This is a genomic window from Streptomyces sp. NPDC044719 (genome assembly GCF_056433405.1).
In genome coordinates this window covers 54988-112247 of the sequence record NZ_JBWKHE010000005.1, presented here as the reverse complement: position 1 = coordinate 112247, position 57260 = coordinate 54988, and the positions used below count along the sequence as shown (strand labels likewise).

Below are 57260 nucleotides of genomic sequence, written 5' to 3'. Positions count from 1 at the left end.
CGTTCACCTGCAGCCGATGAGCTGGGGCCCGGACGGCTGGCCGGTGCTCGGGGACGACGGCGCCCCCGTCGCCGTGCACGAGATGCCCGGCCTGCCTCCGCAGCCGCCCGCGGCGCCCGCCACCGACGACGACTTCCCCGGCGGACGGTACGGCCGCCAGTGGCAGTGGACGGCCAACCCGGGCGACGGCTGGGCCACCCAGCACTCCGGGGACGGGCTCAGGCTGACCTGCGTCCGCTCGGCCGACGCCCACGACCTGCGCAAGCTGCCCAGCGTGCTCACCCAGCGGCTGCCCGGCGCGCCCCGCACGGTCGAGGTGGAGCTGCGGCTCGACAGCGACGAGCCCGGGGCCCGCGCCGGACTAGCAGTCCTCGGGGACGCGTTCGGCTGGATCGGCCTCCAGCGGGGCACCGACGGGACCACGCACCTCGTGCACCGGTTCGCGGAGGGGGTCGCGGACGCCGAACGGGATGCCGCCCACCCGCGGCTCGCGCCCGAGGGCCGGGCCCGGCTGCGGATCGAGATCGGCGCGGGCGCGCGCTGCCGCTTCTCGGCCGACACCGGCGACGGCTTCCGGCCCTCGGGCCCGGTCTTCGCCGCCACCCCGTGGCGCTGGGTCGGCGCCCTGCTCGGCCTCTTCGCCCTCGCGCCCACCGGTCAGGGACACGCCGGCGCGGCGACCTTCACCCGGTTCCGGATCAGCACCTCGTAACGCACCTGCCGTCGTACGCCTGTTGGGAGCCGCAATGACGCACTTCCGTAGCAAGCGCTTGTCGAGACCGGGGCACGGCAAGGTCGTGGCCACCGTGCTCGGCCTCGTCGCCGCGCTGAGCCTCGGGGCGATGGGAGAAGCCCAGGCAGCCCCGCCGGCGAAGACCGTGCCCGCGGCCGACCGCTGGACCGACCGCCCCCACGGCTTCGCCTCCCTCGCCGGCGGCACCACCGGCGGCGCGGGCGGCAAGGTCGTCACCGTCACCGACCAGGCCGCACTCGCCAAGTACGCGGCGGCCGAGGAGCCCTACGTCATCCGCGTCAAGGGCGCCTTGAAGATGGACCCGTTCGGCACGGAGATACCCGTCGCCTCGGACAAGACCATCATCGGCGTCAGCGACACCGCCGAGATCGTGCACGGCGGCTTCACCCTCGACCCCGGCACGCACAACGTCATCATCCGCAACCTCACCATCCGCGACACCGCCATCGAGGGCAACTGGGACTGCAAGGACACCGACTACGACGGCATCCGCCTCGACACCGCCCACCATGTGTGGATCGACCACATACGGTTCTCGCGGATCTGCGACGGCCAGCTCGACATCCGCAAGGACAGCGAGTACGTCACCGTCTCCTACAACCGGTTCACGAACAACAACAAGACCTTCGGCATCGGCTGGACCCCGAACGTCAAGACCCAGATCACGGTCGACCACAACTGGTTCACCGGCACCAAGCAGCGCAACCCGTCCGCCGACAACTGCGCCTACGCGCACCTCTACAACAACTACCTGTCCTCGCAGCTCTCCGACGGCGACCCCGTGTGGACCTACGGGAACTGGTCGCGCGGCCGGACGAAGATGGTCATCGAGAACAGCTTCTACGACGGCGTTCAGCACCCCTATCAGGCCGACGCCACCGCCGAGCTGGTGCAGCGCGGCTCGATCCTGCGGAACACCACGGGCCGGCACGACGCCTGGGGCACGGCGTTCGACCCCCGCGAGTTCTACGCCTACCGGCTCGACCCGGCCGCCGCCGTGCCCGCGCTGGTGAAGAGGTTCTCCGGGCCGCAGAAGCGGATCGGCGGCCCTGTCGAGCTGAACGTACCGGCCGACTACCCGACCGTGCAGTCCGCCGTGGACGCCGTGCCCGACGGCAACGACACCCCGGTGACCATCGCCGTCGCGCCGGGCACCTACCGCGAGAAGGTGTACATCCCCGCGAGCAAGCCACAGCTTGTGCTGCGCGGGACCGGACGCGACCGCTCCGACACGGTCATCGTCTTCGACACGCCCGCCGCGTACGGAGGCTCGACGGGGAGCGCCACCGTCCGCATCGCCGCGAACGACGTCACCGCACGCAACCTCACCTTCAGCAACGACTTCGACGAGGCCGCGCACGAGCTGAACGGCGAGCAGGCGCTGGCGATGAAGACGACCGGCGACCGGATCGTCTTCGAGGACACGGCGTTCCTGGGCAACCAGGACACGCTGATGACCGACAGCCCCAAGCTGACCACCGTCAGCCGGGTCTACATCCGCGACTCCTACATCGAGGGCGACGTCGACTTCGTCTACGGCCGGGCCACGACCGTGATCGAACGGTCGGTGATCCGGGCGCTGAGCCGCGGCTCGGACACGAACAACGGCTACATCACCGCCGCCTCGACGTGGACGGGAAACCCGTACGGGTTCCTGATCAGCCGGTCGAAGATCGTGAGTGACGCGCCCGCCGGGACCTTCCACCTCGGACGGCCCTGGCACCCGGGCGGTGAGCCGGACGCCGTCGCCCAGGTGCTGATCCGGGACACCGAACTGCCCGCCGCGGTCAAGTCGTCGCCGTGGACCGACATGAGCGGGTTCTCGTGGAAGGACGCGCGGTTCACCGAGTACCGCAACCACGGGGCCGGAGCGGGCGTGACCGCGGACCGGCCGCAGATGGGCGACGCCGCCGCGCGGACCCACACCGTCGCGCACTACCTCAAGGGCACGGACGACTGGGCTCCGTACGCCCGCCACCACTGACCCCCCGCACGTTCACAGCCAGTTGGATCCAGAAGAAGAGAGCCGACCAATGAAGATCAGCATTCGCAGAAGCAGGCGAGCCGCCACGGCCGTCGCCCTGGGGGCCGCGCTCGCCCTGACCGTCACCGCCTGCGGCGACGACGGCAGCGGGGCGAGCGGTGACAAGGGCTCCGAGGGGAGCGGCAAGGGCGAGATCGTCTTCTGGGACAACAACGGCGGTGTCCGCACCGAGATCTGGAAGAAGATCATCGCCGACTTCGAGAAGGCCAACCCGGACATCAAGGTCGAGTACGTCGGGATCGCCTCCACCGAGTACCAGTCCAAGGTCGACACCGCCCTCCAGGGCGGCGGCCTGCCGGACGTCGGCGGTGTGGGCGCGGCCATGCTCGCCGGGTTCGCCGCGCAGGGCGCGCTGGAGCCGCTGGACGAGCGGCTCGGCAAGTCCTCGCTGAACGGCAAGCTCAACAAGGACATGGTCGAGTCGCTGAAGGCGGCCGGCGGTGGCGACGACAAGCTGTACTCGATTCCGACCTCCGCGAACAACGGTGTGCTGTATTACCGCACCGACCTGTTCGAGAAGGCGGGCCTGGAGGAGCCCACGACGTGGGAGCGGTTCTACGAGGCCGCGGACAAGCTCACGAACAAGGGCAAGAACGAGTTCGGCTACACCATTCGCGGTGGCTCCGGGTCCATAGCCCAGGCGCTGGACGCCATGTACGGGCAGTCCGGGATCACGTCGTTCTGGGACGCCGGCGGTGACAAGACCACACTCAACGACCCGAAGAACGTGGCGGCGCTGGAGAAGTACGCGGCGCTGTACAAGAAGGTCACTCCGGCGGCCGACCTGAACAACGACTTCACGAAGATGGTCGCGCAGTGGGACTCCGGCACGATCGGGATGCTGAACCACAACCTCGGGTCGTACCAGGACCACGTGAAGGCGCTGGGGGTCGAGAAGTTCCGGGGTATTCCGCAGCCGGTGGGCGCCGGCGGCAAGCGCGTGCAGGTGTCCAACCCCGTGGACGGGCTGGGGCTGTTCAAGAGCGGCAAGAACAAGGAGGCCGCGTGGAAGTTCATCGAGTTCGCCACGTCCAAGGCGGAGAACTCGCGGTTCAACGAGGCGGCGGGGCAGGTGCCGTCGAACACGGACGCGGCGTCGGATGCGTGGATTTCGAAGGCGGAGCCCACGAAGCTGGCCGCTGACGCGTTGTCGGACGGGTCGACGACGATTGTGCAGTTGCCGTACTACCTGCCTGACTGGAACACGATTTCCAAGGCTGACAATGAGCCGAACTTCCAGAAGGTGCTGCTCGGGAAGATGAGTGCGAAGGAATTCCTGGACACGATGGCTGAGCAGTTGAATACGGCTCAGGAGGAGTGGAACCAGCAGAACGGTTAGTTCTGAAATTCGCCGTGGGGCGGCCTGTGGCTTGCCGGGTGCAGGCCGTCCCGTGGCTTGTCGCGCAGTTCCCCGCGCCCCTGAAAAAGGGAGTTGGTCTTGATGTCTCTCAGTCGAAGACAGGTTGCCGTCGCCGCAGTCGCCTCGGTTCCTCTCGCCTTATCTGCTGCCGGTGCCGCACAAGCCACCAGGCATCGCGGTCGCACCCTCTATATCGCCGGTGATTCCACCGCCGCCCAGAAATATGCTGCCGCCGCGCCCGAGACCGGGTGGGGGATGGCGTTGCCCTTCTTTCTTCAGCGGTCTCTCGCTGTCTCCAATCACGCGGTGAACGGGCGGAGTTCCAAGAGTTTCGTCGACGAAGGGCGGCTCGACGCCATTCTCTCCGTCATCAAGCCCGGCGATCTCCTTCTCATCCAGTTCGCTCACAACGACGAGAAGGCCGAGGACCCCACCCGCTACACCGAGCCCTGGTCGACGTATCAGGAGTATCTGCGGAGGTACGTCGACGGCGCCCGGGCCCGTGGTGCGCGGCCGGTGTTCGCCACCGCCGTCGAGCGGCGGAGGTTCGACGCGGGTGGGAAGGCCGTGCCGACGCACGGTGAGTATCCGGCGGCCATGCGGGCGCTCGCCGCCGAGGAACGGGTCGCGCTGCTGGATCTCCAGGCGCTGTCGCTCGCCCTGTGGCAGGAGCTCGGGGTCGAGGAGACGAAGACGTACTTCAACTGGACCGCGACCGAGCAGGACAACACGCACTTCAATCCGCCGGGCGCGATCGCCGTGGCCCGGCTCGTGGCACGGGAGCTGCTCCGGGCCCGGGTGCTCGCGCCGCGCGATGTGCGCCGGCTGGAGGCGGAGATCCCGGAGTCCTGGATCAGCTGGCCCGAGGCCGCCGCGTAACACCCCTCGACGCAGAAGGAAGAGAGCCGCACCATGAAGATTCAGAAGTGTCATGATCATGTCATTGGCAGAGTCGCCCTTTTGGTCGGGTGCACCGCGCTCGTGCTGTCCCTGGGCGGGACCGGCGCGCAGGCCCAGGCGCGGGACATGGCGCGCCAGACCCTCGGGGTGAACGACGGGTGGGGTGCGTACGGCACCGGCACCAGCGGCGGTGCCGCCGCCGATGCCGCGCACGTCTACACCGTCAGCACCTGGGAGCAGTTCAAGGCCGCCCTGAAGGACGGCGGTTCCGCGCCCAGGATCATCAAGGTGAAGGGGATGATCGACGCCGTCTCCCAGGGCTGCGAGGCGTTCGAGGCCGCGGGGTACGACTTCCAGAAGTACCTCGCGGACTACGACCCCGCCGTCTGGGGGCACGACAAGCCCGTCAGCGGTGAGCAGGAGGACCTGCGGGCCGCGTCAGCCGCCCAGCAGGACAAGGCCATCAAGGCGAGCGTGCCGGCCAACACGACGATCATCGGCGTGGGCAGGAACTCCGGGATCCTCGGCGGCAGCCTCCAGATCAAGGGCGTCGACAACGTCATCGTCCGCAACCTCACCATCGAGGCCCCGGTCGACTGCTTCCCGCAGTGGGACCCCACCGACGACAACAAGACCGGCGCCTGGAACTCCGAGTACGACGGGGTCGTCGTGTACGGCTCCACCCATGTGTGGATCGACCACAACACACTGACCGATGGCCGGTACCCCGACAGCTCCCTGCCGTCCTACTTCGGCAAGACCTACCAGCAGCACGACGGGCTGGCCGACGTGGTGCGCGGCTCGAACCACGTGACCGTGTCCTGGAACTCGTTCAAGGACCACGACAAGACCATGCTGATCGGCAACAGCGACAGTGCCACCGCCGACGACACGGGCAAGCTGAAGGTCACGCTGCACCACAACCGCTTCGAGGGCATCGTCGAGCGGGCGCCGCGGGTGCGGTTCGGGCAGGTCGACTCGTACAACAACCACTTCGTGGTCACCAAGGGCCAGAAGTGGGGCTACGTCTACGGCATCGGCAAGGAGTCCCGGCTCGTCGCCGAGCACAACGCGTTCACGCTCGCGCAGGGCATCAGCCCGGGGAAGATCCTCAAGAAGTGGAACGAGGCGCCGGTCACCGCGAACGCCAACTACGTCAACGGCAAGGCCGTCGACCTGATCGCCGTGCACAACGCGGAGATCCCCGGGGAGACGCTCCAGTCGGGTGCCGGCTGGAAGCCGAGCCTGCGGGCCGGTGTCGACCCGGCGAAGGCGGTCCCGGGCATCGTCAACGCCGGCGCGGGCGCCGGCCGCGTGCGCTGACCTGACGAGCCCCTCCTGAACCGGCCGGGGCGGCCCGCATCGCACCCCCGCCCCGGGGTGCGCCCGCCCCGGCCCTTCCCCGCCCCGGCCCTTCCCCGCCCCGGCCCTTCCCCGCCCCGCACCATCCGCACCGCGAAGGAGCAGCCGCATGCTCTCGCAACCCCACCGTTCCCTCTCCCGCCGGGGGTTCCTCGTCGCGAGCGCCGCGGCGGGCACCGCCCTCGGCCTCGCCGCCGGCCCCGCGCGGGCCGGTACCCGTCCGCGTCCGTTCGGCCGGTACGGCTCACCGGCCGCCCGCCGTGACCCCAAGACCCTGTACGTCCACCCGGGCGGCGCAGGTGACTTCACCACCGTCAGGGACGCCGTGGCCGCCGCGACCGGGACCGGCCACACCCTGGTCATCGCGCCGGGCGTCTACCGGCAGACCGTCGCCGTCGACCCCGCCCGTACGGAGATGACCTGGATCGGGGCGAGCGAGGACCCCCGAGACGTCGTGATCGTGTACGACAACGCGGCCGGGACCCCCAAGCCCGGCGGCGGCACCCACGGCACCACCGGCTCCGCCACCACCACCGTGCAGGCCGACGGCTTCACCGCCCGCTGGATCACCTTCGCCAACGACTGGCTGCGCGCCGACCACCCCGACATCACCGGCACCCAGGCCGTCGCCCTCAAGGTCCAGGGCGACCGGTCCGCCTTCCACCACTGCCGGTTCCTCGGCCACCAGGACACCCTGTACGCCGACTCCATGGCGCTGGGCACCTTCGCCCGCCAGTACTTCGCGCACTGCTACGCCGAGGGCGATGTCGACTTCGTCTTCGGACGGGCCACCGCCGTCTTCGACCACTGCCACTTCCGCACCCTGAACCGCACCGACCTGCCGGCCGCCCCGTACGGCTTCGTCTTCGCCCCGTCCACGGCCGGAGCCAACCCCCTCGGCTACCTGGTGACCAGGAGCCGCGTCAGCAGCGAGGCCCCCGACGGCCACTACAAGCTGGCCCGGCCCTGGGTGCCCAGCTCCGACACCACGGCCCGCCCGATGCTCACCGTCCGGGACACCTGGCTCGGCCCGGGCATCGACGCGGTCGCGCCCTACACGAACATGGCGAGCGGCCATCCCTGGCAGTCGATGAGGTTCGCCGAGTACCGCAACGCCGGGCCCGGTGCCGTCGTGTCCGTTCCGGAGAACCGGCCCCAGCTCACCCGGGCGCAAGCCGCCTCGCACACCGTGCAGACCTACCTCGGCGACTGGCGACCCTGTGCGTAGGGCCGCGGCGCTCCTTCTCGGCGTGTGCCTGCTCTGGCCGGCTCCCGCTGCCTCCGCCGCCGAACGCGGCCCCGTCGGCTGGGCCTCGACCGGCAGCGGAACCGACGGCGGGGCGGGCGGCAGGACCTGGACGGTGGGCACCCGCGCCGAGCTGAAGCAGGCCCTGGCGAACGACGGCGATCCCACCGCGCCCAAGGTGATCCGGGTCGTCGGCGCCATCTCCGGACACGAGGCAGAAGACGGTTCCCTGCTCGGCGAGCAGGACTACGCGCCCGGCTACGACCTCGGCAAGTACATGTCCTGCTTCGGCGCGGACGGCGCCGCCTGGTCCGACACCCGCTTCGAGTACTGCAAGCGGCAGCGGCAGCTCCGCCAGACCGGCTCGAACAAGGAGAAGGCGCAGATCCAGCTCACCGTGCCGAGCAACACCACGCTGGTGGGCATGGGGCGCGACGCCCGGCTGCTCGGGGTGTTCCTGACCGTCAACACCGGCAGCGACATCATCGTGCGCAACCTCCGGCTGGAGGCACCCGTCGACCACTTCACCGGCTGGTCCCCGGACGACGGCACCCGCGGCAGCTGGAACGCCCGCTTCGACGCGCTGACCGTGATCACCGGCAAGAACATCTGGGTCGACCACTGCACCTTCACCGACGGCCGCTTCCCGGACCGCGAGGCCCCCCTCGGCTTCCATGGCGAGCGCGTCCAGCGGCACGACGGGCTGCTGGACATCGAGGACGGCTCCGACTTCGTCACCGTCTCCGACAGCCGGTTCGACGACCACGACAAGGCGATCCTCATCGGCTCGGGCGACGGGCGGGGCGACCGGGACCGGGGGCATCTCAAGGTGACCTTCGCCCGCAACCTGTTCAGCGGCATCGTGCAGCGCGCCCCGCGCGTCCGCTTCGGGCAGGTGCACGTCGTCAACAACGTCCACCGGGGGCGGTCGCCGCTCTACGCCCTGGGCGTCGGAGTGGAGTCCGCGATCTTCTCCGAGCGCAACGTCTTCCGCTACCCGGGCGGCCTGCCGTCCGCCGCCGTCGCGGACTACGGCGGAGAGCGGTTCCGTGACACCGGCTCGTGGTTCAACGGCCGGCCCGCCCGGCTGAACGACGTGGCGAGCGGTCTCGGCCTCGGGAGCGACGTCGGCTGGGACCCGGCCGACGTCTACGACTACCGCGCCCTCACGTCCCCGGCGGCGGTCGAGCGGTACGTGCTGCGGCACGCCGGAGCCGGGAGGCCGTATGGACGCCCATGAGCCGCTCGGACGGCGGACCTTCGTCGTCGGGGCGGGGTCGGCGCTGCTGGCCGGAGGAGCGGTGAGCGGGGCGGAGGCCGCGGTCGTGGACGGGCCGCTGCCCGACTTCCACCCGGCCCTGAAGGACGCCCTGACCTTCCCGCTCGCCTGGGGCAGGTCCCCGATCCGCGACTTCCGCGTCTGGCGGCGTACCGCCCGGGCCGCGGTCGAGGAGCACCTCCTCGTGGAGCGGCAGGGCCGGGTGCCGTTCGCGCCGGAGTACACCGGGCGGGGCCACACGCGGGACTACTCGCGCGAGCTGGTGACCGTGTCCCTCACCCGGTACGAGCGGGTGCGCGGCGCCCTGCTCACCCCGCACGGCGACGGGCCCTTCCCCGCCGTGCTGCTCCTGCACGACCACGGATCCAGGTTCGACATCGGGAAGGAGAAGCTCGTCCGGCCCTGGTACGACGACACACGTCTCGCCTCAGCCAGGGCGTGGGCGGACAAGTACTTCAGCGGGCGGTTCGTCGGCGACGAACTGGCCCGGCGGGGTTATGTGGTGCTGTGCCTCGACGCCCTCGGCTGGGGTGACCGGGGCCCGCTCACCTACGACCAGCAGCAGGCGCTGGCGGCCAACTTCTACAACCTCGGCTCCTCGCTCGCCGGGCTCATGGCCAGGGAGGACCAGCGGGCCGCCGCCTTCCTGGCGGGACTGGACCGGGTGGACGCCCGGCGGGTCGCGGCCGTCGGCTTCTCCATGGGCGCCTACCGCGCCTGGCAGACCGCCGCCCTCAGCGACCACATCGCGGCCGCCGCGAGCGTGTGCTGGATGACCGGCCTGAAGGAGATGATGGTGCCCGGCAACAACACGCTGCGCGGGCAGTCGGCGTTCCACATGCTCCACCCGGGGCTCGCCCGGCATCTCGACATCCCCGACGTGGCGAGCATCGCCGCCCCCCGGCCGATGCTGTTCATGAACGGCGGGCTCGACACGCTCTTCCCCGCCGAGGGCGTACGGGTCGCCTACGACAAGCTGCGTGCCGTCTGGCGCTCGCGCCATGCGGAGGAGCGGATACGGCTGAAGACGTGGCCGGAGCTCGGCCACGTCTTCACCCACGCGATGCAGGACGAGGTCGTCAGCTGGCTCGACGACGTCCTGTGAGGCTCACCGCCGTACCGGCTCGACGCCCTCCAGCGTCGGCACCACCGGCTTGATCGTGCCGTCGGCCGCGAACTCCATGCGGTCGACGGTGGTCTCGCGGTGCATGCCGTCGCCGCCCGGCAGGCCGGGGCCGTTGAGGGCGAAGCGGTGGTAGACCATGTACCAGTCGTCGGTGCCGGGCGTGTTCACCACGGAGTGGTGGCCGGTGCCGAGGATGCCGTACTCAGGCCGCTTCTCAAGGATCGTCCCGCGCTTGGTCCACGGGCCGAGCGGGGACGGTCCGGTCGCGTACGCCACGTGGTAGTTCTCGCTGCGGGTGTCGTCCTCCGACCACATGAAGTAGTACGTGCCCTTCCGCTTGATCACGAAGGAGCCCTCGCGGAAGTTGTCCGGGGTGATGTCCTTCACCTTCGACGCGTCGAAGGACACCATGTCGTCGTTGAGCGGCACCACGTACCCGTGCCCGTTGCCCCAGTACAGGTACGCCTGACCGTCGTCGTCCGTGTAGACCGCCGGGTCGATCATCTGGCCCTTGAGCGCACCGCCCTTGGCGACCAGCGGCTTGCCGAGCGCGTCCTTGAAGGGGCCGGCGGGGGAGTCGGCCACCGCCACGCCGATCTGCTGCTCGGCGCAGAAGTAGAAGTAGTACTTGCCGTTCCGCTCGGCGATCGCGGGCGCCCAGGCGTTCTTGTCGGCCCAGCTCACGTCAGGACCGAGGTCGACGATGACGCCGTGGTCCTTCCAGTTGACCAGGTCCTTCGACGAGTACGCCTTGAACTTGGTGCCGCTCCAGCCCTGGAAGCCGTCCGTCGTCGGGTAGATCCAGTATCTGCCGTTGAGATAGTGCACGTCGGGGTCGGCGTTCAGGCCGGGGAGCAGCGGGCTGCGGGTGCGGACCGCCTCGACCGTCCAGGTGCGCTTCGTCCCGTCGGCGGCCGTCACGGTGTACTTCTGCGGCTTGCGGAAGTCGCGGCGGGTACCGGACTTCGGGCTCAGCGTGGCACCCTCACCCACCCAGAGCTTCGGGGCGAGGCCCCGCAGGTCGGCCTTGGGCTCCATCGGCAGCACGACCTTCGAGGCGCTGTCCGTGACGATGGAGTAGCCCTTCTGCCGCTCGGCCGTCGCGTCCACCACCGAGGTGGAGGTGGACGGGTAGGCCGCCAGCAGCCGGTCGTACTCCTTCTGCGTCACCGGGAGCACCGTGCCGTGCCGGGGGCTCGCCGGGAGCTGGTAGTTCGTGGACGGGGTCCACTTGCCCGAGGCCAGGTCGGTGGTCTCGAACGGCAGATAGCCACGGCCGCCGTACTCGTCGATGAACAGGTACCACTTCTTCTCGGTGTTCGACTTGAACACCGTCGGGCCCTCACCGCGGTCCATCGCGCCCTTGCCGATGCAGTCGGCCACGAAGTCGTACTTCGTCGAGGTCAGGGAGGCCGACTTCTCGCCGGTGATGAACTTCGAGCAGGGGCTGGAGGACGTGGGGTCCCGCTCGTCCTTGGTGTAGCGGTAGTACTCGTCCTTGTACTTCACGACCGTGGAGTCGATGACCGAGTAGCCGGGGTCGTTCCAGACCTTCGGCTCGCTGAAGGTGCGGAAGTCCTTCGTGGTCGCGTACATCATCTTGTTGTACGTGTCGCCCTTGTGGTCCGGGTCGTCCGCCGCGTACAGCTTCGACGCCCAGAAGACGACGTACTCACCGAGCTTGTCGTCCCAGTAGGCCTCCGGCGCCCAGGTGTTGCCCGCGGTGTCGGGGGAGACCTTCACCAGGCGCTGGTCGGTCCAGTTGACCAGGTCGGTGGACTCCCAGACCATGATCGACTTGCTGCCGTGCCGCTGGACGTCGTCCCAGCTCCCGCTGGAGTTCTGGTACATCCTGAGGTCGGTGGCGATCAGGAAGAACTTGTCGCCCTTCGGGGAGCGGATCACGAACGGGTCGCGCAGCCCCTTCTCGCCGATCGTCGACGTCAGGACCGGCTTGCCGGCGTTCAGCTCACGCCAGTGCAGCGCGTCGTTGCCCCGGCTCAGGGCATAGCGGATCTGCTCGCCGTCGGCGGTGCCCTCACCCGTGAAGTAGGCGAAGAGATAGCCGGCGTACTTGGATTGCTTCACGGGTGGTGCTCCGGGGTCTGCGGTGCTGGGCGGCGCCGTGAGGAGGGTCAGGAGAAGTCCGGTCAGGGCCAGGAACGGAAGCAGAAGCGTGCGGGGGCGCATGACACTTCCTGTCGGAGTGTGGGGGATTCTGTTGGGTAATGGCCTTCGGAGTTTCACCGGACGGGTGCAGTGCGTCAACGGGTGTGCATGAGGCCGGTGGTTCCGAAAGTTTCGGAACCCGGGCCCGCCTGTGCACGTGATGGCGGCAACCCTTTCCCGGCGCGGCGGCGACAGCTGGGCGGAAACGGATCGGAGCGGGCCCCTCCGAACCGCTTCCGTCCTTCATCCCCCAGGAAAGGAACGCTCCGTGCTGCACAGCACCGGACGCCACCGCAGGACCCGCACGCTCACCATCGCCGCGGCCGTGGCCGTCGCCGCGGGGGCGGGCGGCGTCTACCTCGGGCTGTCGAGCGGCGGCGCGCAGGCCGCCTCGGCGGCGGTCACCGTCTCCACCGCGGCCCAGCTCGAAGCGGCCGTGAAGAACGCCACCGCCGGCACCGTCATCCAGATCCGCGGCGGCACCTACTACCCGGCCGCCACCCTCAAGTCCACGGCGAACGGCACGAGTTCGGCGCGCATCACCCTCCGGCCCCACGGCAGCGAGAAGGTGCGCATCGACGGCTCCAAGCTGCCTGCCGGCTCCTGGCTGGCCGGCCTCTACGGCGACTACTGGACCGTCCAGGACCTGGCCTTCGTCAACGCCCCCGCCCAGGGCTTCGTCGCCACGTCCTCGGCCGGCGGCGTGTTCAGGAACCTGGTCACCGCCGGCAACGGCGACTCCGGCTTCACCCTGCGCGGCGACGGCACCACCGGCAACCTCGTGCAGAACCTGGACAGCCACGGCAACTACGACCCGGCAGGACACGGCCAGAACGCCGACGGCATCGCCGTGAAGTTCGGCTCCGGGACGGGCAACCGGATCACCGGCGCCCGGCTGTACGACAACTCCGACGACGGCCTCGACCTGTGGCAGTTCTCCTCACCGGTCACCCTCGAGCACTCCTGGGCCTTCGGCAACGGCGAGAACCGCTGGAACGACCCGGCCTTCGAGGGCAACGGCAACGGCTTCAAACTGGGTGGCGGGGGCGCCTCCGCCGCCCACGTCGTCAACAACAACGCGGCCTGGGACAACACGCTGCACGGCTTCACCGAGAACTCCAACACCGGCGCCATCGCCCTGAACCGCAACACCGCGTACGCCAACGCCCAGAACGGCTTCTACTTCGCCACCGGCAAGGTCCGCCTCGGCAAGAACCTCGCCGTCCAGGACAAGGGCGGCCCGGTGAAGCGGGGTTCCTCGACGGACTCCGCCGGCAACAACTGGGACAGCGGCGTCGCCACCCCGCCCTTCAGGTCGACCGACGCGGCCGGTGCGTACGCGGCACGCCAGGCGGACGGCTCCCTCCCCGCGACGACGTTCCTGACGACCGGCTCCACGGCCATCGGCTCGACCATGGACTAGCGCCGTGTCTCCTCGGCGGGTCGGTCACCTCACGGGCAGGTGTCCATCCAGCGGGTGACCAGGGAGGTGTCGTTCTTGTCGGCGTCACGAGCGGGACCGCACAGGAACGGGCTGAAGCGGGTGTCGGCACGCAGCCAGAGGCTGAAGAACGACACGATCCACTTGCCCTGCTTGGCCTTGTCGCCGTAGCCCGTCATCGGGCAGAGGTGGTCGCCCGGTACCTCGATGTACAGCTTCTCCGCCCGGGACATGGAGTTGTACCAGGGCACCGCGAAGGTGTCGCCGTGGGCGACGGGGTCGCTCTGACAGGTCAGGAAGAAGGTGGGCTCGGTGACCGAGGAGAAGTTTCCGTTCGGGTGGTACGGGGCGGTCGGTACGCCCGCCCGGAAGCGCGGGTCGTCCCGGAGGGCCGCCATGACGCCCCCGCCGCCCATCGAGTGACCGGCCGCGCCCAGGGTGCCGTTGAGCTTCCCCGACAGCGGGTTGCCGGGGGTTTTGCCGAGCGTGAGCAACTGGGTGCCGGCGGCGCTGATCTGGCGGCCGCGCGATTCGGGATCGTCGGTGAGCGTCTTCGTTCCGACATTGATGACGACGAAGCCCCAGGAAGCGAGGCGAGGTGCCAGCCACCGCAGGTTCTGCTGGGTGCCCTGGTAGCCCGGCATCAGCACGACGCCCGGATACGAGCCCTTGGCCGTGGGATACGTGACCGTGCCCGAGCCGTACCCGCTCGGGCGGGGAACGGTGTAGGTGGCGGTGGTCAGCGGCCCGTCGGCGGCCTCCAGGGAGGCGGTCGTCGGGCCCGGGATGCCGACGGCGGTCGCCGGCGCGGCGGTGGCCGTGAGCAGGGTCAGCGCCACGCCGATGGTGGTCGCCCAGGTGATCAGCGCCGTCATGGGACGGGACCGGGTCCGTAACGGCGCGCTGGTGCCGGTGGAACGACTGCAGGAACGCATTGCTCTACCTCCGGAAAGCGATGAGAGCGGCACGGCTAGCGGGACTGCGCGAAGAGCCAGTCGATGACCACGTCGTTCTCGTACGTCTGGGCCCATGACAGGTGGGGGTTCACCGGTGTCGTTCCGGCCGTGTAGCTCGTGAACAGCACGTGGCTGCGCGTGGCCCGGGCCTGCCGTAGGAGGGCCCGCGACCGGGCCTCGAACTGTGCCTTCGGCAGGTCGTTGGCCCACTCCCCACGGGTGACCCGCGCACCGGCGGTCTCCAGCGCGTTCATCAGGGTCCAGGTGCCGGGGTTGCCGAACCGGCCCTCCCGGTAGGGGACGACCGGGTCGTCGACCGAGTGGTCGGCCCAGATCGGGATGTGCGTGACCCTGTCCATGGCGGCCGCTTCGCCCCAGCCGGCCGTGGGCAGGGCGGCGGCGAACACGTCGGGTCGCTCGGCCAGCAGGCTGTAGATGCCGCGCCCGCCGGAAGACAGGCCGACCAGATAGAGCCGGCCGGTGTCCACCTGGCCCGAGTGCTCGCGCACGAAGGTGTCGATGAGTTCGATCAGCGCGGCCTGGACCTTCGCGTCGGTCCAGTCCGTGCCGTCGGGTCCGTCCATGGGACGGGGCAGGGGGATCTGCGGAGAGAGGACGAAGGCGGGGTTGCGCCGTTGTCGTTCCGGTTTGGCGAACGTGACCGCGATCCGGTTGGACGTCAGCTGGGTCATGTTGTTGTCCGCGACTTCGCCACCGCCGTGCAGGGTGACAACGAGCGGGTACCGGGTACGGGTCTGCGGGTTCCGTAGGAATCCCGCGGGCCGGTACAGCCGGAAGTCCAGTTCGAAGCCTGCGGAGTCGGTGAAGGAACCGGCGGCGAAGTCGTCGGCCACGGGAGTGATGACGTCGTTGTTCCGGTGCGCGAACGGACCGGCTTTCAGGACCGGTTCACCCGTCGGGGTGCGCACGTCCGCCACCTGTCTGACGCAGTAGGCGCGGTCGAGCGGAAGGGGATCGGTGGTGCCGACCGCCCTTGCGTTGGCGTCGTTCGGATCGAGCTCGATGATCAGACGGTCCCCCGGTCGTCCGGGGTGGGAGCGGTCGTCCACCGCGGCCGAGGTGTGGGAGTAGACCCGGGTCACCGTACGAGCCGCTGTCTTTCCGCCCACGGTGGCCTGCACCTGGAAGGCGGTGGGCGGGACCGTCCCGCCGCGTAAGTCGATGTGGTGCGCGTACTGGACGGCGACCGCTGTCACCAGCCAGTTGTTCCTCGGTGTCACCTGCGTGAGGAGGTCCGTCCGCAGGACCGGGTTGGGTCCTGAGGCCGCTTGCCGTCCTTCGGAAGGGGCTGCCGTGGCCGACGTGCTCACGGTCGGCGCCGCGACCGCACCTGCGGTGACGGCGAGCACCGTACGTCTGGGGATCGATCTCATGGTTCCTCGTCTCGGTCGTCGAGCTGGAGGGCGGGCCGAGGTAGTACGGGAGGTGCGGTATTACGCGAGAGTTTCGGAGCACCACCGGATCCCTGTCCAGCATCAAACCGAGATCTGTCCATGCGATACGCGCATCAATGCGGAGGTACGACGACGCCCCCGCCGGTTCGCACCGGCGGGGGCGTCCTGCCGACCGGCCGAGGGGGGCTCGGCCAGTACCGTCCGACCGTCCGGAGGGGGGCTCCGGAGGGCCGGGTGCCGAAGGTCCGACTGGGGGCCCGGACGTCCGGCGTCCGGTCGGCCCAAGGGGGGATCAGGGCCGGCCGGGGTCACCTGAGGTGGGTCCTCACTGGTAGCTGATGTCGGAGGCCTTGAACTTGCAGGTCTTGCCGTCCGGCCCGGGCGGGGTCAGCTCCTTGGGCTCCTTGCCGGTGTTGTTGCCCGTGAAGCGCACACACGTCTTGATCTTCTTCTTGCTGTCGCCGTGGATGCGGATCTTCGACAGCGTGGCCGTGTCGCCGTAGTTCTCGTTCACGCCGACGATCGAGTTCATCGGCGCCGTCACGTCGATGTCGTTGAGCACGACCGTGCGCTTGTACTGCGTCCCGCAGTTGCCGCAGGAACGGACCAGCTTTCCGGCGTTCTGCACCTGGAATCCGGACACGTTCAGCGTGCCGGCGCCGTTGAACTGCAGCACCTTGTCGTCGGCGTTCTTCGCGCCGCCGCCGATCACCTTGTACACCGCCGAGGCGGACTTGCCCTTGAAGCTGGCCGCGTCCTCGCCGACGTCCAGCCACCACACGTTCTGCAGCGTGCAACTTCCCTTGCAGTGCACGCCGTCCGCGGCCGGGGTGCCGATGATGACGTTCTTCAGGGTGGCACCGTCCGCCAGCTCGAAGAGAGGCTTCTGGCCCTCGTCCTGGCTGTCGCCGCCGAGCGCGCCGCTGCCGTAGAACTTCTTCATCCCGCCGTCGCGGACACCGGAGACCGGGATGGTCTTGGACACGGGCTCGCTGCCCTTGTCGGCGGGCCAGGGGGACGCCGCGCTGGCGGTGGAGAGCATCGACGTGGTGGCGAAGGCGGCTCCCGCGATACCGAACGCCGACAGCCCGGCGATCACGGCCCGCCGCTTGGTGACCCGGCGGCGGTGGCGGACGCGCTGTTCTGCTGGTGCAGTCATGTACCGATTCCTCGAATGGGGGGTGACTCTTTGCGCGTAGTGGTGGTCACCGGTGAGGAAAGGGTTGCCGCGTCTTCAGAACATTTTCACGCGGGACCTACGAGTCGTCGCCTTCGTCGTCCGCGTCGTCCACGGCCGCGAAGCCGCCGCCCACCGACAGCCGGTCCGGTCCCGCGGCCGCCGTCACCGTGTAGCGGTCGGCGCCCGCGTCACGCCCCCCGCGGTCGTGGTCGAACTGGCCTGCGAACACCCACTCGCCCGCCGGGACCTTCCGGCCCTCCTTGAGGGTCCAGGTGTAGACGAGGGAGCCGTCCCGCTCGCCGACCGTGAGGGTGAAGTCGTTCTCGGGCAGTGACCGCCAGGCGCCGGCGTCGGAGACCCCGCCGGTCTGGGCGACGCTCAACCGCACCGTCAGCGCGGTCAGTTCCTCGCGGGTCTTGATCGTGATGTTGCTCTGCGCCCAGAAGTCGTTGCTGTGCGGGTCGACCGAGCCGTCCGACCACAGCGGCCCGTCCGCGGTGGCGGCGGGCGGCCGCGCGCTGACCGGGGCGCTCGGCTTCCCAGAGGGCGGCGGGGCGGACTCGCGGCGCTCCGGCGAGGAGGTCGGCGTGGGATCCACCGGTGGCGCGGGGGCCCGGCTCGTCGCCTCCGGCGACGGTGTGGGCGTCGGAGACGTCGCCACCTCCTGCTGCTGCGGGGCGGTCTCGTCCTTCACCGCGGACGCCACCGCGTAACCGCCCACCGCCAGCACGCCCGCCACCGCGGCGGTCGCCCCGGCCACCCGCATCCAGCCGAACACCGGCGGACGCGTGGCCCGGTGCGCGGACTCGGCCGGACCGGCCATGCCGCGCTCGACCCGGGCCAGGATGCTCTCCCGGTCGGGTTCGTGCCCCCCGGCCGCCTCGTGCAGCCGGGCGCGCAGTTCCTCGTGCACGTCCCGCCGGACGGTCATCGGTCCCTCCCTCCGCCCTCGCCGGTGCGCAAGCCCTCAACGGCCGGCGCACAACGGGGCGCGCCCAGCGTCGCGTGCATCCGCTGCGGCACTCCCTGTGTGCCCAGCAACCGCTGGAGTTCGGCCATTCCCTTCGAGGTCTGGCTCTTCACCGTACCCACCGAGACGCCCAGGGCGAGCGCGGTGTCCTTCTCCGACAGGTCGAAGGCGTGCCGCAGGACCACACAGGCCCGCTTGCGGAACGGCAGCCGGCGCAACGCCTCCTGGACGTCGACCACGCCCGCGACGTCCGGGTTCTCGGTGTTCTCCTCGCGCTGCGACCAGAACAGCGCGATGCGCCGCCGCTCGCGCACCGCGCTGCGGATGCGGGTGCGGGCCAGGTTGGCGACCACACCGCGGGCGTACGCCGCCGGATGGTCGGCGGCGCGTACCCGGTCCCAGCGGTGCCACAGCGCCAGTAACGCGTCCGCCGCCAGGTCGTCGGCGGTGTCCGACTCGCCCGTCAGCAGGTAGGCCAGGCGGGACAGTTCGGCGTAGTGGCGCTCGAAGAAGGCGTGGAACTCCACGGAGGCGGCGTCGTCGACGACTGTGCCCACGGGCGACCTCTCCTCGCAGCGGCTTCGGGCGCTCCCGGACGGGGGCCCCTGTGCGTGTCATGTAGATGACATGTGATCATCCGGGGGAGGCCCGGACGAGATCGGGAAGCGTAGCAGCGTTCGTCAGGATGGTTCGTACGGAGCTTCGAACGGCGTATGGCGGGCCGGACTTCGATTCCGTAACACGAAGAAAACCTGAACGTGGTTCAACACGAGGAAAATCCAGCCAGCACCCGCACACCGATCACCCAGGCATCAAGGAGCACTCGTCATGTCCGAATCGCAGAAGGTGGCCGACCGGTCCGACGCCGCACCACCACCGGTGAACAGCGTCGACCGGTTCTTCAAGATCTCCGAGCGGGGATCCACCTTCGGCCGTGAGATCCGCGGCGGCTTCGCCACGTTCTTCACGATGGCCTACATCCTTGTCCTGAATCCCATCATCCTGGGCAGCGCGAAGGACAAGTTCGGGCACCAGCTGGACGCCGTCCAACTCACCACCGCCACCGCCCTGGTGGCCGCGGTCATGACGATCATCATGGGCGTGGGCGGCAATCTGCCCCTCGCGCTGGCCGCCGGACTCGGCCTGAACGCCGTGGTCGCCTTCCAGATCGCCCCGCTGATGAGCTGGGACGACGCGATGGGCCTGATCGTCCTCGAAGGCCTGCTGATCTGCGTGCTGGTGGTGACCGGTCTGCGCGAGGCCGTCATGCACGCCATACCCCAACCGCTCAAGCAGGCGATCAGCGTCGGCATCGGCCTGTTCATCGCCTTCATCGGCTTCGTCGACGCCGGGTTCGTCAGCCGCATCCCGGACGCCGCGAACACCACCGTGCCCGTTCAGCTCGGCGGCACCGGCACCCTCGCCGGCTGGCCGATGCTCGTCTTCTGTCTCGGCGTGCTGCTGACGATCGGCCTGCTCGCCCGGAAGGTCAAGGGCGCCATCCTCATCAGCATCGTCGGCATGACGGCGGTGGCCCTGGTGATCAACTCCCTCGCCGACATCAAGACCTGGGGCCTGACCACACCGTCCTGGCCCGGCAACCTCGTCGACACTCCCGACTTCGGACTCATCGGCGACTTCGACCTGTTCGGCGCGTTCAGCGCCCCCGGCGTCGGCGTCATCACGGTCGTCCTGCTGATCTTCACCCTGATCCTGTCCGACTTCTTCGACACCATGGGCACCGTCGTCGGCGTCAGCGCCGAGGCGGGTCTGCTGGACGAGGAGGGCAAGGTCCCGAACCTCGGCCGGGTGCTGCTGATCGACGGTGCCGCGGCGGTCGCGGGCGGCGCGGCCTCCGCCTCCTCGGCGACCTCCTACATCGAGTCGGCGGCCGGCGTCGGCGAGGGCTCGCGCACCGGCTTCTCCAACCTCGTCACCGGCGGCCTGTTCGGCCTCGCACTGTTCCTGACCCCGCTGCTCACCATCGTCCCGCTCCAGGCGGCAGCCCCGGCCCTGGTCGCCGTCGGCTTCCTGATGATGACCCAGGTCAAGCACATCGACTGGGACCGCTACGACATCGCCATCCCCGCGTTCCTCACCATCGCCGTGATGCCGTTCACCTACTCCATCACCAACGGCATCGGCGCCGGCTTCCTCGCCTACGTCGTCATCAAGACCGTGCTCGGCAAGGCCAAGGAGGTCCACTGGCTGCTGTGGGGGACCTCGGCGCTGTTCCTCGTGTACTTCGCGATCGACCCCATCGAGCAGCTGCTCGGAGCCAAGTGACGTCTGGGTCAAGGCGAAGGGCCGCCCCCGGGGGGAAGGGGGCGGCCCATCTGTCTGTAGAGACGGCTTTCACATGGCGAAGGTTCAGTCGGAGGATCAGTCCTTGAGCGCCGCTTCCATCATCGCCCTGGCGACCGGCGCCGCCAGGCCGTTGCCGCTGACCTCCGAGCGGGCGGCGTTCGACTGCTCGACCATGACCGCCACGGCGACCTCCTTGCCCGACGAGCCGGACTTCCCGTAGGAGGTGAACCAGGCGTACGGCACCTGGCTGTTGTTCTCGCCGTGCTGCGCCGTACCCGTCTTTCCGCCCACGGTCGCGCCCGCGATCTGGGCGTTCGAACCAGTGCCCTTGTCCACGACCGTCTGCATCGCCGACTGCAACTGCTCGGCGGTCGAGGAGCTGACGATCTCCTTCGAGTCCGCCTCGTCGTCGTAGTCCTGCAGCACATCACCGCCGCTGTTGGTGATCTGCGACACCATGTGCGGCGAGACCAGCTTGCCGCCGTTGGCGATGGCCGCCGACACCATGGCCATCTGCAGCGGGGTCGCGGTGACATCGAACTGGCCGATGCCCGTCAGAGCGGTCTGCGACGGGTACATGTCCGAGGGGTACACGCTCGTGTAGGCCCGGACCGGCACATCCAGCTGGTCGTCGTTGAAGCCGAACTTCTCCGCCATCGCCTTCACCTTGTCCTGGCCCAGATGGACGGCCATCTTCGCGAAGACGTTGTTGCACGAGTACTGCAACGCCGTACGGATCGTGGCGTTCGTGCAGGGCGCGCTCGGGTTCTCGTTCGACAGCTCCTTGCTGGTGCCCGGCAGCGTGTACGGGTCCGGGCTGTCGGTCTTGTCGTCGACCGACTCGTACAGCCCGTCCTCCAGCGCCGCCGCGGCCACGACCAGCTTGAACGTCGAGCCGGGCGGCAGCGGCTGCCGCAGGGCGCGGTTGGTCAGCGGCTTCTCCGGGTCGCTCGTCAGCTTCTTCCAGGCCACCCCCGCGGTGTTGGCGTCCGTCAGCGACGAGGGGTCGTACGACGGCGTCGACACGACCGCGAGGATCTTCCCGGTCTTGGGGTCGATGGCGACGGCGCCGCCCTTCTTGTCGCCGAGCGCGTCGATCCCCGCCTTCTGCACGTCCGGGTCGATCGTGGTGACCACGTTGCCCGGTTCGGCCCGCTGGTTGGTGACGGTGTCCATCACCGACTTCAGACGGTTGTCCGTGCCGTTCAGGAGGTCGGTGTAGATGCCCTCCAGCTGGGTCGGCGCATAGGCCTGCGAGGCGTAGCCCGTCACCGCCGCGTACCGCTCACCGTCCGTGTACGTGCGCTTGTACTTGAGGTCGCCTGTCTTCGTCTTGGCCGAGCCGGTGACCGACCGGCCGCCCACGATGATGTTCCCGAGCGGCGCCGAGTACGTCTCGATGGCGTTCCGCCGGTTGTCCTTGTCGTCTGCGAGCGCCTGGCCGTCGTAGAACTGCACCCAGGTCGCCCTGACCAGCAGAGCGAACACCAGCAGCAGCGCGAAGACCGATGCGCGCCTGATCGTCTTGTTCATCCCGAACATGAGGACGAGCCAGGAGGGGTGGATCGTTCCCGCCCGTCCGTTTTCTCATCCGGCGTTCAGAAAGCCCGCCTCGTACGCCGCGATGACCGCCTGCGTACGGTCCCGGGTGCCCGTCTTGGCCAGGACCGCGGCCACGTGCGATTTCACGGTGGCGGGGCCGACCTCCATCCGGCGGGCGATCTCCGCGTTGGTCAGCCCGGCGGCCATGTGCCGCAGGACCTCCCGCTCGCGTCCGGTGAGCTTCGCCACCCACGCGGGCGGCGCGGGGTGGGCGCGTGCGTGCTCGGTCGCGAGGGTGCGGACGGCCGCCGGGAACAGCAGGCTGTCGCTGCGCGCCACCAGCCGGACCGCCTGCACGAGCGCGTCGGCGTCCGCCCGCTTCAGCAGGAACCCGGCGGCTCCGGCGCGCAGCGCGTCGTACACGTACGAGTCGTTCTCGAAGGTCGTCACGACGACGATCCGGGGCGGCTCGTCCAGCGTGGCCAGGATCTGCTCGGTGGCGCGGATGCCGTCGATCTCCGGCATACGGACGTCCATCAGGACGACGTCCGGCCGCAGGTCCCGTACGACCGACACGGCCTCGGCACCGGTGGCCGCCTCGCCCACCACTTCCAGGTCCGGCTCGGCGGAGAGGATGGCGCGCAGCGCGGTGCGCACCATGCGCTCGTCGTCGGCGAGGACGACACGGACGGTTGCCGGGCGGGTCATGCGGGTCCCTTCGTCGCGGGCCTTCGTACGGGCCGTCATGCGGGCCCCTTCATCGGCAGGCGTACGCGCAGCCGCCAGGTCTGCGCGGAGGCAGGTCCGGCCGTCGACGTCCCGCCCAGCAGCCTGGCCCGGTCCGCGATGCCGCGCAGCCCGTGGCCGCCGCCGGGCCGGGAGGGCGCGGGGCCGGTCACCGGATTCTCCACGGCGATCTCCAGCTCCCCGTCCGCCACCGCGATCCGCACGTCCACGGCGACCCGGTGGCCGGCGTGCCTGAGGGCGTTGCTCAGCCCCTCCTGCACGATGCGATAGGCCTCGCGGGACAGCAGCGGAGGCAGTGCCTCCGGGTCGGCGCCGATCGTGGCCGTCACCCGGGCCCCGCCCGCCCGGGTACGGGACAGCAGGCCGTCGAGGTCACCGGCGAGGGTGGGCGCCGGGGCCGTGCCGGGTCCGTCGCCCTCGCGCAACACACCCAGCACGGCGTCGAGTTCGCCGATGGTACGCCGGGTCGTGTCCTCGATCGCGGTGAGGGCCTCACGCACGAACTCCGGGTCGGAGTCGAGGACCCGGCGGGCCGCGCTCGCCTGGAGGGTGACCGCGCTCAGCGCGTGGCCGACCGAGTCGTGCAGCTCCCGCGCCAGCCGGTTGCGTACGGCGAGGTCGGCGGCGCGGGCCTCGGCAGCGGCCAGCCGGCCCTCGGGAGACGGGCCGAGCAGGTCGGGCGCCCAGCGGGCCAGCAGCGCACCGCACCCGGCCGCGCAGCCCGCGAGGGCGACCAGCACGGCCGCGCCCGCTACCGGCGCGAACGCCAGAACCCAGGCGTGGTCGAGGACTTCGGGCACCCCGAGCCTGGTGTCGCGCAGTCCCGCGAGGAGCGGCAGCACGATCAGCACGGCGGCGAACGGCGGCACGGCCAGCGACATCCCCGCGATGATCCCGCCCACTCCGAGATGGAGCGTGAACCAGGCCGCCGTACGCCCCTTCTCGCCCCGCGTCCCGGCCGGTCCGAAGGCGAGCCGGTCCGCGTCGACACCGCACAGCCAGCGCACGGCGGCGGCCTCCAGCGGCCGGGTCAGCGGGAAGACGGACGTGACGGCGGCGATCGGCAGCCCCACCCCGAACGAGGCGAGCTGGAGGGGAAAGGAGCTGAAGACGTCCGTGGAGCCGGTCGCCGGGCCGATGATCACCGAGCCGACCAGCACGTACGGCATGGCGAGCGCGCCGCCGAGGATCAGATGGATCCAGCGCAGTCGGGCCCGCCGGCCGAACAGAAGCCGGGCGGCCTGTCTCACGCGGCCCGCCGTGCGGCCCCGGCCGAGCGCTCCGCGAAGTAGTAGACGCCGATGGCGGCGACGAGGAAGCCGACGAGCATCTGCCCAGCGTAGGCGAGGCTCATCAACGGCGTCGCACGGTCGGCGAGATCCTCCACACCGCCGAGCGAGGCCAGCGACAGCCAGCCGCCCCAGCAGGCCACGGCACCCGAGCCGACCCAGGCGAGCCCGAGCGGCACCGCCACGGGCAGGGCCCGGCCGCGCCGGAACGCCAGCAGGAAGCCGCCGGCGACGGCCGCGACGAGGAACAGCACGTACACGGCCTCCAGGACGTAGAAGTCGGCGGTGCGGTCCGCCGCCCGGCCCCCGCTGAGCCCGGCGGTGACACCGCAGGCCCACAGCAGGTGGAGAGAGAGCGGCAACAGGGCGAGCACGGCGGCCGCGACGGCCAGGGCGCGGTGGGCGGGCCCGACGACTCCGACGGGCAGCTCCCACACCCGGCCGCGCCACACATGCCCCCAGCGGTCACGGGCGTAGAGCACGAACAGGGTACCCAGAGCGAGCCCTTGGAGGATGAACCCGGTGTACACCACGGTGAACACCCAGGCGCGGAGGAAGGAGTCATGGCCCTGGTCCGGCGCCGCTCCGCTGCCGAACGCCTTCACGACCAGCTGCGCCGGGAACCCGGTCATGATCGGCGCGAGCAGCCCGGTGGCGACCCACACGGGGAACGCCAGCAGCCACGCGGGCACCTTCAGGCCCCACGGCCGGGTCAGCACCAGCGCCAGCACGATCACCGCGCTGTCCAGCAGCACGGAGAGACCGTTGATCACGGCCATCCCGACACGGTCGTCGAGCAGGGCGCTCCCCTCGGGGATGCCGATGTGGCTTCCGGCGATCCAGGCGGCCTTGAGCCCCAGGTACGGCAGGCAGGAGAGGACGGCGACGGCACGCAGGATCCGCCGGGGGCGGCTCGAACGGACGGCGGGGCGGGGAGCGGCGAGGGGAGTGATCGACTGCGTCATGCGATCAGGCTCCCGCGCGGGAGGCGGACGGCACGTCCTGCGGGGCGACGATCCGCCTCCGCCGGACGGGGGAGATCCGCGGGGAGGGTTCTCAGCCCTCCAGGAGCAGCACCGTCTCGTCGATCTCGGCATCCCGGGCCTGGGCGTACCCCCTGGCCGACGCCACGGCACGGAACCCGCACTTCTCCAGGACACGCAGCGACCCCACGTTGTCCGAAGCCGCCCGTGCGTAGAGGGGGAGTTCGTCCACCTCCGTCACCAGCGCCCGCAGGGCCTCGGTGGCGATGCCCTTCCCCCAGTACGCGCGGTCGATCCAGTACGTCACCTCGCGCTCGCCCGGCTCCCCGTACACCGCGGCGCTGCCGACCACGTCACCGTCGGCCAGCACCGTGCGGACGACGGCGGACGAGGAGCGGATCTTGGCCCAGTGCGCGTCGAAGGCGTCCCGGTCGGACGGATCCTTGGGGGTGAAGGCCGCCATGTGCAGCGCCTCGGGGTCGTTCATCTGCCGGTAGAAGACCGGCAGATCGCTGTCGTGTACCTCGCGCAGCTCGACATTCATGTCTCAGAGCCTACGGGTGGCCAGTGTCAGCCGGTCCCGGGCGTCGAACAGCGCGTCCTTCACCAGCTGTTCGTGCGCCGGCGTCAGCCGGGCCACCGGCACCGAGCAGCTGATCGCGTCCCGCGCCGGAGTGCGGTACGGGATCGCCACGCCGAAGCAGCGCAGCCCCAGCGTGTTCTCCTCGCGGTCCACGGCGAAGCCCTGCTCCCGCACCTGGCGCAGCTCCTCGATGAGCTTCTCCCGGTCGGTGATCGTGTGCTCGGTCAGCGCGGGCAGCGTCTCCGGGAGCATCTTGCGGACCTGCTCGTCCGAGTACGTGCTCAGCAGCGCCTTGCCGAGGGACGTGGAGTGCGCGGGCAGCCGGCGGCCGACCCGGGTGAAGGGGCGCAGATAGTGCTGCGACTGCCGGGTGGCGAGATAGACGACGTTCGTGCCGTCCAGGCGGGCCAGGTGGATCGTCTCCGTGGTGTCGTCCGAGAGCCGGTCCAGCGTCGGGCGGGCCGAGGCGACCACCTCGTCGCCGTCGATGTACGACGTGCCGACCAGCAGGGCCCGGACGCCGATGCCGTACCGCGTGCCCGTCGCGTCCGTCTCCACCCAGCCCAGCTCGACCAGGGTGCGCAGCAGCATGTACAGGCTGGACTTGGGATACCCGACGGCCTCCTGGACCGCCGCCAGGGAGTGCATACCGGGCCGGCCCGCGAAGTACTCCAGCAGTTCCACGGTCCGCACCGCGCTCTTGACCTGCGCACCGCCGCCTGTCTCGCCTGCCGACATCGCCTGTGACCCCTTCGTTCGACGAGATGCTGGAGTTATAGTCTCCGACAGCATTCATCATCAGAGACAGCGTTCAGTATATCGAACATCCCTGGTGATGACGTACATACTGCGGCATTGCATGCGGCAACGAATGTGGAGGGACCCGCGGTGGCAGCAGCACCAGTCTGGAGTGTCGACCCCCGAACCGGGAAGCAGCGCGAGCAGGTTGCGGTGGAGGCCACAGCCCAGGAGGTGGACGCCGCCGTCCGGGCCGCGGACGAGGCGCGGGGCGCACTCGCCGACCGCGCCGTCCGCTCGGCCTTCCTGCGCACCGCCGCCGACGAGCTGCAGGCGGCCAAGGACGGTCTCGTCGAGACCGCCGACGCCGAGTCCGCGCTCGGCCCGGTCCGGCTGACCGGCGAACTCGCCCGCACCTGCTATCAGCTGCGGGCCTTCGCCGACATCGTCGACGAGGGCGCCTTCCTCGACGTCGTCATCAACCACCCCGACGACACCGCGACCCCGCCGGTCCCGGACCTGCGCCGCTACAAGGTGCCGCTGGGCGTCGTCGCCGTCTACTCGGCGTCGAACTTCCCCTTCGCCTTCTCGGTCGCGGGCGGCGACACGGCGAGCGCCCTCGCGGCCGGCTGCCCGGTCGTCGTCAAGGCCCACCCGGACCACCCGGCCCTGTCCGAGTACGTCGCCAAGGTGCTGCGCCGCGCCGCCGCCCGGCACGACATTCCCGAGGGCGTCGTCGGGCTGGTGCACGGCTTCGAGGCGGGCGTCGAGCTGATCAAGCACCCGCTGGTCGCGGCGGCCGGCTTCACCGGCTCGGTGCGCGGCGGCCGGGCCCTCTTCGACGCGGCGGCCGCCCGCCCCGTCCCGATCCCCTTCCACGGCGAGCTGGGCTCGCTGAACCCGGTCGTCGTCACCGAGGCCGCGGCCGCCGAGCGCGCCGAGGCGATCGGCGCGGGTCTCGCCGGGTCGATGACGCTGGGCGTCGGCCAGTTCTGTGTGAAGCCGGGCCTGGTCCTCGCGCCCGCCGGCGCCGCCGGTGACGCGCTGCTGAAGTCCCTGACGGACGCCGTCAGCGACACCGACGCCGGAGTCCTGCTCGACCACCGCATGCGTGACAACTTCGTCGCCGGTGTCGCCGAGCGCGCGCGGCTGTCCGACGTGGAGTCCCCGGTCACGCCCGGCTCGGGCGGCGAGCACACCGTCAGCGCGGGTTTCCTCACCGTCCCGGCGAGCAGGCTGGCCGCGGAGGGCGAGCACGACCTGCTCCTGGAGGAGTGCTTCGGGCCGGTCACCGTGGTGGCCCGCTACGAGGACGACGCCGAGGTGAAGGCGGTGCTGTCGCGTCTGCCGGGGAACCTCACGGCGACGGTGCAGCTCTCCGAGGAGGAGGCCGCCGGGGAGGGGCGCGGGGCGGAGATCCTCGCGGACCTGACGCCGCTGGCCGGTCGCGTCCTGGTGAACGGCTGGCCGACGGGGGTCGCGGTCGCACCCGCGCAGCACCACGGCGGCCCGTACCCGGCCACGACCTCCACGTCCACGTCGGTCGGCGGTACGGCCATCGAGCGGTGGCTGCGGCCGGTGGCGTACCAGAACGCGCCGTCCGCGTTGCTTCCCGCGGAGCTGCGGGACGAGAACCCGCTGGGGCTGCCGCGGCGGTTCAACGGGCGTTTGGAGCGTTAGCGCCGTAGGGGCGCGGTGAGCTGCGGGCTGCGGGTCGTCCGTGGTTGATCGCGCGGTTCCCCGCGCCCCCGAGGGGCGGACCTGGAAGAGTTGGTCGGATGGATCTGGAATTTACCGAACTTCCTTTCGGTCTGCGTACGTATGGGCCCGACGGTCATTGGTCCTACGAGGACGGTGTGCTCTCCGGGTGGGCCGGGCCCAGGCAGGATCGGTTCGTGCCGCCCACCGGGGAGGGGCTGGACCCCGCCGCCGACGCGCCGCGGCTGCTCGGGGCGCCCGAAGGGGACTTCCAGCTGATCGCCCGGGTCACGGTGGGGTTCGGCGCCGCCTTCGACGCCGGGGTGCTCTATGTCCACGTGGGGGAGCGGGCCTGGGCCAAGCTCTGCCTCGAGTACTCCCCGGACGTCCCCACCGTCTGCACGGTCGTCACCCGGGGCCACTCCGACGACGCCAACTCCTTCACGGTCGAGGGCAGTTCCGTCTGGCTGCGGGTCAGCCGCACCGGCCGGGCCTTCGGCTTCCACGCCTCCCGCGACGGCGAGCACTGGACCTTCGTCCGCCTCTTCACCCTGGGCGACGAGAAGGAGACGGGCGCGGCCCTGGTCGGCTTCATGGCGCAGTCCCCGATGGGAGAGGGCTGCGTGGTGACGTACGACCACATCGAGTTCCGCCCGAACTGGCCGAAGGACCTGCGGGACGGCAGCTGAGGCCCGCCGGGGAACCGGCGCTCGCGCGGGCACGTCCTCCGTTCCATGATCAGTGACCACGTGATTCCAGGCCGTGTGATCCGTACCGTGCTGCCCGCCGAGGTGGCGGACATCGTCGCGCTGCACGCGCGGGCCCGGGCGACGTACTACCCCGACGGGCTGCCGCAGGACGGCACCGACTGGACCGCCGCCTGGCACGGCGCCATCGCACGGTCGGACGGCCGGGTGCTGTGCGTCGTGGAGGCGGGCCGCATCATCGGCCTGGCCTCCTTCCGCACCCCCGAGGGTTCCCCGGCCGACACGGTGAAGCTGTTCCAGTTCCACGTCGATCCCGGGCACTGGCGCCGTGGTGTCGGGGCCGCCCTGCACGCCGCCTGCGTGGAGGAGTGGCAGGCCGACGGCAGGCGGACGGCCGCCCTGGACGTGCACGTGGACAACCGGCGGGCGCAGGGGTTCTACCGGCGCCAGGGCTGGGTGCCGGAGCCGGCCGGGCAGGGTGACCACCATCTGCGGATGCGGTTCACCCTGCCCGGGGAATGAAGCCCCCTGCTTGAACGTTCATGCACTCGGCGGAGGGAGTCTCCGTACCCGTACGAGCTGGAGAGAGCCGAGACATGCGCGTCGAGATCTGGAGCGACATCGCCTGCCCCTGGTGCTACGTGGGCAAGGCCCGCTTCGAGAAGGCGCTGCGGGACTTCCCGCACCGCGACGAGGTCGAGGTCGTGCACCGTTCCTTCGAGCTGGACCCGGGCCGCGCCAAGGACGACATCCAGCCCGTGATCACGATGCTGACCAAGAAGTACGGGATGAGCGCCGCGCAGGCCGAGGCCGGTGAGGACAACCTGGGCGCCCAGGCCGCCGCCGAGGGTCTTGACTACCGCACCCGGGGCCGCGACCACGGCAGCACCTTCGACATGCACCGCCTGCTCCACCTCGCCAAGGAGCACGGCCGCCAGGAGCAGCTGCTCGACGCGCTGTACCGGGCCAACTTCGCCGAGGAGCGCTCGGTCTTCGGCGAGGACGAGCGGCTCGTGGAGCTGGCCGTGGCAGCCGGGCTCGACGCGGACGCCGCCCACGCGGTGCTCGCCGACCCGGAGGCGTACGCCGCCGAGGTCCGGGCCGACGAGCGGGAGGCCGCGCAGCTCGGCGCGAACGGTGTGCCGTTCTTCGTGCTCGACCGCAAGTACGGCGTCTCCGGCGCCCAGCCCGCCGAGGTCTTCGCCCAGGCCCTGACGCAGGCGTTCGGCGAGCGCACGCCGCTGAAGATCGTCGACAGCGCAGAGACCGGCGCAACCGACGGCGCGGACGCGTGTGGCCCGGACGGCTGTGCGGTGCCCCAGCACTGAAAACCGCAGGTCGGGGCGGATCCATAAGCGTCTCTTAGCGACATCACGCAGTTATCGGCAATGGACGGGGGGTTCCCCGGGGACGCAGAGTGGTCCCATGGAGACCTTCGAGAACCTCGTCCGCGCCGAGTTCACCCCGAAGCACACCTACCTCAACACCGCGAGCAACGGGCTGCTGCCCGCCCGTACCGTCACCGCCCTGCACCAGGCGGTGCGGATGCGTGCCGAGGGCACGCCCCTGGGTCCCCTGTACGAGGACGTGGAGGCCGCCCGCGCGTCCTTCGCCCGGCTGGCCGGGGTGCCGGCCGAGCGGGTCGCGACCGGCGCCTCGGTCGCCGAGTACGGCGCGCTGATCGCCGCCTCGCTGCCCGCCGGCGCCGAAGTCCTCACAGCGGAGGGCGACTTCGCCTCCCTGGTGAACCCGTTCCATGCGCGCGGTGACCTCAAAGTGCGCGCCGTGCCCCTGGAGCGGCTCGCCGAGTCCGTCCGTCCCGGCACCGCGCTCGTCGCGGTCAGCGTCGCCCAGTCCGCCGACGGCCGGCTCGCCGACCTGCCCGCCGTGCGGGAGGCGGCCCGGGCGCACGGGGCCCGCACCTACGTCGACGCCTCCCAGTCCGCGGGCTGGCTGCCGATGGACGCCGACGCGGACGACTTCCTCGCCGCCGTCGGATTCAAGTGGATGCTGGGCCCGCACGGGGCCTCGTTCTTCGTCGCCCCGCGGGACTTCGGCGGGCTCACGCCGCTGCTCGCGGGCTGGGTCGCCGGCGAACGCCCCTGGGACAGCTGCTACGGCCCCGTCGAGGAACTCGCCCACTCCGCACGGCGGTTCGACATCAGCCCGGCCCTCTTCACCTACGCCGGGCTGCGGGCCTCACTGGAGCTGATCGAAGAACTCGGCGTCGACGCCGTGCACGCCCACGACGTCGCACTCGCGGACCGCTTCCGTGCCGGGCTCGACGGGCTGGGCCACGCGCCGGTGTCCGCACCGGGCTCGGCGATCGTGTCCGTACCGGGGCTCGGCCACCGGCAGGGCGAACTGAGCCGGGCGGGCATCGAGGTGTCCGACCGCTCCGGCAATCTGCGGGCCGCGTTCCACCTCTACAACACCCCGGCGGACGTCGACCGGCTCCTGGACGTCCTGTCCGGCTGAGGACATGACCGGGCCGGACCTCCCGTCCCACACGAGGAGGCCCGGCCCGGTGCTCAGTGGCGAGTCACCGCACGGTGGTCACCGCACCGGCGTGAAGTCCCGCGCCCCGATGAACTCGGGGCGTCGAACCGGCGCCGCGAACGGCTCGACCGCCGTGTTCTCCACGCTGTTGAACACGATGAACACGTTGCTGCGCGGGAACGGCGTGATGTTGTCACCGGAACCGTGCATGGCGTTGCAGTCGAACCAGGTCGCCGAACCGGCCTTGCCCGTGAACAACTTGATGCCGTGCTGCGAGGCGAACTTGCTCAGCGCCTCGTCCGAGGGCGTGCCCGCGTCCTGCATCTGCAGCGACTTCTTGTAGTTGTCCTTCGGCGTCTCTCCCGAGCACCCGAGGAACGTCTTGTGCGAACCCGGCATGATCATGAGTCCGCCGTTGGTGTCGTAGTTCTCGGTCAGCGCGATCGAGACCGACACCGTACGCATCCGCGGCAGACCGTCCTCGGCGTGCCACGTCTCGAAGTCCGAGTGCCAGTAGAAGCCACTGGCCCCGAAGCCCGGCTTGACGTTGATCCGCGACTGGTGGACGTAGACGTCCGAGCCGAGGATCTGCCGCGCCCGGCCGACGACCCGCTCGTCGCGCACCAGCCTGGCGAACACCTCGCTGATCCTGTGCACCTCGAAGACCGTACGGATCTCCTTGGACTTCGGTTCGACGATCGACCGCTCGTCGGCCCGCATGTCCGGGTCGTGCACCAGCCGGTTCAGCTCGTTCCGGTAGACGGTGACCTCGTCCTCGCTGATCAGCTCGTCGATGGCGAGGAACCCGTCACGCTCGAACGACAGCAGGTCGGCCGGCGCCACCGGGCCCGGGGCGTCGGGCGCGCCCCAGACGACCGGGTCCTGCCGCGGCGTCAGTACCTCGGCGGCGCCACGACTCGGATAGAGGTCCGGCATGCCGGTGGTGGTGTCGTAGGTGGCGGTCATGAAGCGTCACACCTCCTCGGTGAGCAGCGGGTATACGCCGTTCTCGTCGTGGTCCTCCCGTCCGGTGACAGGCGGGTTGAAGACGCAGAGGCAGCGGAAGTCCTTCTTGATCCGCAGCGTGTGCTTCTCGTGCCCGTCCAGGAGGTACATGGTGCCGGGCGTGATCGTGTACGACTTCCCGGTCTCGTGGTCGGTCAGCTCCGCCTCGCCCTCCACGCAGACGACGGCCTCGATGTGGTTCGCGTACCACATCGACGTCTCCGTACCCGCGTACAGGACCGTCTCATGCAGGGAGAAGCCGACCTTCTCCTTGGCGAGGACGATGCGTTTGCTCTCCCACGTACCGGACGCCGACTTCACGTGCCGGTCGGTACCTTCGATCTCCTTGAACGAACGGACAATCACGGTGCTGCGATGCCTCCTAGATGAGTGATGCTCGGTTGGTGTGTCAGGCGGTCTCTCGGACGGCCCGGGCCAGCGTCCGCAGGCCCTCGTCCAGCTCTTCCGGGGTGATGGTGAGGGCGGGGAGCATCTTGACGACCTCGCTCTCGGGACCGGACGTCTCGATCAGCAGCCCCAGCTCGAAGGCACGCTTGGCGACCTTGTTCGCGCGCTCCTTGTCGTGGAACTCCAGGCCCCACACCAGGCCGCGGCCGCGGTACTCCTTCACATCGGCCAGGTTCTCCTCGGTGATGGAGATCAGCGCCTGCTCGACCTGCTCGCCGCGCTTGCGGGTCTGCTTCTCCATCGCGGAGCCGTCGGCCCAGTAGGTCTCCAGGGTCGCGGTGGCCGTGACGAACGCGGGGTTGTTGCCGCGGAAGGTGCCGTTGTGCTCGCCGGGCTCCCAGACGTCGAGCTCGGGCTTGAACAGGCACAGCGACATGGGCATGCCGTAGCCGCTGATCGACTTCGAGACGGTGACGATGTCCGGCACGATGCCCGCCTCCTCGAAGGAGAAGAAGGCGCCGGTACGGCCGCAGCCCATCTGGATGTCGTCGACGATCAGCAGCATGTCCTGCCGCTCGCACAGCTCGGACAGGGCACGCAGCCACTCGGGCCGGGCCACGTTGATGCCGCCCTCGCCCTGCACGGTCTCGACGATCACGGCGGCCGGCTTGTTGAGGCCGGAGCCCTGGTCCTCCAGCAGCCGCTCGAACCACAGGAAGTCCTCGACCGTGCCGTCGAAGTAGTTGTCGAACGGCATGGGCGTGCCGTGCACCAGCGGGATACCGGCGCCGGCCCGCTTGAAGGCGTTGCCGGTCACGGCCAGCGAGCCCAGCGACATGCCGTGGAAGGCGTTGGTGAAGGACACGATCGACTCGCGCCCCTTCACCTTCCGCGCCAGCTTCAGCGCGGCCTCCACGGCGTTGGTGCCCGTCGGGCCGGGGAACATGACCTTGTACGGCAGGTCACGCGGCCGCAGCAGCAGGTTCTGGAAGGCCTCCAGGAACGTGCGCTTGGCGGTGGTCGACATGTCGAGCCCGTGCGTGACGCCGTCACGCTCCAGGTAGTCGATCAGGGCGCGTTTCAGGACCGGGTTGTTGTGCCCGTAGTTCAGTGACCCCGCTCCGGCGAAGAAGTCGAGGTACTCATGGCCGTCCTCGTCGTACATACGGCTGCCCACGGCGCGGTCGAAGACGGTGGGCCAGCCGCGGCAGTAGCTGCGCACCTCGGACTCAACGGTCTCGAAGACACTCAGGTCGGGCTGGGTGATGGTCACGACGGATCGCTCCTCGGTACGTGGGGGAAGTCTGCGGGAGTGGGGGCGGTGCGGGAAGTCAGTGGGGCAGCGGGCCGATGCGGTACAGGACCTCGGGGTCGTGCGGCCCGTCGGGGAACACGGCCGTGTCGAAGAGCACCTCGCGCTCCAGCCGGGCGCCGTGGCGCTCGGCGAACGACGTGAACAGGCGCTCCGAGGCGGTGTTGCCCGGGGTGATGGTGGTCTCCACCGTCGTCACCTCGTGCTCGGCCACGGTCCGGGCGACCAGACCGTCGAGCATCGTGGCGGCCAGTCCGCGCCCGCGGTGGGCCTCGTCAACGGCCACCTGCCAGACCAGCAGGGTGCGCGGGCGGTCCGGCCGCACGTACCCGGTGATGAAGCCCATCGGCTCGCCGTGCTCGTCACGCGCCACGGCCGACGTCGCCGCGAAGTCGCGGCACCACAGCAGATAGCTGTAGGACGAGTTCAGGTCCAGAACCTTCGAGTCCTTCGCCATCCGCCACAGTGCGGCTCCGTCGGCCACGGTGGGACGGTCGATTTGCGGATCTGCTTGTACGGCAGTCATGCGAATTGAATTTACCCAGAGAGATTCAAAATTGCATCGCCGGACGGGGTTACGTATGAGCCACGTCTGTGTTATCGCGCGGGCGCGAGTCTTTGGGCGTCAGGGCGGCGAGATGCCCGGTATTGTCCTGGAAATATGGGGCGAAGCAGTCACGGTGTGTAACGCGTCACAGCCATGTAATCCCCACGAGATCTGCCCGAATTTCCCCGCTGAGTGTCCCCAAAATCTCTGGGTTTAGGACCGAAGAAAGCGGGCAGAAGAATACGGGAAGCTGTTCGTTGATGAATTCTTAATATGTGTGCCAGCTTACATGCGGGATGTAGCGGAAAGCACGTGTAATTCAGGCCCCGGTCACTCCGTCGATGCGTTCCCGCAGGATATCGGCGTGACCGTTGTGCCGGGCGTACTCCTCGATCATGTGAATCAGCACCCATCGCAGACTGACCTCCATCCCCGGGACCGGCCCCTCGGCGACCCGCCCGACGTGGTCCAGCGGCAGCCCGGCACACAGCTCCCGCCCGCGCGCGATCTCCCCGCGCCAGATCCCCAGCGCCTCGTCGAGACCCCGTCCCGGATCCAGCGCGTAACCGGTCGGGTCCTCGAACAGGGGCGGGGCGTCGAGACCGGCGGTGACCCGCTGGAACCAGTTCCGCTCGACCTCGGCGAGGTGCTGCACCAGCCCGAGCAGCGTCAGCGCGGACGGCTCCGCCGCCGGGATCCGCACCTGCGCGTCGTCCAGCCCCGCGCACTTCAGCTCCAGCGTGGCCCGGTGAAAGTCCAGCCAGCTCTCGAGCATGGCCCGCTCATCACCGCTGAGGCGCGGCACGGGACGGCCGTCGGGGAGGGTAGGGGGGCGTTCGGCAGATGTGTCGGTGGTCATACGGGGAGCATGGCACGCAGCACTGACATCGCTCCCCGGCCACTGGCGCCGACCGGCGTCTTTCAGCCCGTCCAGCGCCCCTCATGGCGCACCGCGGCCTCACTTGGCCCGTCCGGCGCTTGAGGACGAGGCCGTCCAGGCCGAAGCGGGGGCCTGGGGGCGCAGCCCCCAGCGGGGTCGAAGGGGCGGAGCCCCTGGAGGCAGGGACGGGAAGGGGCGGCGGGGGCGAAAACCTGCGAACCTCAGCCGACGACTACCTCCACGCCTCCTCGACGGCCCGCAGCGCCCCCTCCACATCCACACTCAGCCCGTGCTCGGCGAGAGCCACCCCCAGCGCCGCCAGGCTCGCCCGCACGGCACCCCGCGTCGCATCCGCCCCATAGTGGTTGACCCGGATCATCTCCTTGGCCAGCGCACCCCCGCCGGCGGCGACCGGCAGGGCCGGGTCCGACTTCAGGGCCCTGGCCACCAGCTCCGACGCCACGACCCCGGATGGCGCCCGGAGCGTCGTGGCGACGGGCGCCGCGTCCCCGGCCTCGTACACATACGGCTCCAGTCCGCCACCGAGCGCGACCGCACCGGCCCGCGTGGCCGCCGCGGCACAGGCGTGCCGGGCCATCACGGCATCCAGCCCCGCCGCCTCGATCCGCTCCACGCACGCCTCCAGCCCCAGCATCTCCAGCTGCGCCGGAGCGTGCGGCAGCGCCTTGCGGCCGCCGTCGATCCAGCGCTCCTTCCAGTCGAGGAGCGACAGATACGACCGGCGCGGCGCCCCCGGGTTCGCCGCCATCCGGGCCCAGGCCCGCTCGCTCACCGACACCGCAGAGACACCGGCCGGACCGCCCATCGCCTTCTGCGCCCCGATCACGCACAGATCCACGCCCCACGCGTCCGTCAGCACCGGCTCGGCACCGATCGACGCCACCGCGTCCAGGTAGAACAGCGCCCCGTGCGCCCCCACCACCTCGCCGATCTCCGCGACCGGGTTGGTGTTCCCGGTCGCCGCCTCCGCGTGCACCAGGGACACGAAGTCGATCTCCGGGTGCTCGGCGAAGGCCTGCCGGATCTGCTCGGCCCTGACCGCCGTGTGGAAGGGCACCGCCAGGTCGATCACCGTGGCACCGCAATCCCGCAGCCAGTCGCCGAAGGTCTGCCCGTACGGGCCCGTGATGACGTTCAGCGCCGTCGTCCCCGGCCCGGCCGCGGCACGGATCGCGCCCTCCAGCGGCAGCAGCGCCTCGCCCTGCATGATCACGACGTCCTGCTCGGTGCTCAGCAGCCGCGCCACACGGTCCTCGATCGCGGCGAAGCGGTCCGCGCCGAGCGGGGCCAGGTCCAGAAACGGGTGTGTCACGGTGGGGCTCTCTTCGTTCACGGGGCGGGCGGCGTCTGCCCGGGGCCGACGGCATCGAGGGTAACCGGCGGGTACGTCCCCCCTCGCAGCCGAGGTCCACGGCTCACTAGGGTGCGGTGCATGAGCGAACGCACGGTGCTGCACGTGAAGGGACGGGTGCTCGTCGGGCCCGAGGACGTCCGCGACGAACTGTGGGTGGTGGACGGCCGCGTCTCCTACGACCGTCCCACCGGTGCCCGCGACATCCGCACCGTCAAGGGGTGGGCCCTGCCCGGCCTCGTCGACGCGCACTGCCACGTGGGACTCGACCGGCACGGCGCGGTCCCCCAGGACGTCGCCGAGAAGCAGGCCCTGACCGACCGGGACGCCGGCACGCTGCTGATCCGCGACGCCGGTTCGCCCTCCGACACCCGCTGGGTCGACGACCGCGAGGACCTGCCGAAGATCATCCGCGCCGGGCGGCACATCGCCCGCACCCGCCGCTACATCCGCAACTACGCCTGGGAGATCGAGCCGGAGGACCTCGTCGCCTACGTCGCCCAGGAGGCCCGGCGCGGTGACGGCTGGGTCAAGCTGGTCGGCGACTGGATCGACCGCGACCTCGGGGATCTGTCGGCCTGCTGGCCCCGCGGCGCGGTGGAGGCGGCGATCGCCGAGGCCCACCGGCTGGGCGCCCGGGTCACCGCGCACTGCTTCTCGGAGGACTCGCTGCAGGACCTCGTCGAGGCGGGCATCGACTGCGTCGAGCACGCGACGGGCCTGACCGAGGACCTCATCCCGCTGTTCGCCGAACGGGGTGTCGCCATCGTGCCGACCCTGGTCAACATCGCGACCTTCCCACAGCTCGCCGACGGCGGCGAGTCCCGGTTCCCGCGCTGGTCGGCCCATATGCGCCGACTCCACGAACGCCGCTACGACACCGTCCGGGGCGCCTACGACGCCGGCATCCCCGTCTTCGTCGGCACCGACGCCGGCGGCGGTCTCGCCCACGGCCTGGCGGCGGCCGAGGTCGCCGAACTGGTCACCGCCGGCATCCCGCCCCTCGACGCGCTGGCGGCGGGAACCTGGACGGCCCGCTCCTGGCTCGGCCGCCCCGGCCTGGACGAGGGCGCCCCGGCCGACCTGGTCGTCTACGACGAGGACCCCCGGGCCGACGTACGCGTCCTGGCTGCGCCGCGCCGGGTGGTGCTGAACGGGCGCGTGGTCGGCTAGCCGCGAGGGTGACGCCGGGGAACGCCTGTGCCGGGGGAATCGAAAACTTCCCCGGTATCGCCACGTTGGAGTGAAGAGGTGTCAGATCGCTGACGCCCTGCGACGGGTGCGCGATTCTTTCCGGGTCCCGAGCCTGTCTCCCCTGGAGTCCCCACCGTGAACAGCACTTCCTTCCGCATGCCCGCACGCCGTCTGGCGACCGTGGCGACGGCCACGGCCCTGGCCGCCGGGCTTGTGGCACTGACCGGTGTGAGCCCGGCGCACGCCACTGGCGATCACGGCCGCGCGAGCGCTGTCGTGCTGCGCACCGGCCTCGACGTCTCGCTGCTGAACAAGTCGGTCGAGGCCCCGCTCGCCGTCTCCCTCAACGAGGTCCAGGCCCCGCGGAGCGCCGAGAAGACGGCGCTGACCGCCCACCTGGACGGGGTGAACGGCGGACGGCCCTTCAGCGTGCTGCGCGCTGACGCGGCCGAGGCGAGAGCCACCGCGACCGCCGGGAAGGCCGAGGGGAGCACCACCCTGGCCCGTGCCCGCGTCCATGTCCCCGGCCTGCCGCTGCTGTCGGTCGTCGAGATCGAGCAGGTCACCTCGAAGGCCGTCTGCGAGATCGGGAAGAAGCCGGTCGCCACGACCGACCTGCCCGGCTCGGTGACCGTGCTCGGCAAGCGCGTCACCCTGACCGCCGGCGGCCCGACGGACGTCGAGGTGCCGGGCGTCGGCGACGTACGCCTGGACCTCTCCAGGACGCGGACGACATCCCGGACGGCCGCCGCCACCGCCCTCGAACTCAAAGTGTCCGTGAACCCGTTGAAGCTGAACGTGGCCGAGGTGAATGGCACGCTCACCCTGGCCGAGGCGACCTGCGAGACCCCGAAGGCCGCACCCGCCGCACAGCCCCCTGCCGGGCCGTCCGCCGAGCCGTCCGACGCCCCCGCCGAGCTCGAGCCACAGGGCGCCCCCGCCGAGGAGGGCCTGGCCGAGACCGGCGGCAGTTCGATGACCCCGTACATCATGGGCGGCGCGATCGCCCTGCTCGCCGCAGGCGGGGGAGCGGTGGCCCTGGCACGCCGCCGGGGCTGACCTTCCGGGTCGCGGGGCGTCAGGGCGGAACGTGACCCGTCAGCCCGTCAGCGCGCGCTCCAGTGCCCGCAGGAACCCGTCCGTCGTCGTCCGGTCCCGTACCGCCAGCCGGAGCCACTCCTCGTCCAGGCCGGGGAAGGTGTCGCCGCGGCGCACGGCATAGCCGAGGTCACGCAGACGGCGGCGAACGGTCGCCGCGTGCGGCAGGCGGACGAGGAGGAACGGGCCCTCCGCCGGCTCGGCCACCCGCAACCCCGCCGCGGCGAACCGCGCGAGGCCCGCCACCAGGTGGGCGCGGTCCGCCGCGATGCGATGGGCGGCGTGGGCCGCCTCGGCCACGCCCCGGGGGCCCACGCACGCCCGCGCCGCGGCCAGCGCCGGTGTCGACACCGGCCACAGCGGCTGCGCCCGCTCCAGGTCCTCGATGGTCTCGGGCGCCGCCAGCACGTACCCGATGCGCAGCCCGGCCAGCCCCCAGGTCTTGGTCAGGCTGCGCAGCACCACCAGGCCGGGGACGTCGACGCGGCCCGCCAGGGCCTCGCGTTCGCCCGGCACCGCGTCCATGAAAGCCTCGTCCACGACCAGCACCCGCCCGGGACGGGCGAGCCCGGCGATGGTCTCCGCCGGATGCAGCACCGACGTCGGGTTCGTCGGATTGCCGATCACCACCAGGTCCGCGTCCTCGGGAACGGCCGCCGGGTCCAGCCGGAAGCCGTCCTCCGCGCGCAGCAGCACCCGGCCGACCGTGTGCCCCGCGTCCCGCAGCGCCGCCTCCGGCTCCGTGAACTGCGGGTGGACGACGACCGGCCGCCGCACCTTCAGCGCCCGCGCCAGCAGCACGAACGCCTCCGCCGCGCCCGCCGTCAGCAGCACCCGTTCCGCCGGCAGCCCGTGCCGCTCCGCCACCGCCGCGCGTGCGGCCCGCCCGTCGGGGTAGGCCGCGAGCCCGCCCAGCGACGCGGCGATGTGCTCCCGCAGCCACACCGGAGGTGTGCCGGCCCGGACGTTCACGGCGAGATCGACGAGTGAGCCGCCGTCATCGCGGACCTCCGCGTCCCCGTGGTGGCGCAGATCGTGCCCGCTCTCAGTGCGCATGCGAGTCCGCCCCCTGCTGGAAGTGCCCGGGCGCGTGATGGCTCCCGGCGGCCTCCTCGTACCGCTCCCACACCAGGTCCAGCAGCTCCGGCTCCGGACCGATGACGCCGGCCGAGCGCACCTCGATCCCCGGGTGTGCCTCCGTCCAGCCTTCCGTCTGCTGCCGCACCCGGTCGGGCTGGACGCCGGTGAGCAGGAAGTACGGCAGGACCACGATCCGCCGGGCACCCAGCCGCACGCACCGGTCGAGCCCGTTCGGCACGTCCGGCGCCGCCAGCGACGCGAACGCCGTCTCGACCCCCGCGTACCCGCGGCCCTCCCACAGCAGCCGCGCCGCCCTGTGCACCTCGGCGTTGGCACCGGGGTCCGTGGACCCGGGCCCCACCAGCAGCACCGTCACATCGGCCCGGTCACCCGGCCTGCGCCCCGGGGCGCCGCCCAGCGCCTCGTCCACCCGCCGTTCCAGCACGTCCAGCAGCGCCGGGTTCGGGCCGAGCGGGGGGCCGTACGTGTACGAGATCCCGGGGTGCCGCTCCTTCTCACGGGCCAGGGCCGCCCGGATACCGCCCTGGGCGTGCCCGGCGGGCACCAGCGTCAGCGGAACGGTGGTGAAGTGCCGTACGCCGCGCTCCACCAGCTCGGTGACGGCGTCGCCCAACGGCGGCCGCGACGGCTCGACGAAGCCGCCCGCGACGGGCAGTTCGGGGCGCCGGGCCCCCAGCTGCCGTATGAACGAGCGGAACGCCTCGGATCCGGTGTCGTCACGGGAGGTGCCTTGGCCGGCGATGAGCAGGGCGGGCGGGGTGGTCACAGGTGCTCCTCGGCGGAAGTGGGGTGGTACGGCTGGACGTTGAACGCGGCCTCGGACCCGGCCGGAGGGTGCAGGCAGGGGCCCGGCTCGGCGCCTTTCGGACGACCGGCGGACTCGCGGCGGGCGCTTCCCGCCACGGTCGTCTCGGTGTCGCGTGAGGTGTCCGGGCGGGCGTCCGGCCGGAGCCCGGCCACCGCCGGCCGCCGGGCGACGGCACAGGTCGCCCGCGCTGGGCTCGCGGCCGACTTCCGCTTGGGGACGAGGAGTTCGCCCCCGCCGGCGAGCGCGGCGGCCTCGGCCACCGACGGGGTTCCGACGGCGGCGAGCGGCGCGCCGGACGGGTTCGGCACGTCGACCTCCGCCAACTCCCCGGCGGAGTACGTCACCAGGGGCACCCCGAGCCGCCGCGCCGCCTCGATCACGCCCGGCTCCCGCGCCTTGGCGTCGGCGGTGGCGAGCTCGGCGACGCACGCCGCGGACAACCCGGCCTCCCGCAGGGTGTCCTCGACCAGCCCGAGCACCTCCTCGACGGAAGCGCCCCGCGCCGCCCCGACCCCGACGACCAGGGCGTTCACGCCCCGCACCGGCACCGGCTCCGGGTCACCGGGCCCGGCCCCGACTCCGGCCGGCGTGCCGCTCATGACGTCCGGCACCTCTCCACGAACCGGAGGGCGACACCGGGCTCGGACGCCCAGTGGGTGTGCAGATAACTGGCGTGCACACCGCGCCGTACGAACCCTTCGACCCGGGGCTGCGGGGACCGGAACCCCCAGGCGGGATCAGGGCCCGAGCCGGGCTCCACGGCCGTCCGGTGGAATTCGTGCCCCCGTATCCGTGTCCCCGCCGCCGCGAGCACGCTGTCGCCGACCGCCACGGCGTCCCGGTAGCCCAGGGTGAGCCGCCGCGTCATCCGCGCCCCGGCGTCCAGCACCCCGCACATCGGCTGCCCGTCCAGCTCCCGGCACAGATACAGCAGCCCCGCGCACTCGGCCGCGACCGGGGCACCGCTCTCGGCCAGGCCGGCGACGGCCTTGCGCAGGGGTTCATTGGCCGACAGCTCGGAGACGTACATCTCCGGGAACCCGCCCCCGATCACCAACCCGCTTGTGTCTTCGGGAAGTTCCTCGTCCCGCAGGGGATCGAAGGGCACGACCTCGGCACCGGCGGCGGTGAGCAGCTCGGTGTGCTCGGCGTAGGAGAAGGTGAACGCCTCACCGCCGGCCACGGCGATCCGTGGCCGGGGTCTCTCGTGCGACCGGGCCGGCGGGCCGGTGGGGGAGGAGACCGCATCAGCCGCGTCCCAGGCCGCGCAGGACAACGCGCCCGCACCCCGGGCCAGCCGCATCAACGCGTCCAGATCACAACCCTCGGACACCTGCGCGGCCATGGCCGCGACGGCGTCGAGGGCCTCCTCGCGCCGCTCGGCGACCGGCACCAGCCCCAGATGCCGCGACGGCGTGTCCACCTGCGGCGCCCGCCGCAGCACCCCGAGCACCGGCACCCCGACCTGCTCCATGGCCTCCCGCAGCAGCCACTCGTGCCGGTCCGACGCGACCTTGTTGAGAATCACGCCCCCGACCCGCACCTCCGGATCCCAGGAGGTGAACCCGTGCACCAGCGCCGCCACCGACCGGGACTGCGACGACGCGTCGACGACCAGCACCACCGGCGCCCGCAGCAGCTTGGCCACATGAGCCGTGGACGCCAGCTCGCCCTCGCCGGCCGCCCCGTCGAACAGCCCCATCACGCCCTCGACGACGGCGATGTCACACCCCCGCGCCCCGCGCAGGAACAACGGCCCGACCAGCTCAGGCCCGCACAGATAGGCGTCGAGGTTCCGTCCCACGCGCCCGCTCGCGAGCGCGTGATACCCGGGGTCGATGTAGTCCGGCCCGACCTTGTGCGGGGACACGGAGAGTCCTCGCGCGGCGAACGCGGCCATCAGCCCCGTGGCAACGGTGGTCTTGCCGCTGCCGGAAGCAGGCGCGGCGACGACCAGCCGGGGGACGGACGAGGACATCACCACTCGATGCCCCTCTGCCCCTTCTGACCGGTGTCCATGGGGTGCTTCACCTTGGACATGTCGGTCACGAGGTCCGCGAAGTCGACGAGCTTCCCGGGCGCGTTCCGCCCGGTGATCACGACATGCTGGGTCCCGGGCCGGTTCCGCAGCACCTCGACGACCTCGTCGGTGTCGATCCAGCCCCAGTGCAGCGGGTAGGCGAACTCGTCCAGCACATACAGCTTGTACGTCTCGGCCGCCAGGTCCCGCTTGACCTGTTCCCAGCCCTCCCGGGCCTTCTCCTCGTTGTCCATCTGCCCGTCGCGCTGCACCCACGACCAGCCCTCGCCCATCTTGTGCCAGTCGACGGACCCGCCCTCACCGGACGCCCCGAGCACACGCAGCGCGTTCTCCTCGCCGACCTTCCACTTCGCCGACTTGACGAACTGGAACACCCCGATCGGCCACCCCTGGTTCCAGGCCCGCAGCGCCAGCCCGAAGGCGGCGGTGGACTTGCCCTTGCCGACGCCCGTGTGGACGAAGACGAGCGGCCGGTTCCGGCGCTGTCGGGTCGTCAGTCCGTCGTCCGGAACGACACTCGGCTGTCCCTGCGGCATTACGCTGCCCTCCTCGAAGTACCCTGCACATCCTTGACCAGACCGGCGATGGAGTCGGCCCGCAGCTCGTCCAGCGTCACGGCGGTGCCGCCCAGCTCACCCGCTAGCTGCCCGGCGAGCCCCAGCCGCACCGGACCCGACTCGCAGTCCACGACGACGGACGCGACGCCCTCGGCCGCGAACAGCCGCGCCGCGCGCCCGGCCAGGGCGACCGGCTCCGGGCCGCCGGTGGCCCGCCCGTCCGTCACCACCACGACCAGCGGCCGCCGCGCGGGATCGCGCAGCCGCTCCACCCGCAGCACGTCGTGCGCGCGCAGCAGCCCGGCGGACAGCGGCGTACGGCCGCCGGTCGGCAGCGACTCCAGCCGGGCCGCCGCCGCGTCCACGGACGAGGTCGGCGGCAGCGCGACCTCCGCGCCCGACCCCCGGAAGGTCACCAGGCCCACCTTGTCCCGCCGCTGGTACGCGTCCAGCAGCAGCGACAGCACGGCCCCCTTCACGGCGCTCATCCGCTGCCGCGCCGCCATCGACCCGGAGGCGTCCACGACGAACAGCACGAGATTGCCCTCGCGGCCCTCACGGGTGGCCTGCCGCAGATCGTCGCGGCGCACCACGAGCCCCGGCCCGGACCGCCCGCGTGCCCGCTGGTGCGGGGCCGCGGCCTGCACGGTCGCCGCCAGGTGCAGCTTCGTGAGGGAGCCCTTCGGCCGCCGGGCGCCCGTGGTCCGGCCGTGCTCGGTCCGGGCCCGCGAACGCCGCCCGGCGGCACCCTCGCCGAGTCCTGGCACGCTCAGCACCTTGGTCCGGAACGGTTCGGAAGCGCGTGCGGCCGACTGTTCGCCGACTCCCGACGGCTGTGGCTGCGGCTGCCCGTCCTGCTCGGTCTCCGGCCGGGCCTCCTGGTCACCGCCGCGCGGTCCGTCGGGCGCCGGCTGTCCACCGCCCCCACCAGGTCCGTCCGGCCCCGAGTCCGGGTCCGGGTCGGAGTCCGGGTCCGGGTCGTCGTCCCCGGAGAACTCCTCCAGGGTCTCGTCCAGCTTGTCCTCGTCAAGACCCGGCGCGTCGAAGGGGTTACGGCGCCGGCGGTGCGGCAGCGCGAGCAGCGCGGCCTGCCGCACGTCCTCGGAGAGCACGTCCGTACGCCCGGCCCAGGCCGCCAGCGCGGTGGCGGTCCGGGCCATCACGATGTCGGCGCGCATGCCGTCCACCTCGAAGGCCGCACACGTCGCCGCGATCTGCCGCAGCGCGTCGTCGCCCAGCCGCACCGACGGCAGCAGGTCCCGCGCGGTGACGATCCGGGCCCTCACGTCGGCCTCCTCGTCGGCCCAGCGGGCGGCGAACCCGGCCGGGTCGTCGTCGTACGCCAGCCGCCGCCGTACGACCTCCACGCGCTGCTCGGGCTCGCGCGAGGCCGCGACCTCCACGGTCAGCCCGAACCGGTCGAGCAACTGCGGCCGCAGCTCGCCCTCTTCGGGATTCATGGTGCCGACCAGCAGGAAGCGGGCGGCGTGCCGCACCGAGACGCCCTCCCGCTCCACGTACGAGGCGCCCATCGCCGCCGCGTCCAGCAGCAGGTCCACCAGGTGGTCGTGGAGGAGGTTGACCTCGTCGACGTAGAGGATGCCGCGGTGCGCGTCGGCGAGCAGGCCGGGCTCGAAGGCCTTCACGCCCTCCGACAGCGCCCGTTCGATGTCCAGCGCGCCCACCAGCCGGTCCTCGGAGGCGCCGACGGGCAGCTCGACCATGCGGGCCGGCCGGGAGGCGAAACCCCCCGGCTCGTGCGGCCCGTCCGGGCAGCCCGGGTCGGGCGAGCCGGGGTCGCAGGAGAAGCGGCACTCGGAGACGACGTCCACCTCCGGCATGAGCGCCGACAGCGCCCGCACGGCCGTCGACTTGGCCGTGCCCTTCTCGCCGCGCACCAGCACACCGCCGACCGCCGGAGACACGGCGTTCAGCAGCAGCGCGAGCCGCAGATCGTCCTGGCCGACCACGGCCGTGAACGGAAAGGGGGGGGTCACTTTTCGTCGTCCTCCAAGTCGCCTTCGCGTGGCGGGTGGATCAGGCGGTGGATCAGGCCGGGGATCAGGCAGCCGGTAAAGCGTCTCAGGTGGCCCGCGGGCGCCGTGCCGGCGGTCCGCACCACCGCCGCGGCCCTCATACGGGCGCTCCCGGCGGGACGAAGGGCAGCCCCGGTGGCGCGCCGGACTCGATGAGCCGCCACAACGCGTCCGTGTCCGCGTGCTGTTCGATCAGGTCGCCGAGCCGGTCGAGCTGCTCCTCGCGCAGCGCGGCGAACGAGGTGTCCGGCGCCGGCACGAAGCGCCGGCCCGCGGCGGCAGCCACCTCGCGCAGGAAGGCCCGCCGGAACCCGTCCGACTCCAGCGAGCCGTGCCAGTGCGTGCCCCAGGTCTGGCCGACCCGGCAGCCGTCCAGGCTGTGTCCTTTGTCATCAGAGATGAACCGAGACCCTCCGGTGACGTCGGCGACGCCGTGGTGGATCTCGTAGCCCTCGACGCGCTCCCCGAGGGCCTCGCCCGCCGGGCGGGTGAGGGTCTTCTCGCGGGCGAACCGCACCCGCACGGGCAGGATCCCGAGCCCGTCGACCTTGCCCCTGCGGCTCTCGACCTCGTCCTCGATGTGCTCGCCGAGGATCTGGAAGCCGCCGCAGATGCCGAGGACCGGCCGCTGCTCGGCGGCCCTGCGCACGAGCGCGTCGGCCAGCCCCCGCTCCCTGAGCCACTCCAGCGCGCGGACCGTCCCCCGGGTCCCGGGCACGATGACGAGGTCGGCGTCGGCGAGTTCCTCCGGCCGGTCCACGAACCGCACGACGACACCGGGTTCGGCGGCCAGCGCGTCGACGTCCGTGAAGTTGGACATGAGGGGGACGGCACAGACGGCGACACGCAGCACGTCCTCGCCGACGGGCGGGGCGACGACGGACTCACGGACCGTCCCCCGCAGGGAGACGCGCAGCCCGTCCTCCTCGTCGATCCCGAGCCCGTGCCTAAACGGCAGAACGCCGTACGTCTGCCGCCCGGTGAGGCCGTGCAGCATGTCGAGCCCCGGCTCCAGCAGGGAGACGTCCCCACGGAACTTGTTCACGAGGAACCCGGCGACACACTCCTGGTCCTCGCGTGACAGCAGGGCGACGGTCCCGAAGAACGAGGCGAAGACCCCGCCCCGGTCGATGTCGCCGACGACGAGCACGGGGAGGCCTGCGTTGCGGGCGATCCCCATGTTGACGATGTCCGTCCGCCGCAGATTGATCTCCGCCGGCGAACCGGCCCCCTCACAGATCACCGCGTCATACGTGCCCCGCAACCGCTCCAGGCAGTCCAGCACCGTCCCGAGCAGCCGCTGCTGCCGCCCCCCGTGGTACCCGCGGGCACTGAGCTCCCCGACCGGCTTGCCCAGCAGCACGACCTGACTGCTCTGCTCGCCGCCGGGCTTGAGCAGCACGGGATTCATCAACGCGGTCGGCTCCACGCGGCACGCCTGCGCCTGCATGGCCTGCGCCCGCCCGATCTCGGCGCCTTCCCGCGTCACGAACGAATTCAGGGACATGTTCTGCGCCTTGAAGGGCGCGACCTTGACGCCCTGCCGCACCAGCCACCGGCAGATCCCGGCGGTCACGACGCTCTTGCCGGCGTCGGAGGTGGTACCGGCGACGAGAAGCCCACCGCCCGTCATGACGTACGCCCCTTCACGATGTGGCGCGCGGCGACACAGACGCCGAGCGCGAGCCAGCCGACACGCCTGGACAGCCGTACGGCCCGTTCGATGTCCCGGGTTTTGACACCGTGCCCCGCGCCGTTGAGGACGGGCCGGTGCTCGACCCGCCCGCCGTAGGACAGGGTTCCGCCGAGCCGCACCCCGAGCGCCCCCGCGAACGAGGCCTCCACGGGCCCTGCGTTGGGGCTCGGATGCTTGGCGGCATCGGCACGCCAGGCCGTCACGGCTCCGCGTGGATCGCCCCCGGCCACGGCCGCGAGCACGGCGGTCAGCCGGGCCCCTGGCCACCCCACGACATCGTCCAGCCGCGCGGAGGCCCACCCGTAGCGCCGGTACCGCGCCGACTTGTGCCCGACCATGGCGTCGAGGGTGTTGACGGCCCGGAACCCGAGAAGCCCCGGCACGCCACCCATGGCGCCCCACACGAGCGCCCCCACGACGGCGTCGGAGGTGTTCTCCGCGACGGACTCGACGACGGCCCGGGCGATCCCGTCGGCGTCCAGGGCCTGCGGATCCCGTCCGCACAGATGCGGCAGCCGCGCACGGGCCGCGTCGACGTCCCCGGCCTCCAGGGCGCGCCCGATGGCCTGCGCCTCCCGCGCGAGTGAAGTCCCCCCGACGACGGCCCAGGTGGCGACAGCGGTCAGTCCGACCGACGCGGGGGCGGACGTACGCACCGCACGCGCGGCGACGGCCCCCAGCGCGGCGGCCCCGCCCGCGCACACCACGGTGTGCAGCGCGCCCCACCCCCGGTGGTCCCGCCACAGCACCCGCTCCACGGCACGCGCGGCCCGCCCGAACCCGGCGACCGGATGCCCCCGGCGAGGATCGCCGAGCAGCAGATCACCGATCAGACCGACGGCGGCACCGTACGCGTGAACGCGACCGGCACCCATGGGCTCAGCCGGCCACGGGGGCGGACAATGGTGGGGTACTGACCCTCGATCGGCAGCCGAACATGGCGATATGTCCTCACTCAGGGTGTCCACGCCCTGGTTCGACGAGACCGGCGGTGAGAGTTCCTGGCTCCCGGGGGTTGTTACCCCGGTGACAGTGGCGGGACCGCGCCGGACTTCCACCGGCTTCCTCTCCTGCCGCCGTATTGGCCCCGGCAGTCCACCACGGCCGCGAACAGCCGTCAACTTGCCGTTGACCTGCGAGAGGAGAGTGTGGACAAGCCCACACCGCGCTAACACGCCGCTCCGCTCCCGGGGACCGGCTCGGCTCCGCGGCGGCCCGGGTCCGCTCCGCCGACGGCACTCCCGCCGGCTCCGGATTCCTGCGGCCCGACGCGGCGATACGGGACGGCCGGTCACCGTTGCCGCGACCGTGCGAAGGCCAGGGCGCCCGCGAGTTCGCTTTCTGTGGAATGCCGACACGGCGCGCCGATGGTGAGCCGGTGGGGCCGGCCATCGAGAGCGACGCCGACATCTCCGTGAGTCCTGGCCGACGACGGAACCCTGCTGAGCGACGGCGGCCCCTCGAGACGCCGGCGACGGCCGGCGCGGACACCGGCTCCCCCTGCCCCTGAACCCCCGCCCACGACAACCGGGCGGCCCAGGACCAAAGCCCCGTGCCGCCCGGCGACAGACGATCGTGGTCAGGCCACGATCAGATAGATCCCGTACCCCACAGCCGCCGCACACGCCGCGAAGCACGCATACGCGCCCGTCACCGCGAGCCCCGCGGACCCGCCCGCCGCCACCGCACGCTCGCGGCGCGACAGGCCGGTGATGCCGAGGGTGAACAGGCCGACGAGGAGAACGGTGGCCACGAGGCTGACGCCGAAGACGGAGCCGAGGGTCGCCCAGTCGATCTTCATCTCAGAGATTCTTCCTTGTCACCGGGTGGGCGGGATCAGACCGAGGTGGTCGTGGTGGAGGGCTTGCGATCGGCCTGGGCCGGGATCGTGGCGGCCAGCTCCTCGGACGGGCCCGCCGGAGGCGGCGTCACCGCGGCGATGGCGGTGGTCACGACGCCGGCCGGCTCCTCGTCGACCTCGTTGACGTTCGTGTGGTCGACGACCTCGCGGCGCGACAGCTTCCAGATCACCGCGCTGGAGGCGACCAGGAAGATCGCCACGACCGCCGTGCCCCAGTTCCCGAAGCCGGTCACGTACTCGGCGAGCGCACCCACCAGGGCCGCCGCCGGCAGCGTCAGACCCCAGGCGACGAACATCCGCGTCGCCGTCGACCAGCGGACCACGCCGCCCTTGCGGCCGAGCCCCGCGCCCATCACCGCGCCGGACACGGAGTGGGTGGTGGAGAGGGAGAAGCCGAGGTGCGAGGAGGCCAGGATGACCGTCGCCGCGCTGGTCTGGGCGGCGAAGCCCTGCTGCGGCTGGAGGTCGGTCAGGCCCTTGCCCATGGTGCGGATGATGCGCCAGCCGCCGAGGTAGGTGCCGAGCGCGATGGCGATACCCGCGGAGAGGATGACCCACATGGGCGGGTCGGAGTCGGGGGCGACGGCGCCGCCGGCGACCAGGGCGAGGGTGATGACACCCATCGTCTTCTGGGCGTCGTTGGTGCCGTGGGCCAGCGAGACCAGGCCCGCGGAGGCGATCTGGCCGGCCCGGTAGCCCTTCTTGGAGGCCTCGCCGTCGGCCTTCTTGCCGAGGGAGTAGGTCAACCGGGTGCCGAGCATCGCCGCGATGCCCGCGACCAGCGGGGCGGCGATCGCCGGGATCAGCACCTTGGTGACCAGCACGTCACCGTGCACCGCGCCGACGCCCGCCGAGGCGATCGTGGCACCGATCAGGCCGCCCATCAGGGCGTGCGACGAACTGGACGGCAGACCGACGAGCCAGGTCAGCAGGTTCCAGAGGATCGCGCCGACCAGAGCGGCGAAGATGACCTCGGGACGGATGCCGGCCTCGTCGACCAGGCCTTTGGAGATCGTGTTCGCGACTTCGACGGACAGGAAGGCGCCGACCAGGTTGAGCACCGCGGACATGGCCACCGCGATCTTCGGTCTCATGGCGCCCGTGGAAATGGTCGTGGCCATCGCGTTCGCGGTGTCGTGGAAACCGTTCGTGAAATCGAACGCAAGTGCGGTTACCACCACAATCGCGAGGATCAGCGAGAAGCTTTCCATTTACCCAGGCAATCGTTCGGCGTCGTTGGCGGGACGAACGTAGGTAACCCGAGTGAACGGAAGATGAACTGGGAGGGGCGCAGGGGTGTCCGCAACAGGGGGCCGTCATTCCGCCCTGGTGCGACTGCCCTTGCGCCCCAACGATCACGTGCCCTTGGCGAACTGTTTCAGTCGATCGAGTGACCCGTCGAAGAGATTCTGGTCACCCGGAAGGGTGCCGTCGCCGTTGTCGTACTGCCAGAAGGTCCAGGAGGACCACCCCGCCGGCAGTGGCCCCGCGCTCGCCGCGCCGTAGCGGGCGACCCACAGGGCGTGGTTCGCGGCGAACGCGCGGCTGTTGCCCGTGCACGTGTTCCACCAGTGGGTGGTCGTGTAGATCACCGGGCGGCGGCCGGTGAGCCGCTTGACCTCGTCGCTGAACGACTTGATCCAGCTGACCATCGCGGCCTTGCTCAGGCCGTAGCACTTGTGTTTCTTGTCGTACGGGTTGTACTCGATGTCGAGCGCCGGCGGCAGCGTCCAGCCGTCCGCGCTCCAACTGCCGCCGTTGCCTACGAAGTGGGCCGCCTGGGCCCGGCCCGAGGACCTGTTCGGCAGTGCGAAGTGGTAGGCGCCGCGGATGAGGCCCGCCGCGCGCGAGCCGTTGTACTGCCGGCTGAAGTAGGGGTTGCGGTAGGTGGTGGACTCGGTCGCCTTGACGTAGACGAATCTGGCGCCCTTCGCCTTCGCGCGCTGCCAGTCGACGTTCTTCTGGTGGGACGAGACGTCGTGCCCCTTCGGGCGGCTCGCCGCCGCGGCCGGGAACTCCGCGAGCGAGGTCCCTCCCAGCGCGAGCGCCGCGGCGGAGACCGCCAGTAAGCGGCTGCGGCGGCGGGTCGATATGTGGTCACGGGCCATGTGATTCCCCCCGGAATGGCGACGTGCGCGGCAAATCCCCCAGAGAGTACTGGAAGACCATTGAACGCCCGATGATCTCCGGCCAAGAGGGATCCGCGACGTGTTTGTGCCGATATGCGCCCTTACGGATGCGCGGTTTCCGGCCTAAAGTGCCCCCGCCCGGCGGCGCGTTGAAGGGCTGCCTGGCAGGATCGCCGCATGGCTGAGCAGCGAGGCGACGAGCGGGACACGGGGGACGTCCGAGGCGGCGGACAGGATGTGGGGGAGTCACGGCGGAGGGGTGTGCGCCCCGAGGAGGCGCGCGCCTGGGAGGACCTCGTCGCGACGGCCCGCCGGACGGTCGCCGACGGGCTCGTCGTCGGAACGTCAGGCAACGTCTCGGTGCGCGTCGGGGATATCGTCCTGGTCACGCCGTCGGGCGTGCCCTACGACCGGCTGGCGCCGGACGACGTCACCGGGGTCGGCCTCGACGGCCGGCAGGTCCTCGGCGCGCTCGTCCCGACCAGCGAGCTGCCCATGCACCTCGCCGTCTACCGCACGACCGGCGCCCACGCCGTCGTCCACACCCACGCCGTGCACGCGACGGCCGTCTCGACCCTCGTGAGCGAGCTCCCGCTGATCCACTACATGGCCGCCGCGCTCGGCGGACCCGTCCGGGTTGCCCCGTATGCGACGTACGGCAGCGACGAGTTGGCCGAGAACATGCTCCGCGCCCTCGCCGGCCGCTCCGGCTGCCTCCTCCAGAACCACGGCACGATCACCTACGGCACGTCCCTGGACCAGGCCTACGACCGCACCGCCCAGCTGGAATGGATGTGCCGCCTGTGGCTGACGGCCACATCGGTCCCGGGCCTGTCCCCGAGCCTGCTGTCCTCGGAACAACTGGCGGAGGTGGAGAACCGGCTACGCGGCTACGGCCAGCCCGGCTGACCCGCCTTCCCCGGCCCACTGCCCCTCACCGCCGCCCACACCCCGGATGCCCGTCACGCCCCTCACCGCTCGCGCAACCACCACCACCGCCCACCGGCGTCCCGCCGCGGACGCGGCCATCGCTCCGTGGGCTACCGGCATGCCGCCCCGCGGCTGCGCCCACCGCTCCGCCGGCCGCTCGGCCCCGCGCGCGGCCATCGCTCCGCCGGTGTCCGGCAATCCGCCGCGCCGCTGCGGCCTCTGCTCGGCTGGTCACCGGCGTCCCGCCCCGGCGGCTGCGGCCCCGGCTCGGCCGGTCACCGGCATGCCGCCGCGGACGTGGCCATCGCTCCGTGGTCTACCGGCACCCCGCCCCGCGCGCGGCTCCGCTTGGCCGTCTAGCCCCTGCTCCCGGATGCCGCTCCGCTCGGCCGTCTAGCCCCTGCTCCCGGATGCCGCTCCGCTTGGCCGTCTAGCCCCTGCTCCCGGATGCCGCTCCGCTCGGCCGCCTGGCCCCGCCCACCGGATGCCGCTCCGCCCAACCCGGCCGTCCCGCCCAACCCCGCCCACCGGATGCCGCCCCGCCCCAACCCGGCCGCCCCGCCCAACCCCGCCCACCGGATACCGCCGCGGACACCACAACCCGGCCGATCACCCCCGCCCCGGCGCCCGCGCTCGTCACCCCACCGACCCCGCCCACTGGTCCCCCGCCCGGTCCGCCGGGACACTGGAGCCGTGCGCACTGTCAGAGCGGCGGCCGCTGCCGCCACCGCCGTGATCGGAGCCGGGGCAGCCGCCGTGGCCGCCGGCCGGTTCGCCAGCGACGCCGCGCTCAAGGCGCCTCCCGGCAGGCCGCTGCCCACCGAACCCCGGCTCACCGTGCACGGCACCGCCGCGGGCCAGATCACCCTCACCCGGGACCTGGCCGCCCTGCGGCCCGGCCGCTACGGCCTCTCCGGTGACGGCTCCCACGCGGTGGTCGGCCCCGTCCTGACCACCGCCCCGCACACCGCTGACACCGTCGTACGCCGCTTGGAGAGCGTCACGCACGGCACCCTGAAGGCCGGGGACAAGGCCTGGCTCACCGCGAACGTGTACGTCGGCAACCCGAGCGCCGCCCTCGGTCTCGAACACGCCGACGTCGACGTCCCCGGCGAACTCGGCGCCCTGCCCGCCTGGTTCGTGGCCGGCGCCCGGGACACCTGGGTGATCGCCGTGCACGGCCTGGGCACCACACGGGAACTGGCCATGAACGTCATGGAGTTCCTGCACCGCAACCGCTTCCCGGTGCTCGCCCTCGCCTACCGCGGCGACCTGGGCGCACCCCGCCGGCCCGACGGGCTGAACCACCTCGGCGAGACCGAGTGGCGCGACCTCGACGCGGCGATCCGCTACGCCGTGCGCCACGGCGCCCGGCAGGTCGTCCTGCACGGCTGGTCCACCGGCGCCACCATGGCCCTGCGCGCCGCCGCGCACTCGGGACTGCGCGACCGCGTCTCGGGGCTGGTCCTGGACTCCCCGGTGCTCAGCTGGCAGACCACCCTGCGCGCCCTCGCCGCGGCCCGCCGCACCCCGGGCCCGCTGCTGCCCCTCGCTGTCCGCGCCGCCCAGGGCCGCACCGGTCTGTCCGACGACGGCGTCGCGGGCCCGGCGCCGTTCGACGGGCTCCGCATCCCGGCGCTCGTCTTCCACGGCCCGGACGACACGGTGGCTCCCTGGCGGTTCTCCCGTCACCTCGCCGGCACGCGCCCCGACATGGTCGCCCTCTACACCGTCGGCAACGCGCCCCACGGAGCGATGTGGAACGCCGACCCGCAGGCCTACGAGGAGGCGCTGCGACGCTTCCTGACGCCTCTCATGTGACCCCCTCCATCACCCCCGCGCCCCGTCGCGGCCATGTCCCGCCCCGCTCCGCAGCGACCGGTCGCGATGATTCCGTTTAGCGTCGTACCACTGGCTTGTTCCCACCCTCGACCACTCCCAGGAACCGGTGCCTTGGCCATCCCCGTCGCCCGCCGTGACATTCCGTTTGGGTTTTCGGACCGTCAACCGGAAGACTGCACCCGTGACGTCCCGTATCCCGCGCGACTCCAGGCTTCGACTCGTCCGCCCGCGACCCCTGGCCGCCGCCCCCAGAGCGATGAACCAGCGGCGCTCGCGCCGACCCGCACCGCGCCCCCCGGAGGGCACCCCGGCACCGGCGGAGCTGGCCAGAATGGCGCGCTCAGGTCTGGCCGCCGCGGCCCGCGTCGCCCGCTGGGCCGACGCCGCGCTCGGCCCCGGCGGGGACAGCGCCACCGCCGACGGCAAGGCCACCCTCTCCGACGCGACCGCGGAACGGGCCGCCCAGGACCTCGGCCTGACCCCGGCTCAGGTCAGGGCCGACTGGGACACCGCCCGCCTCGCCGGCCTCATCGAGGTCCACGGCGACAGCGCCCGTCCCGGCTGGCGGCTGCGTGCCTGGAACCGCGACGACAGCGCCGTCCTGCGCGGCTGGGTCGCCCTCTTCGACGCCTGGTCGCTGGCCCATCCGGAGCCCGAGGACCGCGAGGCCGCCGCCGTCGCCGAGGTCGTCTCGGCCATGCCGCAGGCGCTCTCCTTCCTGCAGCTGTCCGCCGGCCCCGTCCCCGTGGAGCAGCTCCTCGACCTCCTGGAGCAGCGCGTCACCGAGCTGCGCACCGCACGCTGCGAGATCCCCTACGGCCCCCAGCCCGAGCCGGTGGCCGAGCCGGAGCCCACCGACGCCCCGCTCGCCCCCCTCCTCGACTGGGCCCTGCGCGCCCTGGCCTCCGTCGGCGCCCTCACCTACGGCGACGGCCAGGCCACACTCACCCCGCTCGGCAGCTGGGCCGTCTGGGTCAAGCTGGAGCAGATCTGCGTCGCCGCGCAGAGCCCCGCCGGGAACATCGAGCAGGCGGCCGAAGACATGCTCCGCGGCTGCGCCCAGCTCCGCCCGAACGCGGCCCGCGCCGAGTACCGCGCCTGGCTCGCCGCCCGCCCCGTCGGCAGCGCCGTCACCGAGCTCCTCGACGCCGCCCGCGGCGAGGACGCCCTGCTGCGCGGCCTCGCCTTCGAGGCGCTGCGGGTCGTCGGCGCCCCCGCCGAGCCCGACGTGCGCGGCGTGGTCGCCGAGCCGACGCTCAGGCCGTACGCCCTGCTGTGGCTGGCCGAGCACGACGGCGCCGACCCGGAGGACGCCCACGAGGTCCTCACCCGTCAGGAGGCGACCTGGCTGTGGGTGGACACCGCGGCCGCCGTCGCCGACCACGGTGAGGCCCCGCTGCTCGTCCGGCACCTGGAATCAGCGATCCAGCCCACCGTCCCGATGCTCCTGGACGAGGTACGCGCCGTCGGGCACCCGCGCACCGTGCAGGTCCTGGTCGCCCTCGCCGCGGCACACCCCGACCCGGCCCTGGCCAAGGCCGTACGCCGGGCCGCGTTCCAGGTGCACACCGGCGGCAGCTAGAAAGTTATGTCGGGCGCGTATGTCCCGAAGCTCCACACATTGCCCTCGAGGTCCCGGGCCATGTAGTCCCGCGAGCCGTAGTCCTGGTCCGTCGGGGGCATCAGGATCTCCACGCCGTGGTCCACGGCGCGGCGGTGGTGTGCGTCCACGTCGTCCACCACCACGTACACCCCCGTGGTGCCGGCCTCCTTCATGGCCGCGTCGAACACGCCGCCGCGGCCCTTGGTGCCGACCATCACCGCGCCGTTGCCCTGCGTCAGCTCGGCGTGCATCACCGAGCCGTCCTCGCCCTCGTACACCGACAGCTCGGTGAAACCGAAGGCCTCCGTGAGCTGCCGGACCGCCGCCTTGGCGTCCGTGTACAGCAGCGTCGGGTAAATGCTCGGACGTCCGCCGGACGAGCCTGCCATGCGATCACTTCCTCGTTGTCCCGCTGCCTGACTCGGTCAAAAAGTGCTTGCACGTCCCCGTTAGACTGTCCCCCATGGCCATTCTCCTCGCGCATTAGACGGCGGGAACGTCCTCAGCCGTCCATCCCGCCCCCGTATCCGCCCTGGAGTCTGTCCGTGATCTCCGCCTCCGGTATCGAGCTGCGCGCCGGTGCCCGCGTCCTCATCGAAAACGCCACCTTCCGAGTCGCCAAGGGCGACCGCATCGGCCTGGTCGGCCGCAACGGCGCGGGGAAGACCACCCTCACCAAATGCCTCGCCGGCGACGGCATCCCCGCCGGCGGCACCATCACCCGCTCCGGCGAGGTCGGCTACCTCCCGCAGGACCCCCGCACCGGCGATCTCGACGTCCTCGCCCGCGACCGCATCCTCTCCGCCCGCGGCCTGGACGTACTGATCCGCAAGATGCGCGAGAACGAGGAGCGCATCGCCAACGGCAAGGGCGGTACCCGCGACAAGGCGCTCAAGCAGTACGAACGCCAGGAGACGGAGTTCCTCACCAAGGGCGGGTACGCCGCCGAGGCCGAGGCCGCCACCATCGCCGCCGCGCTCAATCTGCCCGACCGCGTGCTCGGCCAGCCCCTGCACACGCTCTCCGGCGGTCAGCGCCGCCGTATCGAGCTGGCCCGCATCCTGTTCTCCGACGCGGACACGCTGCTGCTCGACGAGCCGACCAACCACCTCGACGCCGACTCGATCATCTGGCTGCGGGACTACCTGAAGACCTACCGCGGCGGCTTCATCGTGATCTCCCACGATGTCGAGCTGGTCGACACGGTCGTCAACAAGGTGTTCTACCTGGACGCCAACCGCGCTCAGATCGACGTCTACAACATGGGCTGGAAGCTCTACCAGCAGCAGCGTGAGGCCGACGAGAAGCGCCGCAAGCGCGAGCGGCAGAACGCCGAGAAGAAGGCGTCCGCGCTGCATTCGCAGGCCGACAAGATGCGGGCCAAGGCCACCAAGACCGTCGCCGCGCAGAACATGGCCCGCAGGGCCGACAAGCTGCTGGCCGGCCTGGAGGCGGAGCGGAAGTCCGACAAGGTCGCCAAGCTGCGCTTCCCCGAGCCCTCCCCGTGCGGCAAGACCCCGCTGATGGCCGAGGGCCTGTCGAAGT

Annotated in this window: 50 protein-coding genes, 1 pseudogene and 1 riboswitch (2 of these 52 only partly in view); of the genes and pseudogenes, 21 read left to right on the top strand and 30 right to left on the bottom strand. The window is 71.5% G+C overall.

Annotated elements, in window-relative coordinates; all coding sequences use genetic code 11:
• The 8 genes from AC07DF_RS20675 to AC07DF_RS20640 form a co-directional block, all read left to right on the top strand.
• Nucleotides 1-712, top strand: partial view of a glycoside hydrolase family 43 protein gene (locus tag AC07DF_RS20675; protein WP_478973078.1) — the end only. The gene continues 797 nt to the left of window position 1, outside the view; 712 of the gene's 1509 nt are visible here — the last part of the coding sequence; its start codon lies off the left edge, out of view; it ends in the stop codon at nt 710-712.
• 34 nt (nt 713-746) lie between these two features.
• A complete protein-coding gene (locus tag AC07DF_RS20670) occupies nt 747-2738 on the top strand; it encodes a pectinesterase family protein (protein WP_478973075.1) in 1992 nt (663 codons plus the stop codon).
• A gap of 49 nt (nt 2739-2787) precedes the next feature.
• Nucleotides 2788-4137, top strand: coding sequence for an ABC transporter substrate-binding protein (locus tag AC07DF_RS20665; RefSeq protein WP_478973072.1), 1350 nt, complete (start codon nt 2788-2790; stop codon nt 4135-4137).
• Nucleotides 4138-4239: 102 nt separating this feature from the next.
• Nucleotides 4240-5037: a rhamnogalacturonan acetylesterase gene (locus AC07DF_RS20660; protein WP_478973069.1), complete on the top strand. Its 798-nt coding sequence runs from the start codon at nt 4240-4242 to the stop codon at nt 5035-5037.
• Between the two features lie 33 nt (nt 5038-5070).
• Nucleotides 5071-6381: a pectate lyase family protein gene (locus AC07DF_RS20655; RefSeq protein WP_478973066.1), complete on the top strand. Its 1311-nt coding sequence runs from the start codon at nt 5071-5073 to the stop codon at nt 6379-6381.
• Between the two features lie 148 nt (nt 6382-6529).
• The gene (locus AC07DF_RS20650) at nt 6530-7648 is read left to right on the top strand and encodes a pectinesterase family protein (protein ID WP_478973063.1); all 1119 of its coding nucleotides are present in this window, start codon (nt 6530-6532) and stop codon (nt 7646-7648) included.
• Between the two features lie 22 nt (nt 7649-7670).
• The gene (locus tag AC07DF_RS20645) at nt 7671-8906 is read left to right on the top strand and encodes a pectate lyase family protein (protein ID WP_478973060.1); all 1236 of its coding nucleotides are present in this window, start codon (nt 7671-7673) and stop codon (nt 8904-8906) included.
• Entirely contained in the window at nt 8893-10050 is a 1158-nt protein-coding gene (locus AC07DF_RS20640) for a dienelactone hydrolase family protein (RefSeq protein WP_478973057.1), read from the top strand. The genes AC07DF_RS20645 and AC07DF_RS20640 overlap by 14 nt, the downstream gene beginning before the upstream one ends.
• A 3-nt stretch (nt 10051-10053) precedes the next feature.
• Here AC07DF_RS20640 and AC07DF_RS20635 read toward each other — a convergent pair whose 3' ends face one another.
• Nucleotides 10054-12261: a glycoside hydrolase family 43 protein gene (locus AC07DF_RS20635; RefSeq protein ID WP_478973054.1), complete on the bottom strand. Its 2208-nt coding sequence runs from the start codon at nt 12259-12261 to the stop codon at nt 10054-10056.
• A gap of 247 nt (nt 12262-12508) precedes the next feature.
• Between AC07DF_RS20635 and AC07DF_RS20630 the strand changes: the two genes are divergently transcribed.
• Nucleotides 12509-13663: a right-handed parallel beta-helix repeat-containing protein gene (locus AC07DF_RS20630; protein ID WP_478973051.1), complete on the top strand. Its 1155-nt coding sequence runs from the start codon at nt 12509-12511 to the stop codon at nt 13661-13663.
• A gap of 29 nt (nt 13664-13692) precedes the next feature.
• Here AC07DF_RS20630 and AC07DF_RS20625 read toward each other — a convergent pair whose 3' ends face one another.
• The 5 genes from AC07DF_RS20625 to AC07DF_RS20605 all read right to left on the bottom strand — a co-directional run bounded on the left by AC07DF_RS20625 (nt 13693) and on the right by AC07DF_RS20605 (nt 18759).
• Nucleotides 13693-14556 (bottom strand): poly(ethylene terephthalate) hydrolase family protein, encoded by an 864-nt coding sequence (locus AC07DF_RS20625; RefSeq protein ID WP_478973048.1) that lies wholly within the window; start codon nt 14554-14556, stop codon nt 13693-13695.
• Between the two features lie 95 nt (nt 14557-14651).
• Entirely contained in the window at nt 14652-16031 is a 1380-nt protein-coding gene (locus AC07DF_RS20620; protein WP_478973045.1) for a prolyl oligopeptidase family serine peptidase, read from the bottom strand.
• Between the two features lie 346 nt (nt 16032-16377).
• Nucleotides 16378-17211, bottom strand: a complete 834-nt coding sequence (locus AC07DF_RS20615) for a pectate lyase (RefSeq protein WP_478973042.1) — start codon at nt 17209-17211, stop codon at nt 16378-16380.
• Nucleotides 17212-17308: 97 nt separating this feature from the next.
• The gene (locus tag AC07DF_RS20610) at nt 17309-18163 is read right to left on the bottom strand and encodes a hypothetical protein (protein WP_478973039.1); all 855 of its coding nucleotides are present in this window, start codon (nt 18161-18163) and stop codon (nt 17309-17311) included.
• Nucleotides 18160-18759 carry a SigE family RNA polymerase sigma factor gene (locus AC07DF_RS20605; protein WP_382499750.1) on the bottom strand — a complete coding sequence of 200 codons (600 nt, stop codon included), beginning with the start codon at nt 18757-18759 and terminating at the stop codon, nt 18160-18162. The genes AC07DF_RS20610 and AC07DF_RS20605 overlap by 4 nt, the downstream gene beginning before the upstream one ends.
• A 271-nt stretch (nt 18760-19030) precedes the next feature.
• On the opposite strand from AC07DF_RS20605, the gene AC07DF_RS20600 reads away from it, so the two are divergent.
• Nucleotides 19031-20488: an NCS2 family permease gene (locus AC07DF_RS20600; RefSeq protein ID WP_478973035.1), complete on the top strand. Its 1458-nt coding sequence runs from the start codon at nt 19031-19033 to the stop codon at nt 20486-20488.
• A gap of 96 nt (nt 20489-20584) precedes the next feature.
• On the opposite strand, the gene AC07DF_RS20595 is transcribed toward AC07DF_RS20600, so the two are convergent.
• From AC07DF_RS20595 to AC07DF_RS20570, 6 genes are all read right to left on the bottom strand, one after another.
• Nucleotides 20585-22042, bottom strand: a complete 1458-nt coding sequence (locus AC07DF_RS20595; protein ID WP_478973032.1) for a peptidoglycan D,D-transpeptidase FtsI family protein — start codon at nt 22040-22042, stop codon at nt 20585-20587.
• A gap of 54 nt (nt 22043-22096) precedes the next feature.
• The gene (locus AC07DF_RS20590; protein WP_478974602.1) at nt 22097-22759 is read right to left on the bottom strand and encodes a response regulator transcription factor; all 663 of its coding nucleotides are present in this window, start codon (nt 22757-22759) and stop codon (nt 22097-22099) included.
• A gap of 35 nt (nt 22760-22794) precedes the next feature.
• Nucleotides 22795-24048, bottom strand: coding sequence for a sensor histidine kinase (locus AC07DF_RS20585; RefSeq protein ID WP_478973029.1), 1254 nt, complete (start codon nt 24046-24048; stop codon nt 22795-22797).
• A complete protein-coding gene (locus AC07DF_RS20580) occupies nt 24045-25052 on the bottom strand; it encodes a hypothetical protein (protein WP_478973026.1) in 1008 nt (335 codons plus the stop codon). The genes AC07DF_RS20585 and AC07DF_RS20580 overlap by 4 nt, the downstream gene beginning before the upstream one ends.
• Before the next feature lie 91 nt (nt 25053-25143).
• Complete coding sequence (locus AC07DF_RS20575) at nt 25144-25614, bottom strand: GNAT family N-acetyltransferase (protein ID WP_478973023.1); 471 nt, start codon at nt 25612-25614, stop codon at nt 25144-25146.
• 3 nt (nt 25615-25617) lie between these two features.
• Entirely contained in the window at nt 25618-26391 is a 774-nt protein-coding gene (locus AC07DF_RS20570) for an IclR family transcriptional regulator (RefSeq protein ID WP_193480774.1), read from the bottom strand.
• A 150-nt stretch (nt 26392-26541) separates the two neighbouring features.
• Here AC07DF_RS20570 and AC07DF_RS20565 point away from each other — a divergent pair, with 150 nt between their 5' ends.
• From AC07DF_RS20565 to AC07DF_RS20545, 5 genes are all read left to right on the top strand, one after another.
• Nucleotides 26542-28071: an aldehyde dehydrogenase (NADP(+)) gene (locus AC07DF_RS20565; protein ID WP_478973019.1), complete on the top strand. Its 1530-nt coding sequence runs from the start codon at nt 26542-26544 to the stop codon at nt 28069-28071.
• Nucleotides 28072-28169: 98 nt separating this feature from the next.
• The gene (locus AC07DF_RS20560) at nt 28170-28778 is read left to right on the top strand and encodes a DUF1349 domain-containing protein (protein ID WP_478973016.1); all 609 of its coding nucleotides are present in this window, start codon (nt 28170-28172) and stop codon (nt 28776-28778) included.
• A gap of 45 nt (nt 28779-28823) precedes the next feature.
• Nucleotides 28824-29318, top strand: coding sequence for an N-acetyltransferase family protein (locus AC07DF_RS20555; RefSeq protein ID WP_478973013.1), 495 nt, complete (start codon nt 28824-28826; stop codon nt 29316-29318).
• A gap of 74 nt (nt 29319-29392) precedes the next feature.
• Nucleotides 29393-30124, top strand: coding sequence for a DsbA family oxidoreductase (locus AC07DF_RS20550; RefSeq protein ID WP_478973010.1), 732 nt, complete (start codon nt 29393-29395; stop codon nt 30122-30124).
• Nucleotides 30125-30221: 97 nt separating this feature from the next.
• Nucleotides 30222-31274 (top strand): aminotransferase class V-fold PLP-dependent enzyme, encoded by a 1053-nt coding sequence (locus AC07DF_RS20545; protein ID WP_478973007.1) that lies wholly within the window; start codon nt 30222-30224, stop codon nt 31272-31274.
• A gap of 78 nt (nt 31275-31352) precedes the next feature.
• On the opposite strand, the gene thpD is transcribed toward AC07DF_RS20545, so the two are convergent.
• The 6 genes from thpD to AC07DF_RS20515 form a co-directional block, all read right to left on the bottom strand.
• A complete protein-coding gene (thpD, locus tag AC07DF_RS20540) occupies nt 31353-32261 on the bottom strand; it encodes an ectoine hydroxylase (protein ID WP_478973004.1) in 909 nt (302 codons plus the stop codon).
• Nucleotides 32262-32267: 6 nt separating this feature from the next.
• Nucleotides 32268-32666, bottom strand: a complete 399-nt coding sequence (locus AC07DF_RS20535; RefSeq protein WP_397626805.1) for an ectoine synthase — start codon at nt 32664-32666, stop codon at nt 32268-32270.
• A 43-nt stretch (nt 32667-32709) separates the two neighbouring features.
• Nucleotides 32710-33981: a diaminobutyrate--2-oxoglutarate transaminase gene (gene ectB, locus AC07DF_RS20530; RefSeq protein WP_215122286.1), complete on the bottom strand. Its 1272-nt coding sequence runs from the start codon at nt 33979-33981 to the stop codon at nt 32710-32712.
• Nucleotides 33982-34039: 58 nt separating this feature from the next.
• The gene (gene ectA / locus AC07DF_RS20525; RefSeq protein WP_478972999.1) at nt 34040-34546 is read right to left on the bottom strand and encodes a diaminobutyrate acetyltransferase; all 507 of its coding nucleotides are present in this window, start codon (nt 34544-34546) and stop codon (nt 34040-34042) included.
• Between the two features lie 340 nt (nt 34547-34886).
• The gene (locus tag AC07DF_RS20520; protein WP_478972996.1) at nt 34887-35426 is read right to left on the bottom strand and encodes a DinB family protein; all 540 of its coding nucleotides are present in this window, start codon (nt 35424-35426) and stop codon (nt 34887-34889) included.
• A 253-nt stretch (nt 35427-35679) separates the two neighbouring features.
• Entirely contained in the window at nt 35680-36780 is a 1101-nt protein-coding gene (locus AC07DF_RS20515) for a pyridoxal-phosphate-dependent aminotransferase family protein (RefSeq protein ID WP_478972993.1), read from the bottom strand.
• A gap of 120 nt (nt 36781-36900) precedes the next feature.
• Between AC07DF_RS20515 and AC07DF_RS20510 the strand changes: the two genes are divergently transcribed.
• The gene (locus AC07DF_RS20510) at nt 36901-37992 is read left to right on the top strand and encodes an amidohydrolase family protein (RefSeq protein WP_478972990.1); all 1092 of its coding nucleotides are present in this window, start codon (nt 36901-36903) and stop codon (nt 37990-37992) included.
• Nucleotides 37993-38148: 156 nt separating this feature from the next.
• Nucleotides 38149-39072, top strand: coding sequence for an SCO1860 family LAETG-anchored protein (locus AC07DF_RS20505; RefSeq protein WP_478972987.1), 924 nt, complete (start codon nt 38149-38151; stop codon nt 39070-39072).
• A gap of 39 nt (nt 39073-39111) precedes the next feature.
• Here the strand turns inward: AC07DF_RS20505 and cobC are convergent, their stop codons facing one another.
• From cobC to AC07DF_RS20450, 11 genes and pseudogenes are all read right to left on the bottom strand, one after another.
• The gene (gene cobC, locus AC07DF_RS20500; protein ID WP_478972984.1) at nt 39112-40167 is read right to left on the bottom strand and encodes an Rv2231c family pyridoxal phosphate-dependent protein CobC; all 1056 of its coding nucleotides are present in this window, start codon (nt 40165-40167) and stop codon (nt 39112-39114) included.
• Entirely contained in the window at nt 40157-40978 is an 822-nt protein-coding gene (locus AC07DF_RS20495; protein ID WP_478972981.1) for a sirohydrochlorin chelatase, read from the bottom strand. Before AC07DF_RS20495 ends, cobC begins: the two co-directional genes overlap by 11 nt.
• 167 nt (nt 40979-41145) lie before the next feature.
• A pseudogene (locus AC07DF_RS20490) lies at nt 41146-41619 on the bottom strand (cobalamin biosynthesis protein); the annotation flags it as partial.
• Complete coding sequence (locus tag AC07DF_RS20485) at nt 41616-42998, bottom strand: cobyrinate a,c-diamide synthase (protein WP_478972978.1); 1383 nt, start codon at nt 42996-42998, stop codon at nt 41616-41618. The pseudogene AC07DF_RS20490 and the gene AC07DF_RS20485, both read right to left, overlap by 4 nt.
• Complete coding sequence (gene cobO, locus AC07DF_RS20480) at nt 42998-43597, bottom strand: cob(I)yrinic acid a,c-diamide adenosyltransferase (RefSeq protein ID WP_478972975.1); 600 nt, start codon at nt 43595-43597, stop codon at nt 42998-43000. Before cobO ends, AC07DF_RS20485 begins: the two co-directional genes overlap by 1 nt.
• Nucleotides 43597-45615, bottom strand: coding sequence for a putative cobaltochelatase (locus tag AC07DF_RS20475; RefSeq protein ID WP_478972973.1), 2019 nt, complete (start codon nt 45613-45615; stop codon nt 43597-43599). Before AC07DF_RS20475 ends, cobO begins: the two co-directional genes overlap by 1 nt.
• A 136-nt stretch (nt 45616-45751) precedes the next feature.
• Entirely contained in the window at nt 45752-47287 is a 1536-nt protein-coding gene (locus AC07DF_RS20470; RefSeq protein ID WP_478972971.1) for a cobyric acid synthase, read from the bottom strand.
• Nucleotides 47284-48225 carry a cobalamin biosynthesis protein gene (locus AC07DF_RS20465; protein ID WP_478972968.1) on the bottom strand — a complete coding sequence of 314 codons (942 nt, stop codon included), beginning with the start codon at nt 48223-48225 and terminating at the stop codon, nt 47284-47286. The genes AC07DF_RS20470 and AC07DF_RS20465 overlap by 4 nt, the downstream gene beginning before the upstream one ends.
• Nucleotides 48226-48326: 101 nt before the next feature.
• Nucleotides 48327-48465: riboswitch (cobalamin riboswitch) on the bottom strand.
• A 464-nt stretch (nt 48466-48929) separates the two neighbouring features.
• Nucleotides 48930-49151: a hypothetical protein gene (locus tag AC07DF_RS20460; RefSeq protein WP_478972965.1), complete on the bottom strand. Its 222-nt coding sequence runs from the start codon at nt 49149-49151 to the stop codon at nt 48930-48932.
• Nucleotides 49152-49186: 35 nt separating this feature from the next.
• A complete protein-coding gene (locus AC07DF_RS20455; protein WP_478972962.1) occupies nt 49187-50422 on the bottom strand; it encodes an inorganic phosphate transporter in 1236 nt (411 codons plus the stop codon).
• 144 nt (nt 50423-50566) lie between these two features.
• Nucleotides 50567-51319, bottom strand: a complete 753-nt coding sequence (locus tag AC07DF_RS20450) for a lysozyme (RefSeq protein WP_478972959.1) — start codon at nt 51317-51319, stop codon at nt 50567-50569.
• A gap of 198 nt (nt 51320-51517) precedes the next feature.
• Between AC07DF_RS20450 and AC07DF_RS20445 the strand changes: the two genes are divergently transcribed.
• The 3 genes from AC07DF_RS20445 (at nt 51518) to AC07DF_RS20435 (ending at nt 55694) form a co-directional block, all read left to right on the top strand.
• Nucleotides 51518-52249 carry a class II aldolase/adducin family protein gene (locus tag AC07DF_RS20445; RefSeq protein WP_478972956.1) on the top strand — a complete coding sequence of 244 codons (732 nt, stop codon included), beginning with the start codon at nt 51518-51520 and terminating at the stop codon, nt 52247-52249.
• A 714-nt stretch (nt 52250-52963) separates the two neighbouring features.
• On the top strand, nt 52964-54091 hold the full coding sequence (locus AC07DF_RS20440) for an alpha/beta hydrolase family protein (RefSeq protein ID WP_478972953.1): 1128 nt from the start codon (nt 52964-52966) through the stop codon (nt 54089-54091).
• Nucleotides 54092-54293: 202 nt separating this feature from the next.
• Nucleotides 54294-55694, top strand: coding sequence for a hypothetical protein (locus tag AC07DF_RS20435; RefSeq protein WP_478972950.1), 1401 nt, complete (start codon nt 54294-54296; stop codon nt 55692-55694).
• Here the strand turns inward: AC07DF_RS20435 and AC07DF_RS20430 are convergent.
• A complete protein-coding gene (locus AC07DF_RS20430) occupies nt 55691-56104 on the bottom strand; it encodes a VOC family protein (RefSeq protein WP_478972947.1) in 414 nt (137 codons plus the stop codon). The two genes, AC07DF_RS20435 and AC07DF_RS20430, sit on opposite strands and share 4 nt — an antisense overlap.
• A gap of 156 nt (nt 56105-56260) precedes the next feature.
• Here AC07DF_RS20430 and abc-f point away from each other — a divergent pair, with 156 nt between their 5' ends.
• Nucleotides 56261-57260, top strand: partial view of a ribosomal protection-like ABC-F family protein gene (abc-f, locus tag AC07DF_RS20425; RefSeq protein WP_478972944.1) — the 5' portion only. The gene runs 599 nt beyond the window's last position; 1000 of the gene's 1599 nt are visible here — the first part of the coding sequence; its start codon is at nt 56261-56263; its stop codon lies off the right edge, out of view.

Coding starts and splice junctions, on each gene's coding strand:
- AC07DF_RS20670 (WP_478973075.1), top strand. CDS start 747: ATGACGCACTTCCGTAGCAAGCGCTTGTCGAGACCGGGGCACGGCAAG.
- AC07DF_RS20665 (WP_478973072.1), top strand. CDS start 2,788: ATGAAGATCAGCATTCGCAGAAGCAGGCGAGCCGCCACGGCCGTCGCC.
- AC07DF_RS20660 (WP_478973069.1), top strand. CDS start 4,240: ATGTCTCTCAGTCGAAGACAGGTTGCCGTCGCCGCAGTCGCCTCGGTT.
- AC07DF_RS20655 (WP_478973066.1), top strand. CDS start 5,071: ATGAAGATTCAGAAGTGTCATGATCATGTCATTGGCAGAGTCGCCCTT.
- AC07DF_RS20650 (WP_478973063.1), top strand. CDS start 6,530: ATGCTCTCGCAACCCCACCGTTCCCTCTCCCGCCGGGGGTTCCTCGTC.
- AC07DF_RS20640 (WP_478973057.1), top strand. CDS start 8,893: ATGGACGCCCATGAGCCGCTCGGACGGCGGACCTTCGTCGTCGGGGCG.
- AC07DF_RS20635 (WP_478973054.1), bottom strand. CDS start 12,261: ATGCGCCCCCGCACGCTTCTGCTTCCGTTCCTGGCCCTGACCGGACTT.
- AC07DF_RS20625 (WP_478973048.1), bottom strand. CDS start 14,556: ATGACGGCGCTGATCACCTGGGCGACCACCATCGGCGTGGCGCTGACC.
- AC07DF_RS20620 (WP_478973045.1), bottom strand. CDS start 16,031: ATGAGATCGATCCCCAGACGTACGGTGCTCGCCGTCACCGCAGGTGCG.
- AC07DF_RS20615 (WP_478973042.1), bottom strand. CDS start 17,211: ATGACTGCACCAGCAGAACAGCGCGTCCGCCACCGCCGCCGGGTCACC.
- AC07DF_RS20610 (WP_478973039.1), bottom strand. CDS start 18,163: ATGACCGTCCGGCGGGACGTGCACGAGGAACTGCGCGCCCGGCTGCAC.
- AC07DF_RS20600 (WP_478973035.1), top strand. CDS start 19,031: ATGTCCGAATCGCAGAAGGTGGCCGACCGGTCCGACGCCGCACCACCA.
- AC07DF_RS20595 (WP_478973032.1), bottom strand. CDS start 22,042: ATGAACAAGACGATCAGGCGCGCATCGGTCTTCGCGCTGCTGCTGGTG.
- AC07DF_RS20590 (WP_478974602.1), bottom strand. CDS start 22,759: ATGACCCGCCCGGCAACCGTCCGTGTCGTCCTCGCCGACGACGAGCGC.
- AC07DF_RS20580 (WP_478973026.1), bottom strand. CDS start 25,052: ATGACGCAGTCGATCACTCCCCTCGCCGCTCCCCGCCCCGCCGTCCGT.
- AC07DF_RS20575 (WP_478973023.1), bottom strand. CDS start 25,614: ATGAATGTCGAGCTGCGCGAGGTACACGACAGCGATCTGCCGGTCTTC.
- AC07DF_RS20570 (WP_193480774.1), bottom strand. CDS start 26,391: ATGTCGGCAGGCGAGACAGGCGGCGGTGCGCAGGTCAAGAGCGCGGTG.
- AC07DF_RS20560 (WP_478973016.1), top strand. CDS start 28,170: ATGGATCTGGAATTTACCGAACTTCCTTTCGGTCTGCGTACGTATGGG.
- AC07DF_RS20555 (WP_478973013.1), top strand. CDS start 28,824: ATGATCAGTGACCACGTGATTCCAGGCCGTGTGATCCGTACCGTGCTG.
- AC07DF_RS20550 (WP_478973010.1), top strand. CDS start 29,393: ATGCGCGTCGAGATCTGGAGCGACATCGCCTGCCCCTGGTGCTACGTG.
- AC07DF_RS20545 (WP_478973007.1), top strand. CDS start 30,222: ATGGAGACCTTCGAGAACCTCGTCCGCGCCGAGTTCACCCCGAAGCAC.
- thpD (WP_478973004.1), bottom strand. CDS start 32,261: ATGACCGCCACCTACGACACCACCACCGGCATGCCGGACCTCTATCCG.
- ectA (WP_478972999.1), bottom strand. CDS start 34,546: ATGACTGCCGTACAAGCAGATCCGCAAATCGACCGTCCCACCGTGGCC.
- AC07DF_RS20520 (WP_478972996.1), bottom strand. CDS start 35,426: ATGACCACCGACACATCTGCCGAACGCCCCCCTACCCTCCCCGACGGC.
- AC07DF_RS20510 (WP_478972990.1), top strand. CDS start 36,901: ATGAGCGAACGCACGGTGCTGCACGTGAAGGGACGGGTGCTCGTCGGG.
- cobC (WP_478972984.1), bottom strand. CDS start 40,167: ATGCGCACTGAGAGCGGGCACGATCTGCGCCACCACGGGGACGCGGAG.
- AC07DF_RS20485 (WP_478972978.1), bottom strand. CDS start 42,998: ATGTCCTCGTCCGTCCCCCGGCTGGTCGTCGCCGCGCCTGCTTCCGGC.
- cobO (WP_478972975.1), bottom strand. CDS start 43,597: ATGCCGCAGGGACAGCCGAGTGTCGTTCCGGACGACGGACTGACGACC.
- AC07DF_RS20470 (WP_478972971.1), bottom strand. CDS start 47,287: ATGACGGGCGGTGGGCTTCTCGTCGCCGGTACCACCTCCGACGCCGGC.
- AC07DF_RS20465 (WP_478972968.1), bottom strand. CDS start 48,225: ATGGGTGCCGGTCGCGTTCACGCGTACGGTGCCGCCGTCGGTCTGATC.
- AC07DF_RS20460 (WP_478972965.1), bottom strand. CDS start 49,151: ATGAAGATCGACTGGGCGACCCTCGGCTCCGTCTTCGGCGTCAGCCTC.
- AC07DF_RS20455 (WP_478972962.1), bottom strand. CDS start 50,422: ATGGAAAGCTTCTCGCTGATCCTCGCGATTGTGGTGGTAACCGCACTT.
- AC07DF_RS20450 (WP_478972959.1), bottom strand. CDS start 51,319: ATGGCCCGTGACCACATATCGACCCGCCGCCGCAGCCGCTTACTGGCG.
- AC07DF_RS20445 (WP_478972956.1), top strand. CDS start 51,518: ATGGCTGAGCAGCGAGGCGACGAGCGGGACACGGGGGACGTCCGAGGC.
- AC07DF_RS20430 (WP_478972947.1), bottom strand. CDS start 56,104: ATGGCAGGCTCGTCCGGCGGACGTCCGAGCATTTACCCGACGCTGCTG.